The following is a 57,671-nucleotide window of genomic DNA, read 5'->3' as shown; positions in this document are numbered from 1 at the left end:
CAACTGTATCGGTGTTGCTTTTGAAAACATTACTGCTCGCAAGCGCCTAGAACTAGAACTGCAGGCTTCTTTGGAAAAAACTGAACGTTCCGAACAACTCCTACGCACAGTAATAGACAAAACCAGCGACTGGATTTTTGCCAAAGACAAAAATTTTCGTTATATTCTGGTCAACAGGAGTTTCGCTCAAGCGATCGGTAAAACAGTAGAAGAAATCATTGACAAATCAGATTTAGAGTTAGGATTTTCAGAAGATATTGTTTTTGGGAATTCCGCCCAAAATATCCGAGGCTTCCGCACAGACGACTCTGCTGTACTGGCCGGCGAAATTATCCACAATCCCTGCGAACCGGCAACTATTGCTGACGGTTCAGTACATATTTTTGATACGCAAAAACTTCCCCTGCGCGACGCTGAAGGTAATGTATTTGCAGTGCTAGCTTTCGCTCACGATATTACCGAACGACATGAATCGGAAGCAGCTTTGCGTAGAAGTGAATCAAGATTTAGGTCTTTGGTTGCTAATATTCCCGGAGTTGTTTATCGCTGGCAGTGCGATTTTTCGACTAATTTTATTAGCGATGCCGTTTACTTATTAACCGGCTACCCGGCAGCAGATTTTATTTGGCTTTTGGACAGGAGAGGTCGGAGTTTTGCTAGCATTATTTATCCGGAAGATTTGGCAAAAGTAGAAGCAACTATTCGGCAAGGCATAGAAAACAAAGAGTCTTATAACTTGGAATACCGCTTGCTAGCAGCAGACGGCACGGTTAAATGGCTGTGGGATAAAGGTTCTCCTGTGTTCGACGCAGAGGGAAACGTTTGCTATTTGGACGGGGTAATTTTTGATATTAGCGATCGCTACTACGCTGAGGAAGCACTGCGCCAAAAAACTTTAGAGTTAGAAGCGGTTTTTCGCGCTTTGCCTGATTTGTATTTTCGACTAGATGCTGAGGGTATAATCGTGGATTATTTGTCAGGAACTTCCTCGAGTTTATACGTACCTCCCGAACATTTTATGGGTCAACGAATGACAGACGTATTGCCACGGAATGTCGCAGGCCAATTTGCCCAAGCAATCTTTGAAGTTTCCGAAACAAGAAATTCAATCGATATAGAATATTCGCTTTCCATGTCGGAAGGAGAAACAACTTATGAAGCCCGACTATTGCCGTTTAATTCAGATCAGATTATTATTCTAGCACGCAATATTACCAAGCGCAAACAAGCCGAAGCTCAATTAAAACATAAAAATCGCCAGCTAGAGCAAACATTGAAACAATTAGGCAGGACTCAAGCTCAACTAATTCAAGCGGAAAAAATGTCGGGTTTGGGACAGCTAGTGGCGGGGATTGCTCACGAAATCAATAATCCTGTCAGTTTTATTTACGGTAATATCACTTACGCTAGTGAGTATGCCAAAAACTTGCTGGAACTGTGCAGTTTGTACCAAACACACTACCCGGAACCTGTTGCTGTTATCCAAGATTTTGCAGAAAAAATAGAACTAGAATTCATGAAAGAGGATTTCCCGCACCTGCTGAATTCAATTCAAACCGGAGCAGATAGGATTCGCCAAATTGTTCTGTCTTTGCGTAACTTTTCCCGCCTGGAAGAATCAGATCTTAAGCGTGTTAATATTCACGAAGGAATAGAGAGTGCTCTATTAATTTTGCAACACAAGATTAAAGAAAATGGCAGAAATCGTCACATTCAAATAGTTAAAGAATATGGGGAATTGCCGCAGATACAGTGCTACGTGGGACAGTTAAATCAAGTGTTTATGAATATTTTAAATAATGCTGTTGATGCTTTAGCGAATGTCAGGAATAGGAAGCTGGAATTAGCGAGTTATTCGGAAGAAGAACGGCAAGATTTGGCTGGTTTACCTTTAACTTGCGACACATTGCCCTTGATTCGGATTCGCACGAATGTGTTGGAGAACAATCGGGTGGCGATCGTAATTTCAGATAACGGGTATGGCATGGTAGAGTCTGTTAAGTGTCGGGTATTTGACCCGTTTTTTACTACTAAACCAGTAGGCAAAGGTACAGGTTTGGGACTGTCTATCTCCTATCAGATTGTGGTGGAAAGACACGGAGGGACGCTGCAGTGCATTTCCGCGCCTGGAGAGGGAACTGAATTTGCGATCGAGATTCCAATTCGGCAGAGGTAATGAGTTATTGGTAATTGGTAGTTGCACGAGAAAAATGATAATCTAATTAAAGGTTCTAAAAGTCAGGAATATTAGCATGGTATACAAAAGCATACATACTTCTAGTGCCGCTGCAAAACAAATTAAAGAAGAAGAAAATGATGATTCCTATGTTGACTATTTTTATGACGATCAGGGGGCTCCGCCGGGAACTCTCGACTTAGAACCAGATGCGCCGCCTCCAGAGATTGTATTAATTGACTATTGCGACACAGCAGCTACTCGCGCCCACTTGGCAAATCCTCAAAAAGCTGCTGCGTATTTAGATACAGCATCTGTTTCTTGGGTTGATATGTTGGGATTGGGAAACAAAGAAACTTGGCGGCAAATGGCCGAAGTATTTAATTTGCACGTAATGGCTCAGGAAGATGTAGTTAATGTTCCCCAGCGACCGAAAGTTGTAGACTATGAAGAACACATTTTAATCATTGCTTGGATGGTGATGCTGCATCCAGAATCAGATACTTTTCATAAAGAACAAGTAAGTTTTATTTTGGGCAAGCATTACCTGCTAACTGTTCAGGAAGAACCGGACTATGATTGTTTTGAACCAGTGCGCGATCGCATTCGTAAAGGACAAGGCATGATTCGCAAACACGGAGCAGATTATTTGGCTTATACTTTGTTAGATTCCATTATAGATGGATTCTTCCCTGTATTAGAAGTTTACGGAGAGCGCATTGAAGAATTAGAGGATGAAGTGGTGGTGAACCCCACGCGCAAAACCCTGGAGAAAATCTATAAAATCCGGCGAGAATTGCTGACTCTGCGCCGCGCCATTTGGCCGCAGAGGGATGCAATTAATGTTTTGATTCGAGATAGCAGTGATTTGATTAGTCCAGAAGTGCGAATTTACCTGCGGGACTGTTACGATCACACGGTACAGGTGATGGATATGGTGGAAACCTATCGAGAGTTGTCTTCGGGTTTGATGGATGTTTACTTGTCTTCGGTTGGTAATAAAATGAATGAAATCATGAAGTTGCTGACGGTTATTTCCAGTATTTTTATTCCTCTAACTTTTGTGGCAGGAGTATACGGGATGAATTTCAATACAGAGAAATCGCCCTGGAATATGCCGGAACTGAATTGGTATTTTGGCTATCCGCTGTGTTGGGCGGTGATGGTAGGAATCGCCTCTGGTTTAGTTTACTTCTTCTGGCGGCGTGGCTGGTTTGATAATTTTTCTACTATCAAAGATGACTCATTAAAGTAACCGAATTGAACATTTAAGATTGGGGATTAAAGATTGAAAAATTCAAAATCCTGTTAGGTGAAAAGGTTTCCTGCCCCTAGTTGAATCCGTGCGATAAATCCTTGTATGATAATTGCCAACTTTTGTGCCTCCTGATTCATCAGTGAGTGATTTTAAGGGAGTTGCAGGGAAATTTAATTGTTGGGCGGGCTTCGGGCCCACCGTACAAGAGTTTGAATAAACTGAGATGTTTCACCATTCTGGCTTAACAGGCTTTCCGGCCTGTTCCACAAAAAATAAACTTGATTGTGGAACAGGCCGGAAAGCCTCTTCATAAAAAGCTTATTGACAATAGTGCCAGATGTGAGAATAAACACAAATGTCCAAGTTAAGTGGGCGACAAGTTAAAATATTCCATCTCAAATCCCAAATTGATTGACGAACGATCGCGTACAATAAATCTGGGGAAAAAGTAGGCGCAGGCGGTTGCGGATTAGCGAAAGCTTGTCTGAGGAAAGTCCGGGCTCTCGAAAAACCAAACTTGCTGGGTAACGCCCAGTGCGAGCGATCGTGAGGATAGTGCCACAGAAAGATACCGCCAATTAGTCATTAGTCAGCAGTCATGGGTCGTTAGTAAGTAACTGAGGATTTTTGACTGGGAAGCAACAACTAATTTGGTAAGGGTGCAAAGGTGCGGTAAGAGCGCACCAGCAGCATCGAGAGGTGCTGGCTCGGTAAACCCCAGTTGGGAGCAAGGTCGGAGGGACTATGGTTGGTTTTTTACCAGTTCCGTTTTTTGGTACCGCTTGAGGCGTCTGGTAACAGGCGTCCCAGATAGATAACTGCCCTCGAAAACTGCTTGCAGTTGAGAGAACAGAACCCGGCTTATGTCCGACTTTTTCCCCCCCATTTAATTAAAATTACCGCTGGGAAATCAGGTTGACCAATCCTTTAGACCTGTTTTATGTTGGGAAAGGTGTGCACTGCACACCGGGAGGAAGATTTTGGGTAAGGTGCACCATAAGCACCGGGAGGAATATTGAGTTTGTTAAGGAAAAGTTTTTTATTAATATGAATCTGATACCAGTTAAAAAAAATAATGTCACTTTTGAAAACCTCCCAACCCGGATAGTCATCCGTGATTGCCACTTCTAAAATCTAAAATCTAAAATCTAAAATGGTATGATTTATCCGGGTCGCCAAAAGCAACTTGAAATATTAATTCAAAAATTGGGACTGACGAAGAATGCTTCGATAAAATGGCATCTCCTCGATTTAGCTTTGACCCATGCGAGCGCGTCAGCTAAGGCAAATTACGAGCAACTAGAGTTTGTCGGGGATGCAGTTGTGCGGCTGGCTGCGTCGGAATTGTTGTTTGAGATTTATCCTGACTGTACAGTGGGGGAATTTGCTGCTATTCGATCGATCTTGGTGAGCGATCGCATTCTTGCTAAAATCGCTGAAAGTTACGGCTTCGATCGCTATTTAATTGTTTCCAGCAGCGCCGCCGCAGACAAAACAGGCGCTGAACCCCGGCTGGCAGATGCTTTGGAAGCGGTACTGGCTGCGCTTTATTTGAGTACCCAGAGCTTAGAATTAATTCGCCCTTGGCTAGATTCTCACTTTCAACGCTTAGCGACAGAAATCCGCAGTGATCCTGCCCGCCAAAACTACAAAGCTGCTCTCCAAGAGTTGACTCAAGGCAAATACAAAACTTTGCCCAAATATAGCGTGCAAGAAACCGGGACAGTGCAGGGGGGGGAGGATCGTTTTACCGCAGAAGTTCTCATTCAGGGAAAGTTGGTAGCAGAGGGAAAAGGTCGATCGATCAAAGCGGCGGAACAAGCAGCGGCTCAGTCAGCTTTTAATAAATTAGTTAATAGTCAGTAGTCAGTCAACAGTGATTTGTTTGAGTTAAAACATAGATAATAATAACAAAATATGCTATAATTCCGGTGCGATTTTTGAAATTATAATCAATGAAAATCGGAATAGCTGTATTGGGTGCAGGTCGCTGGGGAGTTAACTTAATTCGCAACTTTCTCGAACATCCCAACAGCGAAGTTTTAGCGGTGGTAGACCCGAATCAAGATTCATTGGCAGCCGTTCAAAAACAGTTTAATCTGGATGTTTCGGTGATTCTAGCTACCGATTGGTTTCAAGTGCAAGCCTTGCCGAGACTGCAGGCTGTGGCGATCGCTACTCCAGCTTCCACACACTATACCCTCGCAGCAGCAGCGCTGAAACAAGGCTATCACGTCTTAGCAGAAAAACCCCTCGCCATCAACCTCACTGAAGCAATAGAACTTTGTCAATTAGCCGAAAAACAGCAGCGGCAACTCTTCGTTGACCACACTTATCTGTTTCATCCAGCAGTCGATCGAGGCCAAAGAATTATTCAACAGCATCAACTCGGAAAATTGCGCTACGGTTACGCCCAGCGCACCCATTTTGAACCGGTGCGCCATGACGTTGATGCCCTTTGGGACTTGGCTATTCATGATATCGCTATTTTCAATACTTGGTTGGAACAAACGCCAATTGAAGTAAGGGCGATCGGCACTGTTTTTCCGAAGGAAGAAGGAAGGAGGAACAAGGAAGAAGGAACAAGGAAGAAGGAACAAGGAATAAATCAAGAAGCAGCAGAAATTGAAAATCAATTTTCTCCTTCACTGCTGGGTACTAATCCTGCAGAAAAACTAGCAGATTTAGTTTGGGTAACGCTCACCTATCCCGACGGATTTCAAGCATTTATTCATCTGTGCTGGCTAAATCCCGACAAACAACGGCGCTTAACAGTTGTTGGCAGTTTGGGAACCTTGATTTTTGACGAAATGTCGCCAGAAACTCCCCTGATTGTGCAGCGTGGCAATCCAGATTGGGGAGGCGAAGAGAATAACTCTTTTGAAAGTGCGTTAGCGAAGCCCGCCCCTATGGGGGCTACGCCAACGAAGAGGATCGCGCCGCAGCCAACAAGCCTCAGACACCGCGAAGTGTTGAGTTTAGAACAAGTAGAACCGCTGAGGCGAGTGTGCGATCGCTTCCTCAATTGCGTGCAAACAAATACCCCCTGTCTTACCTCTTCGGGCGCCGCCTCCGTCGAATTAATCCGCATTCTCAGCACTTTGAGCAAATCCCTCGAACTCGGCGGACAGCCCCTAATACCCTTTTAGATTTTAGATTTTAGATTTTAGATTGGGAACATCACTCCTCAACTTTTGAAATTTCCCTTTTCCGTTACTAAGTCGGGGCTGTGAAAATAAAAACTTGACTGCTGGTTTACCGGCAAAGAAATCATCACCGTAGTACCTTGATTCACGCCCGCGCTGTGCAGGGTAATGCTTCCGATCATAGATTCCATTATCCTTCGCGAGATAGCCAAGCCCAAACCGTTACCGCCAAACTTGCGAGTTGTAGAACCATCAGCCATCACAAAAGGTTGAAACAATTTCTGCTGGTGCTCGGGATCTATACCAATTCCCGTATCTTTAATTGTCACCACCACCCAATCGCTTTGACCGCTGGTGCCAGTCGTACTTTCCCCACTGCCGTTAAAACTACCAGAATTAGTCCTCGACTCTAACCGCACAGATATATTAATGCTGCCCGACTCTGTAAACTTAACCGCATTGCTCAAAACATTTAAAAAAACCTGTTTTAGCTTCTCCGGATCGGCATGAACAATAATCGGATCGTGAGGAGCTGGCAAACTTAACTTCAAGCCTTTTTCCTCGATTGGAGTCGCTTGCAAATCAATCGCGTCTTCAAGTACCTGAGTAATATCAACTACTTCTAACATCATGGAGAACGTGCCGGATTCTATTTTAGCAATGTCCAAAATATCATTAATAATATTGAGCAATTGCATTGACGAGTCGTGGGCCCGCTGTAAAAATTCCATTTCTTCATCTCGGTCATCGCAGTAGCCGTCCCGGACAATTTGAATAAAACCAATAATCCCGTTGAGCGGGGTTCTCAATTCGTGAGAAATATTGCCCAAAAATTCATTCTTTAATTGATTGGCAACTTGCGCTTCCTTGGTTGCGACTTCCAATTCTTTGGCCCTGGATCTGAGACCCTGCACCATGCTGTTTAGTGCTTCTGATAGTTGATTGAATTCCCTAATTTGGAAATTTTGTGGCACTGTCTGCGACGCTTCTGTATCTACTTTCATCGCGTAGTCTCTCAGTTTTTCCACAGGACGCGCCAAGTCGCGAGACAGATATAAAGTCGCGATGATACTAGCAGCAACCAAACCTACAATTAAATTAAATAAAACTTGCTGAATTTCTTCCAAACCCGACAGAGCGTAATCTAAACGAGAGACAGCTAAAATAATCCACTTGCTGTTCTCCTGTGTAGTTGAAGGACTCGGGATAGCGGCGTATCCTGCTAGCAACTCTACACCATTTCTTTCAAAGGAAAATAGGTGGAGAAAAGCTGTGCCGCCGGCGATCGCCCTTCTGACAATACTTTTTAGTCGAGCGGCATCTGCCTCTTGGTCAATATTGCGGCCCACGCGGTTGATATTCGGGTGCGCCAAGATCGTCCCATCTTGGTCGATCGCCACCGTATAGCCGGCTAAAGAACCCTTGGGAGCGCTGGTTTGCACAGGCAATGCCGACTGCAAACTCAAAGCATAACTCAACTGCAGGGTATTGCCCCGACGAATGTAAACAGGAGCGCTCAACACCAAACTCGCTTGGCTATCGGAGCCTTCTTTACCCGCATCGGGAAAATCCTCAGCCCCCAAAGCCATCTTCTGATCGTTTGCTGTCCCCTGTCGCTGCGGAGGTAAGGACAGACTGATGTAAACGCTCTTGTCGTCCAGCAGCGTTTGCTGCTGCTGTACGGGTGGCCAAAATTTTGCGGGCAAGGACTGAATCGGCTGTTGCCCGCAAGTGCTTGCTATCACTTGATTTGTCTTTAAATTAGTCAATTGCAAGCAATCAACCTGCGCTGGCAACCGCTGCCCTAATTGGGCGATAAACTTTTGATAATCCTTCGGATCTACCGACTGCAACATCGAGCTTTCCGAAGCGCCGATCAGATTCGACTTCAGCGATTTCGCCCACTGTTCAATAGTGTCTGCTTTTCTGACTGCACTTTCTGTCAAGTTTTGACGAGCAGTTTCCAGAAGCGTCGAGCGTGCCTTGCGATAGGTAACATACTCCCCCACCAGTAGAACAGGTACGCTGAGCAACAAAATCCGCGACAGTAAAATACGGCGAAAGGAGGATTGACCTAACTTAACCATAGGAAATATCTAAATTAAGGTGCAACACCCAACAGCGACCATTACAGTGAAATAAACCAGACCGAAAGCATGAATCTGTCTAGGGGGCTCTGCTGACTGGACAACACAGCTTCAGAACAACATTTAAACACAATTATAGAAGCCACTGTAGTAATCTCGATTCTAAGTGTGTGGACTAAAAGATGCTCAGCAATTTGTTGGGCAAATGCCTGTGATTTCGGTCACACTTCCCTTCACAATTCTCGGAGCGAGTGACACCCGATCGCCCAGGTGCCTATTTTTCAGGCTGCAAAAAGCGTCGGGTGGACATACCGCAGTGGCTTGAAGCTAGAATCGCATAGATGCACTCGCCCCCAATTAACAGGCAAAAAGTTCGGTTTCCGGCTAGTGTACAGAGATCATTCTTGTTCGATCGGACTTTTTCTTTCCCAAGGCCTTCGAGAAATGGGCCAGAGATGAGCGATGCGAGATTTTGCACCTTGTCAAATATTTCTTTTGCCATCTGATTGATTCAGTGACAATAATTCACCTGTCAAACAAAAAGAATGAGACGATCGAGCTGCCGATCGACTCTGACAACCCTAATGTGGGGAACCTTAGCTCAAACAGTGCACCCACGCTCGGTAAATTCGCGGTCTCGGCAATAATCTCCATAGCTTAATCGATGAAAAAAAACTTTAGCAATTATACGTATTATTACACAAACAACCGTCCGAGATATCATCACGCATATTTGATATCTCCCCTTTTAGAAATGCTGGCGACACTTCAGCAGACCAGCAAGACAAAACTCCTAGTTTTGGATCTCGGCTGTGGCAATGGCAGCCTCAGTCACGTTATCGCAGAGCACGGCTGCGAAGTTGTCGGCGTTGACACTTCAGCGGCCGGAATTGCCATCTCCCGTCAAAGTTTCCCCGAATGTCAGTTTATCGAAGCAGATATTTACGACCTTCCAGATACCGATATTTTGAACTCATTTGATGTTGTCTTAGCTATTGAAGTAATCGAACACTTGCTTTATCCTAAAGAACTAGCAAAAACTGCGAAAAAATGCCTCAAGCCGGGAGGAAGATTAATTATTTCCACACCATATCACGGCTATTTAAAAAATCTGGCTTTAGCGGTCTCTGGCAAACTAGATCAACATTTTACCGTTCTTTGGGATAACGGTCACATTAAATTCTTTTCAGTAGAGACGCTGACCAAGTTATTGACATCTGAAGGATACACAGACATAAAATTTAACTTTGCTGGTCGGTGTCCCTATCTTTGGAAATCAATGTTATGCTCTAGTAAGTTTTCAGGATAACCTAAAAACTTATGAGTTGTGAGTGGTCAATAAATTAAGTTTCTTGACTAGACCCCCAGGTCTCATAAAAAGTAAAAAATAACTTTCACCCACAAAAAGTAAAATGACTGTTGGCGTTTGGATATTAGGCGATCAATTGTGGGAGAACCAAGTTGCTCTCAACCGCACAGATGATAAATCCTCCCTACCGATAATTTTAATTGAATCTTGGCAGCACGTTCAACAGCGGCGCTACCACCAACAAAAATTAGTATTAATTTGGTCGGCGATGCGGCACTTCGCGAAAGAATTGCGCGACGGTGGATGGCAAGTTACTTACACAAAATCGGAGGACTTTGAAGCACCTCTCAAAGCTTGGATACAAGCTCACAATATCACCGAAGTGCAGGTGATGGCTCCGAACGATCGACCTTTTTTACAGATCGTTCAAAACTTGCAACTCCCCTGTCAAACAACCCTAATTCCCAACAATCAATTCCTCTGGACAGAAACAGAATTCAAAGATTGGGCTTCAAGCCGCAAACGTTTGTTAATGGAAGACTTCTATCGAGCCAGCCGCCAGCGTTTTCAAGTTTTAATGGATAGCAGCAATAAACCTGTGGGAGGGAAGTGGAATTTTGACAAAGAAAATCGTCAGCCACCCAAAGGAAAACTGGATACCCCGAAACCTTTATGGTTTGAACCGGACGCCATAACTCAAGAAGTTATCGCACAAGTTAAATCTCTATCTTTCCCAACTTACGGCAAGATTGAACCTTTTCGCTGGGCGGTTACACGAGAGCAAGCATTGCAAGTATTAGATAATTTCATCGAACAGTGTCTCCCTGCTTTTGGCCCTTATCAAGACGCGATGGTAACGGGAGAGGAAACAATGTGGCATTCCCTAATTTCTCCATATCTCAATATTGGATTACTTCATCCTTTAGAAATTATTCAAGCGGCCGAAACGGCCTACCTCGAAAAAAACTTAAATTTAAACGGCGTCGAAGGTTTTATCCGCCAAATTATGGGCTGGCGAGAATACATTCGCGGTGTGTATTTTTACGTGGATGCTGATTATTTTGAAAAGAATTGGTTCAACCATACTCAGCCGCTGCCGGAGTTTTTTTGGGACGCTAGTAAAACAGATATGAACTGTTTGTGCCAAGTTTTAACTCAAGTCGAAGGCAGCGGTTACGCGCACCATATCCAGCGGTTGATGATTTTGAGCAATTTTGGTCTAATTGCGGGAATCTCGCCCCAGGAGCTAGAAAAATGGTTCCACAGTGCGTTTGTGGATGCCTATGACTGGGTAATGCAGACTAATGTGCTGGGCATGGGTTTGTTTGCTGACGGCGGTGTGTTGGCCTCGAAGCCCTATGCTGCTTCTGCCAATTACATTAATAAAATGAGCGATTATTGTCGGGGGTGCAAATTCGATCGCACAGTGCGATCGGGCGAAAATGCTTGTCCCTTCAACTTCTTCTACTGGGATTTCCTAGCGCGCCACCGGGACAAACTTCAGTCGATCGGTCGCATGAGCTTTATCTTAGCCAATCTCGACAAAATGCCGCCGGCCGAATTGGCAACCATCCGGCAAAAAGCGGCAGAGTGGCACTTAGTCAGTTGACTGTTGTCAGTTGACTGTTGTCAGTTGTCAGTTGTCAGTTGTTAATCCTTTGCAGTGGCTAATAACAAATAACCAATAACATTAATCAACAGTCAACAGTCAACAGTCAACAACGCCCCATGCCCCATTCCCCATGCCCAATGCCCATGCCCCATGCCCTTTGCAATTCTTATTTTTTCCCTGACTTTTCCCTAAACATTCCACAGCGTTTCCACAGGCAAGTCTGAGGTTTTCCACAGATACGACAAAGTTTTCCACAGAAATTAACGGCACGGTAGCATCTTGCTGCGGAATTGGGGATTTCCTTAACTTGCTGGCTAATTCCTTATAAACCCCCCCAATACATAAAGATATGTAACAAAAAATGCCCTAAAAAGCTCATTCTTTCGTAAACCTTTTTTTTATATAAAGGAGTTTGTAATATTTCGCAACATTGACAAACCCACCCCCTCATAGCGCACAATGATGCGACCGACCTAAAAAAAAGCGCTCTGATTTCGGCTGTGCCTGCACCTGTATCCGGCCGAAGGGGGGGTTCTGTTTTCAATTTATTAGCGAAACTAAAAAAAATGATGAACCCAACAGTCAGTATTTTTGCTGAAATTCCCGAAACGCTGCACGATTCTCTCAAAACTTACCTAGAAACCCATCCCGAATGGGATCTAGACCGAGTATTTTGCGCGGCCCTGTCGCTGTTTTTGTTGCAGAATGCCGATAGCGGTACGCCTGAAGCTTCGCGCAGTTATCGCCAAGCTGCGAGAGTTTATCTCGAAACTCTGTTTCAATCTCCTCAAGACTTGCACAGCAACAATGTAACTCCGTCATCTTAAAGGATCAGGGCAGAGGGGGAGACGCGGTTTCTGCGAAGGATTTTAGTTGACCGAGGGCGCGCGCTGCATAGCTGTCAACTTCAGCTTAAAATCCCTGAGATCTATCGCTTATAGCTTAACGCCGAGCCCCATTGCATCTCCCTTAAGAAGCAGGGCGGTTTCATTCTCATGAAAATCGCGATTTTGTAGGGTAGTGTCCCCGTGCCTACCCCCTCCACGGAGGAGGGAATCGGTGTTTCAAATATCGGGGCAAGCACGGGGGGATTGCCCCTACAAGAGAATGAAAAATCCCCCCGGACAATCAGGGGATGCCGGGGGGATAAACTGCCTTAATCGTCAAACAGTAGACTGGTAGTAAATAAGACGCGCTTGTTTACACCCAGGGTGCTTATGGCGCACTCTACAGACTACAAACTAATGGCTGAAGATTACATCATGCCCATGCCGCCCATGCCGCCCATGCCGCCCATGCCGCCCATGCCACCCATGCCGCCCATGCCGCCCATGCCGCCCATGTCGCCCATGTCGCCGCCGGCTTTTTTCTTCTCGGGTTTTTCGACAATCACAGCTTCAGTTGTCAAAACCATACCAGCGATGGAACCGGCATTTTGCAAAGCCGATCGCACCACCTTAGCCGGGTCAATAATCCCGGCGGCAATCATATCTTCGTACACGTCGGTGAGAGCGTTGTATCCAATGTTGAACTCGCTCGCCCGCACTCGCTCGATGACGATCGAACCTTCAACACCCGCATTATCAGCGATTTGACGCAAAGGTGCTTCCAAAGCTTTCTTCACCAAGTCAGCGCCTACTTGTTCTTCGGCGTCTAAAGTATTTCTGATCGCATCTATTTTTGTAATCAGGTGAATTAGCGTCGTGCCACCGCCGGCAACGATACCTTCTTCCACAGCAGCTTTAGTAGCGTTCAAAGCGTCTTCAATACGCAGTTTACGGTCTTTGAGTTCGGTTTCGGTAGCTGCGCCGACTTTAATTACAGCGATGCCGCCGGCGAGTTTGGCGATGCGTTCGGTTAGCTTTTCCTTGTCGTAGTCGGAATCCGTCGCTTCTAGCTGCTTGCGGATTTGCTCGATCCGTTTTAGCACGTCAGCTTTGTGTTCTTCGCCAGCAACAACGATCGTGTTTTCTTTGTCGATCGTAATTTTGCGGGCGGTACCGAGCATTTCTAGGGTTGCGGTATCGATGCTGAGTCCGACTTCTTCGGAAATCAGTTGACCGCCAGTAAGAACGGCGATATCTTGAAGCATAGCTTTGCGCCGCTCGCCAAAACCAGGAGATTTCGTTGCTGCGATGTTCAATACGCCGCGGGCTTTGTTGACTACCAGAGTTGCCAAAGCTTCGCCTTCAATATCTTCGGCGATAATTAGCAGCGGTTGACCTGTGCGGGCGATTTTTTCGAGAACTGGAATTAGTTCTTGAATCGAGCTAATTTTTTTGTCGGTAATCAGGATGCGAGCGTTTTCGTACTCGACTTCCATGCGATCGGTGTTAGTGACGAAATACGGAGAAAGATATCCGCGATCGTACTGCATCCCTTCGACAACTTCCAATTCTGTTGTCAGAGATTTCGACTCTTCAACAGTAATTACACCGTCTTTGGTGACTTTTTCCATTGCTTGGGCAATCATGGCGCCGACTTCTTCGTCGTTACCGGCGGAGACAGTGGCGACTTGAGCAATTGCAGCCCCTTCGACGGGTTTCGCCAATTTCTCGATTTCCAGCACCAAGTGGGCGATCGTTTTTTCAATACCCCGGCGCAGCGCGACTGGGTTTGCGCCTGCTGCGACATTCTTCAAACCTTCGCGAATGAGGGATTGAGCTAGAACCGTTGCGGTTGTTGTGCCGTCGCCTGCGATATCTTTAGTTTTGGAGGCGACTTCTTGAATTAAGCGAGCGCCGGCATTTTCCAGGGGGTCTTCGAGTTCGATCTCCCTAGCAACGGTGATACCGTCGTTAACAATTTGGGGAGCGCCGTATTTCTTTTCCAATAGGACGTTCCGGCCTTTCGGGCCCAAGGTGATGCGGACTGCATCGGCGAGTTGATTGACGCCGCGTTCTAGTGCCCGCCGAGATTTGTCGCTAAATGCAACTATTTTGGTCATGTTTGTCTCCAATCGCTTACATTAGCAAATTTAGCACTCTCTGAGGCTGAGTGCTAAGTCGATCGATTTTTGATTGTAGCGCGACTCAACGCTGGGCGGGATTGCGGGGACGGATGGGAGATTTGGGCGATCGTTCCGGGTGGCTAAGGACAGGGCATTGCCGTGTCCCCACATATCTCGTGTCGCCACAGATATAATGTGGTTTGTTACATATCGATATACTCAGGTTTTGGTTGAGGTCAAAACCTAATTTTGATGGCGCGTTATCCCAAAGCAGAATTTTTATTAAAAATTTCTTAACTTGTGTTTTCCGTCATCTACCTTTCGATAGAGCTTCTATTCTTTTTTCAGATTTCTACCTTCTATGGATCGTCAATTAAATAATTTCCCTTTTTTCTTGTGGGATGGGCGTCCCGCCCGTCCCCAATAGACGGGCGGGACGCCCATCCCACAACAGTCATGAAAAGTGGATTTTATTTAATTCTCATCCCTATAGCAACCGCCAAGACTATTAGGACGTTCTTAATTGCTGAAAACCTTGAGGAAGATTCCTTCTTCCTTCAGCATCCATCCGTTACATCCGTTACAAAATCCGCTGCCGAACCTTCTTCCTTCTTCCTTCTTCCTTCTTCCTATGGCTCGTTATTCTCGACTGCAAAAACTCGGCTCTTATATGCGCCCGCACTGGAAGCCAACATTCTGGGGCATTTTTTCGCTATTAATTGTCAATGCTGTGGGCGTTTACATTCCCCTGCTGATTCGGAATTCAGTTGACACTCTCCAAGTTGCGACTAAATTTGACGAAGTTTTCAACTTCGTGGCACTAATTCTGATCCTCGCCTCCATTATGTGGGTAATTCGGATGGTGTCGCGGATTCTGCTGTTTGGCGTGGGGCGTCAAGTAGAATTTGACCTCAAACAGCAAATATTTAATCATTTATTAACATTAGAACCGTCTTATTTTGCAGCCAATACGGTAGGAGATTTAATTAACCGGGCTACTTCCGATTTGGACAATATTCGGCGCTTGGTGGGGTTTGCAGTGCTGAGTTTGGCGAATACGGCATTTGCCTATGCTTTGACTTTGCCGGTGATGTTGGGGATTAATGTAAGGCTGACGTTGTTTGCGATCGCAGTTTATCCTTTAATGCTGGTTTTGGTACAGTTATTTAGCGACAAACTTCGCATCCAACAGTTAGCCGTGCAAGAGGAATTGTCGGCGATGAGCGATTTAATTCAGGAAGATATGAGCGGGATGTCCGTAATTAAAATCTACGCTCAAGAAGAAAACGAACGCCGAGCTTTTCGCAATTCCAATGCGAAGTTGCTATCAGCAAACTTGGAATTAGCAAAAACTAGAAACTTTATTTTTCCGCTGCTGGGCGGTTTGGCAAGCATTAGTTTGTTGGTGCTGCTTTCTGCTGGTGGGGGGGCAATTGCTAATGGCCAAATTAGCATTGGCGATTTTGTGGCGTTGCTGATTTATGTGGAGCGTTTGGTGTTTCCGACGGCGCTGTTGGGTTTCACAATTACTGCTTACCAGCGGGGAGAAGTGAGTGTCGATCGCATCGAATCAATTCTGACTGTGGAACCGCAAATTAAGGATACTGCCGATGCAGTTGAACTTGCAACTCCAGTCAAAGGCGAAATTGCGGCTCGCCATCTAAATTATACGTATCCCGGCGCTAAGACACCCGCGCTTAAAGATGTTGATTTTACCATAAAACCGGGAGAAACTGTCGCAATCGTTGGGGCGATCGGCTCAGGAAAATCAACTTTAGCTAATGCACTGCCCAGACTGCTGGACATCGATCGGGGTCAGTTATTTGTAGACGGACAGGATATTACCGAGGTAAAATTGACCGAATTGCGCGGGGCGATCGCCTACGTTCCGCAAGAAAGTTTCCTGTTCGGCACTACCATCAAGAATAACATCCGCTACGGAAACCCTTTAGCGGAACAGCCGGAGATTGAAGCCGCAGCAAAACAAGCGCAAATTCACGCCGAAATCCTCAACTTTCCCCAGCAGTACAAAACAGTTGTCGGCGAGCGCGGCATTACTTTATCCGGCGGACAACGGCAGCGGACAGCACTTGCTCGCGCTTTGTTAGTTGACGCCCCCGTGCTCATTTTGGATGACGCTCTTTCCAGCGTTGACAATCAAACTGCTACCGACATTTTGCGAAACTTGGCAACGGGAACCGATCGCAAAACAGTAATTTTTATCTCGCATCAAATGTCAGCGGCGGCCAGTGCCGATCGCATTTTTGTGATGGAGAGAGGAGAAATAGTTCAGAGCGGCACTCACCTTGAATTGGTAGGGCAAACAGGGCTTTATCAGTATTTGTGGAACCAGCAAAAATTAGAGGAATTGCTGCATTGACAAGTGACAGATACTTTGAGTTATATCAAATCCGCTAGCATCGGAATTAATATTATTCACAGCCTGGACACGGCAGAGCTGTGTCCCTACAATTAATCCGTGTAGGGACACAGCACTGCTGTGTCCTCTATATAATTCCGGTGCAACCGGAAACGAGATCATAGGATTGTGGGGATAAAGAAGCAACCAAATTTATTGCCCACCGATTTTAATTAGCTACATTACTCAAAGAAATTTCTTCTTGTCGTTGAAATAATTTAATCGATTGCAGACTATCTGAAGCAGCGTCCCAAAGAATGAATTGGAAGCAGTCAGGAATATCGCGAATTGTCAGTGATTTTGAATTAACCAGCAGGTGAATATTAGCATTGTGACAAGCCCGAAGATTATAGTTAGGTATTCGCTCAGAGAGATGATGAATATTGTGGTAAGCAATATCAGCCGAAAACCAATTAAGAATAGTTGGTAGTTTCAGATAACTGCTGCCTTCTATTGCGCCCAGCAGATAGTCCCAGCCCTCTGTTTTGTGGGCGTAGGAACCGTCAAAATTATGCTGAACAAAGAAAATACAGATAAATATCGCTGCAGAACAAGTCATGACAATTGAGTAAACACTCCAGAAAAAGCCAAACCCCAGTAAGTTGCTCAGATAAATCCAGCTACCAACAACACAAATATTGTTGAACAGTAAATCCCAAAATTCAGCCGTCGTATACCAATGTTTGGATTTATAAGAAGCAAGGATTGCAGATAAACCCATGCCAAAATCTTGCTTGAGACAAGCAAAAATATGTCGGATAAAACCCGTAATTCCCAAGATGAGCGCGAGTCTTGGCTTAATAATTAGATAGAAAAAACCACCGGGAAACAGCATCAATGGGTGTCTGAGTAACTGATAAATCTTTTGACTAAATGGGCTTAGCGCCGCAAATTTTTCGGTGGATATCAACGCCGAAGGGCCTCGGTACATATCCCAATTACCATTATGTTTGTGGTGATAAGCGTGTCCCCTCGACCAGGGGTACTGAGGAATCGCATTGATGATACCTAGCATAAAACCCATAATGCGATTGACTTTTTTGGAGCTAAAAAGAGAATAGTGTCCGCAATCGTGCATCAAAGAGAAACAACGTCCTGAAAAAAGTGTCATCAACACCATTATCGGCGGCAGCAGGAATACAGAAATGGCAGCCGCTTTAAAGGCTAAAAACCATAAAAATGTATAAGGAATCACTGTATTGAATATTTGGCAACTAGCTTTCAAGTTGTTGCTCTTCATATAAGGAGCTAGCACAAAATCCGACTTTTTGATCGCGTTTTTCATTCAGTATGTCTATGGTGTGTGGATCAGTGCTTAGCTTACCATCAGGAGATGCTGGCTATTTTTGGAATTGTTTTTTTGCAGGTAATTGGGTGAATCGCGGTTGAAAATTGACCCAGAGTTTACAAAACTGCTGATAATATTTAGTTCATTAGCTCGTCCTTTTGGTGGTTTCGCTAAGCTAAAATTAATCCCAGCATTGACGTAGTTCCTCATAACAAACGGCCAGAGTAATTTCTAATTGTTGCAGAAAATCGATTTCTATTTGACCGTCATTTGTTAGCAGAATAATTTCTTGGGTGGGATGGTATGTCGCAATGATTTGAAGCAAAATTGAGATAGCGGATGGCTCTCTTGACAGTCGTTACAGATAATCTGTTAGCGATAATTCAGTTAGGAATTGCAAGTGATGCGGAACCGTAGAGACTGTATAATCTCATTACATTTGCGGGACAGGGGCGGATTTACGCCGAACTTTCCCCGTTTCTTCCAAAGGTTTTTTTGTTGGAACCGATTTTTGCACATTTATGAGGTTATCACAACTCTGCTTTGTTTACAGAAAAAACTGTGAAGCCTGTCAACAGCCGAACAAATCGCTGCACCGGAAGGCATGAATATCATTGGTTGGTTGCACGCCATTCAGTAATTTATGCCACTATTTTTGCTTGCATCGTCTGTGCCACACTTTACTCTACCGGGTTCTAGCCCAACTCGATCGCACGCTCAAAAGTTGGGATACTGGCGAAAACTTTGTATTGGCGGGCTATAAGGGCGATCGAGAAACCGCCTGCCCCGGAAACCAAAGCTGACACAACATCCACAACCGCAGAGGATTTTGGCTAAAGTCCTTGAGAAGAGAATTTGAGGAGCGATCGCAATTGCCTGCGTTTTTTGTGCTCGGAGATAGCTCGGATTTGCTACAATCTAATCGCACACGCGACTAGAAGGGATTATGACCGAACTATTAGATGAGACGCTTTCTATTGAAATGGCCGCTCGCATCAAAAGCAACCGTAAAAACTGCTTTGACAACGCCTGTAAAGCAGCATTAGCCACCGAGGGCGCAATTTATGTTCAAGGCTTTTTAGCTGTGCCCGGAGTGCCATATAAACCCATCGAGTATAGCTGGATTGAACTCGACGAGCGAATTGTTGACCCAACCTTTCCTCATCTCGGTTTCATCGCTCAAGACATTCATTACTTCCCAGTCCAGCGCTTCAGCGTCAAGAAACTCAAAGCAATCCTAGAAGAATCAAAAGAAGATTATCCTGAAGACGACCCGCTGCCGATTTATGGCAATCAACCTTATGAATATTACGGGGATTTGATGTTAGGCGGTAGCGATTACCAAAATGCTTACGATTTGGCTGCCGCTAAATGCAGGGAATTAAACCAACCCAAAAAACAGGATGCCAACTAATTGAGGACTTACAAAAAAATGGTTTGGCGCGCTACTTACAGCGGTACTGTAGCCACTGTTGTGTCGATTAATATACTTCATCATGACTTCCCAAATCTACAAACACGGCTTTTCCGTCTTCTGTAAAGTAGAAAAGTACCCTTTCGTCACTCTGAGTTCATTGATGTTAGCCGAAAATTTCAGTTCACCTTTTTGTTGTTCAATCTGCGCTGACTTAAAGTTTTGATACATCTCTTCGCGACGTTCTTCCCGGAGATATTGCTTCAACAACAGTTGAAGCTCTTGCTTTTCGTCAGTAGAAAGATTCTTGATCGTCTCGACCACATCACTGAAAGTCATAACTTACAAAACCCTATTGTGCTGATTAGATTATAGCAAAAAATATCCTTTTGGTTGACTTTCGTTTCTCGTTATGCGCCTCTGCCTAGTCTTAAAAAAAGCAACAAATCTCACTATTTACCATTCTCAACCTTCCAAGATTCAGGAAACCTCGAATAATGAAAAGCAGCCAATAACGGATCTAACTTTTGCTCCCACATCAAATCCGCCAATAATTTAGCCGTCACCGGAGCCAACAAAATGCCGTTGCGGTAATGCCCCGTAGCCCATGTCAAATTCTCCCAAGCACTACCACCCAAAATCGGCAACTCATCAGGAGTAGCCGGCCGAAATCCCCACCAAAACTCCAAAATCGGATAATTTTGTAATTCGGGATATAACTTAATCGCTCCTGCTAGCAAAGTTTGGATTCCCGCAGGGGTATTTCCCGGCGTGAAATCCACATTTTCGCTAGTTGCACCAATAATAATTCGGCCATCTTGACGCGGCACAATATAAATGCCCGTCCCGAATAGAACGGTTTGCAGGGGCTGGATAACTCCCCAATCTTCTGGTACACATACTGACAGCATTTGTCCCTTTCTTGGAAAAACCGGAACATTCAATAACTGCTCAGACCAAGCACCCGCAGCCAAAACATAACGGTCTGCTTGCAATTTTCCTGCTGTTGTTTCAATGCCAAAAACTCGGTTTCCCTGCCGAATAATTTCCCCTGCATTGCCTTGAATAATCTCAATCTTCAATTCTTTAGTTGCGGCCTGAAGCGTCCGAAATAAAGCGCGGTTGTCAACTTGAGCGTCGTCAGGATACCACCAACCGCCAATTACTTCTTTACCTAATCCAAACTGGTGCTGGCGAACTGCATCTCTGTCCAACCATTGATAATTAAGGTTTGACAAAAGTGGCTTTTCTTGAAGCTCATTTTGACAAACTGGTGCGAGAATTCCCGATCGCCAATATCCCGTTTTCAATCCGGTAATATCTTCTAGCTGTTCCACCCAGGCGGGATACAGTGCGCGGCTTTGCAAGCACAAATCCAGCATCGGACTGGGGGGAATTCGTTCGGCTTGCGGGGCAAGCATTCCAGCAGCAGCCCGCGCCGTCGGTTGTTTAGAATCGGCGGTGAGAACCGCGACAGATGCCCCTCGCAATTTCAGTTCTACTGCTAGCGAAAGGCCGATTATTCCGCCGCCAATAATCAGAATATCTTTAGATGAATTCATTAACTTTTATATGGACTTTCTGGGTTTTTTAACCGAAAGCATCTAGGATACAAGCCCCCGGATTCATCCGTGGAGAAATAAATAAAAAACGTGTATCCGAGAAACTTGCCCCCCGAATTTATCCGTGGGGTCAATGCTTCAATCTAAAATCTAAAATCTAAAATCTAAAATCGATAGATCTCTCGGATTTCTTTATGGTAAGATGCCGCGTGTGCACCTTACAGTTAGAATTCTTGCACAAGTCTTACAGATTATCTGGCAAGGCGATCGTCCTATCTGCCTTCCTTAACAAAAAATCTATGCTTGGGGTTTCCAGACAGTTTCAGAACCTTGACCCCAGAAACCGTCATATTTTGTCACCTTAATATCGCCTAAAACCTTGGTTTGGCAGGACAAACGGCGGTTGGAGGTGGAAGAATGGGGAGGAACCGAAAGTCGGGCTTTTTCGCGCCACTGGGGCTCGGAAACTTCGCCCTCGACGGTGACGGCGCAGGTGCCGCAAGTGCCGAGGCCGTGGCAGTTGATGACTTTGGCATTGCCGTTGTAGAGATCAATGCCGTTTTTGAGCAAAACTTCACGGAGATTGGCTCCGCGATCGCACTCAAATGTTTTTCCTTGCGCTTGTACCTTGACCACAGTAATTTACCCCAGTTAGATTTATGTTAATTTTCCTATATATTATCGCATTAAATTCAAATAAATTCATCTAATATGGTAAGTGATATATTACCAATTTCTCGATCGCAATTTCCCATGACAAATCGGCTCTGGATCTACGATACCACGCTGCGAGACGGTGCTCAGTGCGAGGGACTCTCCTTATCTCTCGAAGACAAACTGCGAATTGCTCGACAGTTAGACAGTTTAGGAATTCCCTTTATTGAAGGCGGCTGGCCGGGGGCGAATCCTAAAGACGTACAATTTTTTTGGCGTCTCAAAGAACAGCCCCTAACTCAAGCAGAAGTTGTAGCTTTTTGTTCGACTAGGCGGCCGGGAACTACGGCAGCTAATGATGAAATGTTGCAGGCTATTTTGTCCGCCGGTACTCGCTGGGTGACGCTGTTTGGCAAGTCGTGGGATTTGCACGTTATTGAAAGTTTGAAGACCACGCTAGAAGAAAATCTGGCGATGATTCGAGATACAATTGAATATTTGCGGAGTCAGGGCAGGCGCGTTATTTACGATGCCGAACACTGGTTTGACGGCTACAAACACAATCGAGATTATGCTATTAAAACTTTAGAAGTAGCCGCCGATGCCGGTGCAGAATGGCTGGTGCTTTGCGATACTAACGGCGGTACTTTGCCTCACGAAGTCAGTCAGGTTGTTCGCGATGTTTTAGAATCTTTAGGAACTAATCGACAAAAATTTTTACAATTAGGAATTCACACTCACAACGACTCCGGAGTTGCGGTTGCTAATGCTTTGGCTGCTGTGCGGGAAGGAGTGAGGATGGTACAGGGAACTATTAACGGTTACGGCGAACGCTGCGGCAATGCCGATTTATGTTCCTTGATTCCTAATTTTCAGCTAAAGCTGGGTCATAATTGCATTGAAGACGAGCAATTAGTTAAATTAACTCAAGTAAGTCGATCAATTAGTGAAATTGTCAATCTAGCTCCCGATGATCATGCTCCTTTTGTCGGTCTTTCGGCTTTTGCTCACAAAGGCGGAATTCACGTATCGGCTGTTGAAAAAAATCCGTTAACTTACGAACATTTGGAACCGGAAAAAATTGGCAACAGGCGGCGAATTGTGATTTCCGATCAAGCGGGTTTGAGCAATGTTTTGGCGAAGGCGCGCACTTTTGGCATGGATCTCGATCGCAAAAATCCTGCTTGCCGCCAAATTCTGGAAAAATTGAAAGATTTAGAAAGCCAGGGATATCAATTTGAGGGGGCTGAGGCTTCTTTTGAATTGTTAATGCGGGAGGCTTTGGGAAAGCGCAAGCGTTTATTTGAAATCAAAGGTTTTCAAGTTCACTGCGATAAAGGTAGGGAGGAAACAGTTAATTCTTTAGCAACGGTGAAAGTGACTGTTAACGGTCAAGATATTCTGGAATGCGCGGAAGGAAACGGGCCGGTTTCGGCACTTGATGCGGCTTTGCGGAAGGCTTTGCGGAATTTTTACCCGGCAATTACTGATTTTAACTTAACCGATTATAAGGTGCGAATTCTGGACGGATGTGCGGGAACTTCTGCTAAAACTCGCGTGTTGGTTGAGTTTAGCAACGGTCAAGACCGCTGGACGACTGTTGGGGTTTCTGGTAATATTTTGGATGCTTCTTATCAGGCGGTTGTTGAGGGTTTGGAGTATGGTTTGGTGTTGGGAGATAGGGAGGCGATCGTTTTAACTGTGTCGAGTTATTAGGTTGACGGCGAAGAGAAGTTGCCTGAATATCGATGTTTAAATAGATATCAGGCGATTTCAAGAGAGGGTTAGCCAATTTAAAAAAGGTGAAACCTAAAATTTTGCATCATTCTTAATAAGGATTTTATGGGCTGTGAGTTATCCTTGTTGTTTAACCCAATTCATAATTGTTGTATGATGTACCCCTTTTACTCTTTCAATCTCCCTAAAACCCATGCCATTAACATACATTTGTAGGCATTCGTCTTTCACTTCTTGAGCATAACCTCTGTGCTGTTCATAGCAGTCTATAAATTGTCTACCACAGGTAACACACAGGTAGTTCTGCTTGCCTTTTTTTCGCCCATTTTTATTGATATGAGTTGACTTACATTCAGGACATTTCATAGAATATAACTTGTGTTAAATTGTTTTTTGTGAATTGCTCTCATAATCAATTATATCTTAATTCAGCAACGCCGATTATTTAATAATGTGGTGCGTGATGACACAATCATTTTTGCTATTCATGGTAACTCTGTATGAGGAGTTTCATCCCTCATACAGAGTTACCAGTCTCTTTCAATGGCTCATTCTAGCTAAGACTGCTTTTTCACGTCATTATTATTACCTTCCCCAACGATTGATCGCATTCCTTCGAGCGTAGCGGGAATGCTGCGCGGGTCCATAAACATCACCTTGCTGCTGCCACTGGTGCCAATTTTTAGACCCATATCCAGATAGTTTTGAGCTAACAAAAATTGTAAAGCTTCCCGCGCAGTGGGGTCATTTTGCAGAGTTTTGGCGATAATTTGCAAGGCCTCAGAAGTAGCTTGAGCTTTCAAAACCTGACTTTGGCGTTCTGCTTGAGCTTTCAAGACGATCGCCTTTTGTTGAGCTTCCGCTTCTAAAATAGTCGCTTTTTGGCGCGCTTCTGCATCCAAAACTTGCGCTTCTGCTTTACCTTTGGCGCTGTTAACTGCTGACTCGCGTTCGCCCTCGGATGTCAGAATTGCCGCCCGCTTGCGTCGATCGGCTGCCATCTGCAATTCCATCGATTCCTGTACAGTTTTAGAAGGGATAATATCCCGCAATTCTACCCGTGTTACTTTCACTCCCCAAGGATCGGTAACAATATCTAAATCTCTGAGCAATATTTCATTAATTTGAGAACGAGCAGTAAAGGTTTGTTCGAGATCCAGTTGACCCATTTCGGCGCGAATTTGAGTCAGCACCATATTTACCATTGCAGACTGGAGATTTTCTACTTTGTAACAAGCTTTTTCCAAGTCTACAATGCGCCAGTAAACCACAGCATCAACGGTGATGGAAACGTTATCGCGGGTAATACAAGCTTGCGGAGGAATATCTAAGACTTTTTCCCGAATTGTTTGTTCGTAAACGACCCGATCGAGAAACGGCTTGACAAAATTCAAACCTGGTTCGAGTCTCCTGCCACTGTATTTACCTAAAGTTTCCACCAGCGCTTCATTTCCCTGATTGATAATCTTGACGGAACCTGCGAGGGCTGAGCCGCCAAGTGCTAAAAATACAAGTAAAAAAAATTGTTCCACGGTTGCCTCCTATAAATGTTGACTTTTGACTAAAAACTAATGACTGATGACTTTTGACTAAAAACTGATGACTGATGACTAATGACTGATGACTAACTACTAATTGTCTGTGATTAATTCCACATTTTGTTTAAGAATGCAAGAGATTTTCGGGCAAAACTATCAGAGTAGTGCCTTTCCGTCCGACGACAATTACGTTTTGGTTGGGGGGGATAGTGGCCTTCGTGTCTTCGCAGCGAGCTTGCCAAGAATTCCCCTCATAAATGACTCGACCGGCTTCTCCGGGGGGAATTTCTGTTAAAGTTTTGGCTTCCTGAGAATCTGCGATCGCCCTTGCGGTGCCTTTTGGTATCAACCGCCGAGACACCAGCACAAAAACTGTCGAAAATACCATCCACAGGAATATTTGTAAATTAACGTAAGGTAGAACTAGAGAGCATCCAGCTACCGCGAAGGCGCTCAGTCCCATCATAAAAGCGACAAAAGCAGTCGGGAGAAATAGCTCTGCCAAACAGAGCAAAGACCCAGCTATCAGCCAAAGGAGCGTAGGAGTCAAGATCATAAAAAGAATAGGTGATACTATTTAGATCTTAGATTGGAAATTTAAGATTTAAGAATTGCCAACAACTGACTATGCAAGGGTTTGCGACTTGCAGCCCCTCAGAGCGATTTTTCGCGCAGCGGTACCAGGTTGAGGCTTCCATCGTACTCCAAGTCTGAGTTTAGTAACTTAAATTACAATTTAAGCCGGTGCAGACTGGCAGAAACTACAATTTCTAGGGGCCCAAAGGCAGTTAAGAAATTGATAGGGGCTAAAATCAGTTTATTCTCAAGCTCATGAATTTGGGCTGGCGAATCATATATCTTCAGAATCTTTTTACACAAACTATTTCGATATGATCAGCAGTTTCTCCGAACCCATTTATTGCCCGAATCTTAGCTGTCCCGATCCCCGCAATACCTTTGGCCGCCAGCACTGTGCAGCGTGCGAAACGGATTTAATTTATCGCTATGTGTGGGTGGTGGGGCAAGCAGCCGAGGAAGTGCCGACGGGTAAGGTAATAGCCGATCGATACTTTGTCATTGCACCCCAAATCTGGCTCGACAGCCGTCCAGCTTTGCCTCCGAGCGTCCCGGAACAACTGCCGGATACGATTATGCCTTACCTGCATTTGTATCCCCAACGGCTGCATACGCCGGAAGTATACGGTTTTTGTTCCCTAGGGGAAGCACCGGAAGCGACAGAGGTGCTGTTGTTGGAAAATGTGCCCATCAATAATTTCGGTCGCCTGTATCCTTCTATTTTAGAAGCTTGGTCTGGGACAACCGCCGCGCGCCAAGTTTACTGGCTGTGGCAAATGCTCCAACTGTGGGCGCGACTATCGGAACAGGGAGTCGCTTCGAGTTTGCTGGTACCGGAAAATTTGCGGGTGGAAGGTTGGCGGGTACGCCTGCTGGAACTGCACCGGGGCAATTTTGTACCGACGCTACGGGACTTGGGAGATGTGTGGTCAGGTTTGGTGGAATCAGCGCAACCCGAGGTGCAGTCGAAACTCGGAGAAATTTGTCAGTTTATGCGCCGCAGCAGCATGAATTTCGACGCGATCGCCCTGGAACTAAACGATTTACTATTAGAACAAGCCGCTCAATTGCCTCTGCACTTAGAAGTAGTCGGCATGACTGATACCGGGCCACAGCGCTCCCAAAATGAAGACAGTTGCTATCCGGTTGCTGCTGATTTTCAATTTAGCAAAACTTCAGGGGGCGAGAAATTAATTCCTTACTTAACAATGGTTTGCGACGGGGTTGGAGGCCACGAAGGAGGAGAAGTTGCCAGTCAATTAGCCGTGCAATCCCTGAAAGCTTTAATCCAAAATTTGCTCGCAGAAATTGCTCAACAAGAAGAGTTGATGACGCCAACAATGGTGATCAAGCAACTCGAAGAAATAGTCCGAGTTGTGAATAATGTGATTTCTGCTCAAAATAATGAGCAGGGAAAAGAGTTGCGGCAACGGATGGGGACGACTTTGGTGATGGCCCTCCAGTTGCCTCAAAAAGTGAAAAATTCCGAGGATTTGCCCTCAAATAACAGCCACGAACTTTATTTAGTCAATGTTGGAGACAGCCGCGCTTATTGGATTGGCAGAAATTACTGTCACCGGCTGACTGTGGACGACGACGTAGCCTCAAGGGAAGTCCAGCTAGGACATTGTTTATATTGGGAGACTCAACTGCGATCGGATGCAGGAGCCCTGACTCAAGCTTTGGGCACGCGGGATGCCGATTTCCTGCGCCCGACGATTCAGCGATTTATTGTGGAAGAGGAAGGCTTACTGCTGCTGTGTTCCGACGGTTTGAGCGACAACGACTGGGTAGAGAAATCTTGGGAGAATTATGGCCCAGAGGTGCTTGAGGGCAAAATGTCTTTGGAAGCGGCAGTTCAGTCTTGGATTCGTCTCGCCAACGAGAAAAATGGTTATGACAACACCTCCGTGGTAGCGACTCACTGTCGGATGTCGCCGGAGAGATTGGTACTGTTTGATCCGGCGGTGGCCTCAGCGCCGGCGTCAGCGCCAGTGTCAGCCTCGGTGTCGCTGCCGCCTTCCCTCGTCGCTGCGTCCCTCCAGAAGTCCGGGAGGATTCCAGAATCTCAGCTTTCAGAATCGTCCAAACAGTTGTTGTACCCCGAAACTTCCCCCGCCCCGGAACCAGTTCAAAAACGGCGATCCAAGCTGCCGCTGCCCCTACTGGGGGTGTTGGGGCTGATATTAGCCGGCGGCGGTTTAGGTTTGTGGGTGCAAAGCCTCCAAAGCCCGCAGCCAGATCCCGCACAACTTCCACCACCGCCGGAAACTCCCGCCCCAAGTCCTTCGGAGAGTCCCTCGCCCGGGGCCGAGAGTCCCTCGCCGTCGCCGGAATCGACTCCTGCGGAAATTCCGCCGCCCGGGGCCGAGAGTCCCTCGCCGTCGCCGGAATCGACTCCTGCGGAAATTCCGCCGCCCGATAGCGAGAGTCTCTCGCCGTCGCCGGAATCGACTCCTGCGGAAATTCCGCCGCCGGAAGAAGCGGAAACTCCTTTGCCATCAGCAGAGTAAGCGAGAGTCTCTCGCCGTCGCCCGAATCCACTTTGAGCTTACAAAACAATGCTTCGAGAGTCGCAGCTCTCTACTATCCAAATTCGGGAAAACTTTCCCAGTGTAAATGGAATGATTTCTGCTAGAGGTCGTTGATTTACAGCATATTCCATGTAGATGTAGATCGCGAGAAACCGGGTTTTTTGAACAGAATCAGTAAGGATGCGAGAACTGTAAAGAAACCTGGTTTTGCGCGGTGTGCTTTATAAACCTGGAATACGCTGTATATAAATCACACTTCATACCAATTTAATGTGAAGTTGCACATATCTCGATCCCCCTAAATCCTCCTGGTTGTTGGGGGACTTTGAGAACAATCTTGTCCCCCCCTTATTAAGGGGGGCGCCAGGGTGATCGGATTCTATGCAATCTCATAAAAAATTGGTATCACAGGGGAGCATCTCACTTTTGCAGCCAAGCTAGAAATTGGAGTTTTGAGCCAGAAGAAGTGTTTTTACAAATATGAGATGCTTCCATCACAGTTAATGATTTTGTATCATAGTCCGCTTGCAGAAACAAGATGGCTAAAAAGTCAGCCATCACTACAAAAAGTAGTTAAAAATGCTTAATAATTTCCGTGCAGCTAACAATTAGCGATTAGCAACTAACAAGATAAGCTTTTTTTATCTTGACGGCGCACAATTTATTAACTATAATTACCAGGCTAAAAATAACAAAAATCTTACGCCTAACAGTTTTTCTCAAATAACCGTTAAACTATTCTAACGTTTGCGCGTACCCAACCTCGCAGGCACAACCTATATCTGTTAAGGATTCGTCCTGATTCACAGGAGCAAGATTTTAAAATATGCATCTCAGCGAACTGACTCACCCAAACCAATTACACGGCCTCTCGATTCATCAACTCGAACAAATTGCCCGACAAATTCGAGAAAAGCATTTAGAAACTGTAGCCGCTAGCGGCGGCCACCTCGGCCCAGGATTGGGTGTAGTCGAACTGACCTTAGCACTCTACCAAACACTCGACCTCGATCGCGACAAAGTTACTTGGGATGTCGGCCACCAAGCTTATCCTCACAAATTAATCACCGGCCGCTACAACCAATTCCACACCCTACGCCAAAAAGACGGCGTTGCAGGCTATCTCAAGCGCTGCGAGAGCAAATTTGACCACTTCGGTGCAGGTCACGCTTCCACAAGCATTTCCGCAGCGTTAGGAATGGCGATGGCGCGCGACCTCAAGGGGGAAAACTTTAAAACTGTAGCAGTCATCGGCGACGGCGCATTGACTGGCGGCATGGCACTCGAAGCCATCAACCACGCGGGCCATATGCCGAAAACCAATTTGTTAGTTGTGCTCAACGACAACGAGATGTCAATCTCGCCCAACGTCGGCGCAATTACGCGGTATTTGAACAAGATGCGATTGTCGCCACCGGTGCAGTTTCTCAAAGATAACTTAGAGGAACAATTCAAGCACATTCCCTTTGTCGGCGAAACTTTTACTCCAGAAATGGAACGCCTCAAAGAAGGGATGAAACGCTTAGCAGTCTCGAAAGTTGGAGCAGTAATTGAAGAATTGGGCTTTACTTACATGGGCCCGGTAGATGGACACAATTTGGAAGAGTTAATTACCACTTTCAAACAAGCTCATACTATCCAAGGGCCAGTGTTGGTTCACGTTGTGACGGTGAAGGGCAAAGGATATGCGATCGCCGAAAAAGACCAAGTAGGATATCACGCCCAAAATCCCTTTAACTTAGCTACCGGCAAAGGCATTCCCTCCACTAAACCCAAGCCTCCAGCTTACTCGAAAGTCTTTGCCCACGCCCTGGTCAAGCTAGCAGAAGATAATCCCAAAATTGTCGGCATTACCGCTGCGATGGCAACCGGAACAGGCCTGGATAAACTTCATGAAAAATTGCCGAAACAGTACATTGATGTCGGGATTGCCGAACAGCACGCCGTGACTTTATCCGCTGGTTTAGCCTGCGAAGGAATGCGCCCGGTTGTGGCAATTTACTCGACATTTGTGCAGCGAGGCTATGACCAAATAATTCACGATGTTTGCATCCAAAATTTGCCAGTTTTCTTCTGTTTGGATCGCGCCGGCATTGTCGGTGCTGACGGCCCCACTCACCAAGGAATGTACGACATTGCCTTCTTGCGCTGCCTGCCAAATATGGTAGTTATGGCACCAAAAGATGAGGCAGAATTGCAGCGGATGATAGTCACGGGAATCAACCACACCAGCGGCCCGATCACGATGCGTTACCCGCGTGGCAACGGTTACGGCGTACCTTTGATGGAGGAAGGTTGGGAAGAATTGCCGATCGGCAAAGCGGAAATTCTCCGCAACGGCGACGATGTGCTGATCTTGGGTTACGGTTCAATGGTTTATCCGGCAATGCAAACTGCCGAGATGCTGAGCGAACACGGTATTGAAGCAACTGTGATCAATGCGCGTTTTGTCAAGCCTTTGGACACCGAATTAATCTTGCCTTTAGCACAGCGAATCGGCAAAGTTGTCACAATGGAAGAAGGCTGTTTGATGGGTGGCTTCGGTTCCGCAGTTGCTGAATCTTTGCTCGACAATAATGTTCTCGTGCCACTGATGCGGCTGGGCGTACCGGATAAATTAGTAGATCATGCAACGCCAGAGCAATCATTTGCAAGTTTAGGATTAACTCCGTCGCAAATGTGCGATCGTATCTTAGCAACATTCAGCCGCAAACAGGCTCCTGTTAGCGTGTAAATAGCTAGAATTGTAGGGTGTGCCTAGCGCACCTTACTCTTCGACATCCGATCTATGACAGTGAAAGAGGAGCATGATTGAAGGAAGATTTGAGGATAAGGGAGAAAAAACAATGACTAACGTGAAACCAAATCGTACCGTGCGGCGGGGAAGATTGTTCCCAGAAATTCAGTGGTCAGAAGAAAAAAAAGCCCAGTGGCGAGCTGAAAGAGAAGCATTTTATCAGCGCTGCAAACCAATTTTCGATCGCCTCAAACCAGAATTGATTAAAACCCACTACAACTGGTACATGGCGGTTGAACCTGATAGCGGGGAATATTTTATCGACAAGGATGATATGCAAGTTGCAAACATAGCCCATGAAAAATACCCGAAAGCTAAATTGCAGGTTTTTCGGATCAATGAAACCGGAGTTTGTGGCACAATATGATTCAAGGAAGATTTGGTGATGAGGACGAGCTATTTTTTGAACTTGAACTGATTGCTGATAACGGCTTAGAATTACCTGTTGATGCTCTGCTTGATACAGGTTTTTCTGGCTGGTTAGCAATGGACAGTCAGGATTTAGATGGACTGGATTGGACATATGTGAAACAAGAAAAAATGCGAACAGCCAAGGGAGAATTTGATTTTGAACTTTATGTAGGAAAAGTGCGTATTGATTACCTAGAATTTGACATTCCCGTTCATGTGGGTGACGGAGTACCGGAAATTTTAATAGGTCGCCAGTGGCTGAAAACTCGGCGGTTAGTAGTTGATATGCCTGCGGGTATTTTGACATTGGAAGCGAGTTAAAAGCAAAATGAATTTAAAAAGTTTTGACATAGTAATAGTCGGAGCAGGCCCAGCAGGCGGTCACTGCGCGAGAATCCTAGCCCAATCCGGTCACAAAGTCTTGCTGGCAGAGCAAAACGACAATTTTTATAAAAATGACTTTTCTAGCGCCGCTACACCTCTAGAAACTCTCTCTAAATTCGATTTACCTAAATCCGTTATCGGCAGTTTTTGGCACAAACTTACTATTGAAACTAGCAAAGTCAGTCAAACTTGGGAGTCTCCCGAAAGCTTGGGAGTTGTTCTCAATTTTGCTAAATTTAGAGCATTTTTGGCCAGCGAAGTTGAGCGATTTGGCGGTGAAGTTTGGCTTGGTTATCGCTACACCGGACATTCACAAAGCAAGAGCGAAACAACAGTCGAGTTTAAACAGTTATCCGACGGTCAACTTATCAAAGTTAGCACTAAAGTATTGGTTGATGCTACTGGCTTTGCTAGGGCGATTATGTACGAAAAAGAGAATGATAAGCCTGATTTTTTGTCGGGAACCGGAATCGAATATTTGATTGAAGTAGAGCCAGAAGTTTACAATAAATACAGCGGTGATTTAATCTTATTTGTGGGCGATAAATGGATGCCTAAAGGTTATTCTTGGATATTTCCCATGGAACAAAATAGGCTGAAAGTTGGTGCTGCCCGCATTTTTTTAGATCAGAAAACACTGAGGCATTTGTCACCGCTGAAAAAATATATTGATTTACTGATTGATGAATATCTAAAGTCTAAAAATTATAAAATTCTTGACAAACACGGTTCCATGCTGAAGTATAGTCGTGGTTTGAAGGATATTTATTGCAAGCATAATATAATTGCGATCGGCGATAGTGTTTCGACAGTAAATTTTTTGGGTGGCGAAGGGATTAGACACGGGATGGATGGTGCCCAAATCGCGGGGAAATATATTCAAAGGTATTTGGAGGGGAAAATCTCAGATTTTCGGGATTATGAGACGGAAATGCACCGCAAGTTTGATCGGAAATGGAATATTTCGGAACGGTTGGCGGTGAGAAAGTATATCGATGATGTTAATGATGAACTGACCGATAAAATAATTTCTTATTTAAAGTATATGAAAACTGAAGATGTGATGGATATTTTATTTTATTATAAATTTGAGAAAATTTCCAGAGGGTTAGGCGGTTATTTGCAGAGAAAAATCAAGGAATTGATTAATAAATTTCACTTGTAAGGTGCGTCCGTTGAGAGATTGTTAGTTGAGGGAAAAATCTCGCTGATTGACTAAGCTAATTTTAAGGCATTTTCTGCGGTGACTTGAATGCGCGGCAGCGACAATAAAGAATCTTCAAAACTGCTCAAATTTAATGTATATGATACACCAAAAGTATATCCACTCGCTCCAATTAAATGCGCTACAATTGGATCAACATCGCCGTAAGGATAGGCAAAACATTTAACAGGTTTCTCTAATTCCCGTTCCAAGATAGCACGGGATTTGCCTGCCTCCCGCACAATTTCTGTCGGCGACAATGGAGTCAAAGGTTGATGAGTGGCAGACATAGAACCAAATTCAATCCCTGCATCCCTCAGTTGCAAAATTTCCGACCATCCCATTAACGGCACTTCTTCAAATTCCGCTTTTTCCCAACTATTTGTCTTTCCTATTGACTCCGCTACGAGAAAAACAGTTGCTGTAAAATCAAACCGTTTTAGTAGAGGCCAAGCATATTGGAAAAAGTCGAGATAGCCGCCGTCAAATGTCATCAATACAGCTTTACCGGGTAAAGGAGTTTTAGCCAGTTTCGCGCTTCGCCAATTTTCCCAACTCGCACTGTAATAACCCAGATTTTTGAGATTGTGTAACTGTTGTTCAAAAATTTGGGGAGTAACTGCGTCTAAACCGTCAGGAGAAATGTGGCGGTAGGAGAGAATCGGGAGTTTTTGTGTAACGCTATGGTTGTCCAAAAGTTGAGGTTTCACGGAGTGAGAAACTTCCCGATAAGAAGATTTTGAGCCAATGATTTCCGGTGCGTAAAATACTTGCTTTGGAAACTTATTTTCTTGGGGAATTTGCATTGTCGGTTCCCCAGCGATTGCTGCGACTGACTCGATTTCCGGCAGCGCCGCCGCCGGGAGTGAGGCGCGGCGGCTGACACTCGTCCCGATCGCACCCGATCGCCTGCCGAACATCACCGCATTTTGGGGGTAAATGCCCCCTGCACCCGGTGCATTCAACCAGTCGGGCAAATTAGACCTTTGTTGAGCACAAGAGGCTAAGCGCGATCGTAGCCATTGCTTGCCGTTGAGTGGTTTTCCCAGCAAAGCTTCTCGCACGGTGGCGATGCACAACTCAAAACCCATATTTCGATTAATTGTCGATCGCAATTTTTGAGCCGAAACAAAATTATTTTCCACCGCAACAGTGACAATACCGACAGCAACGCCGCCTACTTTCACCAGCACATTTATTTCAGAAAGCTCAACTTTTATATTAGCAAATTCCTCGCTAACTTCTACAGAAATCCAATCTTTTTCGAGGGTAATTGTTGGGACTTTCTCAGCTATTTCAGGCTTGTAGAAATCCTCCAAATGCCAATGCGGACGCCCCCATAATTCTTGCATAAATAGCGTCCAGTCATGTTTAGGGTGCAATGGTTCCAGCAAATTTTCCCACAATTTATTGCCTTTTTCGCAGCGATTGCGTTGAAAGAAGCGATCGAGAATTTGCCAAGCAAACTGGGCTGCAACCGCATCCGCCAAAACCGCAGCCGCCACCATGCCATCGCAAATAGGCAATTCAATAATACCGAGTTGAATTCCTTCTAGTTGGATCGTACAGCACAGGCGATCGCATATTTGCAAAGCGTAAATATCCGAAATTGGTTCGCTCACTTCCACCGTAACTTTCCACGCCATTTCACCCTGGACTCGCTGAATTTTCTCTAAAATATATCTAATTTCATTTCGCGTGAAAATTTTATGATATTTGTGAACGTTACTACTTTTGACATCTCTCTCAATTCCTTTATGCCAAGGTAGATTTAAACTTAGCTTGGCTGCTTTTTCTTGATAATTAACGAGCATTGTATCGTCATATTCAATGCCCATAAAATTACAAATTTGTCCTAAAATTAGTGTTTTGTTATCTAAAAGTTCCTCATATTTAACTAATATATGATTGGATTTATTAATGTATTTGTGGCTAGTTAACATCGCGTGTTCCCACCGATAGATACAGTGGTTTAAATCCCAACCAGCGCCCCACAATTCGTTAAAACTCCTAGTAGCATCATACATAGAAGCTATTGTATCCATACCGTTTCGCAAAATATGTATAAATTTCGCATCCGGCAAAAAGCGCTCTATGTCATCAATAAAATATATGTGTTCCGGCGTTTTTTCCAACCAAATGCTTTTTTTTTGTTCAGCAGCCAAACCATCCAAAACTCTCACAAACCAACTAGCTTTAGCTTCCACAGTTTGGCTGTCATCAAAATCTTTCAAAAGTTCAGGACGTTTAATCTCATCCTTAAAAAAAGCTTCCATTCTACCTGGCAACTTTCCCGCAAACTGATCGTATAGCAAATAGTGAAAAAACTTAGATTCTGGAAAAGAAATAACTTCGGGATGAGCAGCTAATAAGCTTTGAAGAATTGTCGTGCCACTGCGAGGCGAGCCTAGGAGAAATATGCGTTTCATAACATTTTGCAATTATTATAATTAACTCTAGATTTTGAGGTGGGTTGGGTTTCGTTCTCGGAACCCAACCTGCCAATTCTAACTCCAAGTAAAATCCTGTTTTAACAAATCAGATAGTTCCTGATTATAAGGCTTGAAATAATCTGTCAGTTGTTGTTCGATTGCTGCTGGTATTTTGCTGTACTCCTCGATCGCATTAATCTCATATTGTTTACTTGCGATCGCACTAATATCCAAGAAATCTAACACTTCCGAAAAAACTTTATCGGTATTTGCCTCAAAATCTTCGCTTTTGAGAATTAGCAACTGTTCCCTCGGAAAATAATCAAGCCAATTCCTGATTTGTTCAACATAAATTCCTCGCGACAAATACGAATAATGTTGGTGGTTGAAACTGTAATAACTTTGATCGGTTTTAATTTTTTCAATTTCACCTTTTAGGCGATCGGGTTCGGAAGTAATCGCCTTTTCAAAATCCAGCTTTTCGCAGCCGATCGCCACTTCTAAATGATAGTGCAGCCAAGCTCGTTTGACCGGGTTTCGCAGCATTACAATCAGCTTAACATCCGGGAAACACTTGTAAACCCGCTCTGCCACCAACGGATGATAAATATAGTAAGGAGTCATTTCCCACAGCAACACCTTTTCATCCGCCACACTGCGCGTCAACTGCTTGCTGTACCAATCAACGCCCCGCTCAAAATTCAAATCAAAAAAGTGAATGTTGCGGGAACCATCTTTGATAATTTGCAAGTGATTTGCGAGATAGCCGGATAGAGGTTCCGTGCCGCACTTTTGAGCGCCAATAATTAAAAAGTCTGGTTCCTGCTTATTTTTCAACTGAGTCGAAATCTTGGCATAGGCGGGATTATCCTTATTCAATGCGTGAACTTTCTCGGCTGGTTCTGGTAAATCCGCAACCTGCATTTTGCCATCAAATTCCCAGCGGTAGGGCGGACAAAGAATCGTTTTTTGGTTGACAGTCGATCGCACATACAGCGGATAAAGGTGCCAATGATAATCGTAGGCGTAAGCAAAACTCTTCTCGTAAACCCCAGGATTCACATAATACTGACTGTTGCCTAAATCCAGCCTGTCTACGTGCAGGCGGATTGTGCCTTTCCCTTCCGCCAGTGGCAGCAATCTGCCCATTTGATTAGTATTAGTTTCAAAACAACTTTGACCGTCTTCCCGGCTAATTGTCACGCCAAAAATAGCAGCCGAAATTGGCTTCGGTACAGAATAATGAATTTCCACAGTAATAGAATCGCCACTGTTTATCTCATCATCCGGCAACACTTTAACATCCGTAATTTCTACTTCCAAAGAACCGAAGCGATTGTCATTGATTCGCAGTTGTGAACCCATACTCGTCACTTCAGGAGGACGCATGGGAGTGCGTTGTTCGGTTGCTGGGCGCATTTCCGACAAATACTGACCGACTACCACTTCCGGTTCCCCGTAAGCCACGATTTCACCTGATTTCAGCCACAAAGCCCGATCGCACAGTTTATGAATTTGCGTCGCGTTGTGAGAAATCAAAACAATCGCACATCCTTGATTCTTAAACTCGGTGATTCTGTTCAAACATTTATTTTGAAAAGCCACATCACCAACCGACAAATGTTCATCAACTAACAGCACTTCTGGATCGGTGTGAACCGCCACCGAAAAAGCCAGCCGCATTTGCATCCCGGTACTGTAAGTCCGCATCGGACTATCAATAAACTGTTGCAATTCCGCAAATTCAACAATATCATCAAACCGGCGCGCAGCTTCCCGACGAGTCAAACCGGCCACCACTGCACCCACAAACACATTTTCTCTGCCCGTTAAATCCGAGTGAAAACCCGCACCCAAATCCAACAAACCGCCAATTCTGCCATTAACTTCAATAGTTCCTTCTTGAGCATAGCCGATACCGCCAACAAGTTGCAGCAGCGTCGATTTTCCCGCGCCATTCTTGCCGAGAATTCCCAGCATTTCGCCGGGAGAAACAGTGAAATTGATATCCCGCAGTGCCCAAAAACGCGCCTGCGGTTTCATCTGCCGAAAACCCGCCAAAGCGGCCTGCATAATCGTATAAGGTCGATCGGCAGAGTAGCGGTTGAAACGTTTCCCCAAACCCTTGACAACAATAGCTTGACGCATTTACAATTCCTCCACAAAAGTATTGCTTTGCCGTCTAAAAATTCCCAGTCCGATCGGCAAAAGAGCAGCCACAACCAAGCTAACAATTAACAGCGCCAGCCAATCCGGCTGCGTACCTTTGAGCAGTATGGCGCGGTAAGCTCCAAGCAGTGGCACCATAGGATTTAACTGATACAAAGGCTGAAATTGTTTCGGGACGCTGTTGAGGTCGTAGAAAATCGGAGTCAGGTAAAACAGCATCTGCAAAACTACGCCCAAAGTATGCTGAGTATCGCGAAAAGTGACATTCAAAGCGGCGAGGGGATAAGCCAAACTGACTGTCAAAATAAACTGAATAACCATCAGCAGCGGCAACACAAACAGCACAGCACTCGGCTGAACGCCATCAATTGCCAGAAAGATAATTAACACCGGCAAAGCTAACAGAAAGTGAATTAGCCCAGTCATAGTAGTGACTACCGGCAAAATTGCCGTGGGAAAATTAGGCTGTCTGATTAGCGCTTTATTGTTGGTAATTAATCCCGTTGCTTGAAATAATGCGGTTTGAGACCAACTCCAGATTAACAAACCGCTGAAAGCAAAGGAAGAAAATTGCGGAATGTTAATCGGTATAACAGAACGAAACACAAAGGAAAATACAGCTAACTGCAACAGCGGATTGATTAAAGTCCAAGCAATCCCCAAAGCCGATCGCTTGTAAAGTAATTTCATATCGCGATCGACCAACACCCGCAGCAAATCGAAGAAATGAGCAATTTTGCGCCTGTCAATCAGCTTTGGAACACTTCTCATCGCACACCTCCGGCAACTTCCTGCGGTTCAGATTGTAGTTGCTCTTCCGGCTCAATCTCAGCTAACTGCTGCGCCTGCAACTGCGCTTTTCTGTAAGCAAAAGGACTGTCGAGAGCTCCCAGCAACTCGCTGACTACCAACTTGCGCGGCAGCCAACCCGGAGACCCCAAGCGGCGCACCAGCCACCAACCAAGCCACTGAAACATAGCAAATTTCCAAATTTCCCAGCGCGGCACAGTCCGGTTGCGATAGCACGTGAGTACATAAGCCCCAAAACCGCGCCCGTTATCCTGCAACTGTCGGCTCAAAGCATCGGCGCTGCGCCGGTGCAAGTGCCACACAAAAGCTCTCGGCTCATAAAAAGTCGAGTATCCCTTAGCCAAAATCCGATGAAACATCTCAATATCCCCACCACCGCGAGTCGCAGTCCCCACATCGAGAGCAACATCAAAATTGCCCACAGCCTCGAAAACTTGCCGCCGGAAAGCCATATTCGCTCCCACGCCGTATTTGCTAGCCCACAGCAACTCCCGCACAGAAAGTTTGCTACCGTCGGTTTTGTGGCGGTCGAGGTTTTGCAGCATTCCGCCATATATCAGTTCAAATTGCTGTTGTGGCAAGGTTTCCAGTTCGGCTGCCGCCACTAAACCGCTCACGGCCATAATTTCTGGGTCAGCAAACGCCGAAGCAATACCCCGCAGCCAACCGCGATCGGGCCGCACGTCGTCGTCAGTAAAAGCAATAATCTCATGCCGCGCTTCCGCGATCCCGCGATTGCGCGCCCAGTCCAATCCTGGCCGTTCTTCCTTGACGTAGCGTACCGGCAATCGCGCGACTAATTCAGCGGTGCTGCTGCTTGCAGGAGCGTTGTCTATAACGATAATTTCGCGCTGGGGATAGTCGAGGGCGAGCAGAGCTTCCAGAGCGCCTTTGAGCAAATCTGTGCGATCGCGCGTGCAGATGACAACACTAATTGACGGCAGGTCGCCATCCGCCACTGCTTCAGAAACAGCGCCGAACTGCTCTCCTAAAGTCGATCGCACCAACTCTTTTCCTAACTGATCCACAATTGTTTGTCGCACTCGCTCAGCGGAAATTGTTTGTTCCCAGGGATTGTTACTAACATAAGCCCAGCCCAGAGGCCGTCCCCGGTAGCGAACTAAAATCCGAACTCCTTCGTATTGTTCGAGTTGCCTAATCGGATTAATCTGTTCGGCAAACTCAATCTCCATAACTTTTATTGCCATAACTTGCTCCTGAAAATTTTGCAGCGGGCACTAGATAGAAAAGTTTTCACTTGGGGCTTTTAAGTTTGGGGTGGCAATTTTCCAATTTCCCAACTTTTGAGGTTTGAGTTTTTGGTTTAACTTCCCCGAATTCAGTAGATATGCACGAAAAAAAATATCTTCTAGGGGCTAGTTTAGCTAAGCATAACGAGATATAAGCGAGAAGATGAAGGCACTCACCTGCCCGAATCCTGTAATCTTTATTTGCACCTATTTACTTAGCTATTAATGGCTAACTCGTAAGTTTCAAAAGCAACTAAAGATTTTTCTTCAAGCGTTTCAGCACTGCGGGGCATACCGTTAACCGCGATCGCCCCAGCCAGCGGTTGAGCAAAGTGAAGCGCCAGAATCGATCGCAAGTGAGCGCCCCGCAGCGGTTCCGCCCCCGCTTGCGGAAAAATATGGCCGACTGTTAGTTGGTCGTAATACAGGTAAACCCCAGCCGGTCGTTCCGCGTCCAGTAGACTTTCTGCCGCTTCCCAACCTTGCTGCAAATCAATGTTAATTTCATGTCCGCCCAAATCAGAACGGGCCGGGCCCCCTTGCATAAAACTAGAAATAGCAGAGCGACTTTTTAGCTCATCAATCACACCCCGCAAATACCAATAACCGCGCAATTTTGCCCGCAACCACCGCCAAGTTTCCCGCATCCCCAAGCTTTCGAGCAAATCCAGAGATTTCCTGCCTCCCACAGCCAGCCAATCCATAACCGCCGGCCAGAAAAACGTGAGCGCCACCACAATCTTATCTACCAAAAAATAAGGAGTTTCGTAGTCTTTTATGTGCAGCGTCGGTCTGAGTTCCGGGTGTCGGCGGCCGATCAAAACATCCGATCGCCCTTCCTGACGAGACCGGCGGAAAGAGCGATCGAGATTGTTTGTTTCGTGTTCGTAATGATAGCCCACAGCATCCTGCGCTAAAGCAAAAGGTACATCAGCTTTCAGCAAACGCAGCCCAAACTCGTAATCTTCCCCGCCGCAGTTCCCGAAAGCCGAATCAAAGCCTTCGAGACGAGCAAACAGTTCTGCATCCAAAGAAATGTTGCCGCTGAGCAAATCTTGATAAGTAAATCGGTGACCAGGTTGGCTCATCTGATAAAACTTCTCTTCCCACCACGATCGCACTTCCACGTCAAAAAACCTAGTTGCTCCGTGCAACTTAGGCGGATAGGGCCCCATGACAGCCGCTCCTGGACGCTCTCGGTGAACCCGTGCGTGGCTTTCCACCAAAGGCGGCAGCGCTTCGATATCGTCGTCGAGAAACAGCAGCAATTTCCCGGTAGCCGAAGCCGCTCCTGTATTGCGGGCGATGGCAGCACTTCGGCAATTTACCTCGATCACCTGCAGTTTAAACGGAGGTTTGTAGTCTTGTAGCATTGCCAAAGTATCGTCAATGCAGCTATCTGCCACTACAATAACTTCCAGCAGGTCGAGCGGATAAGTCTGCGAGTGCACAGCATCAAGAGCGCGCCGCAGCGAAGAACTGCGATTGTGGCTCGGAATAATTATGCTAATTGTTGGATTTTCCCTATTCATATTAGATTGGTATGTGGTAATTAGTAGTTGTTCTTTGGGATTGGGGAATTAATATTTGGTATTTGGGGATTTATAAGTTGTGATTAAAATTTCAAACACTCTTACTTCTTCCCTATCCCCTCAATATCCATCTGTTAAATCCCTTAAATCCATTACACCATCCGTTGCCGGACTTCCCTTTTCCTCCTGACTAATGACTAATCCCCAAAGCTTAGAACTTAGTTTCATTTCCCAGATTCATCATGTGAGTAAATCTAAAATCTAAAATCTAAAATCTAAAATCGATTGACTTCCCCTTTAACTTCCTGCAACCGCTTGCGAGAAGAAAAATAAGCCATCGGCCCGCTAATGCACCCCCGCATTTGAGCCAAAAGTAAATCACTAGGAATACAGTCCGGTTGCTTTCGCAAAGAAGCAAATAACTCAGGAATTTGCTTGTAATACAGCCATCCCCAAGCTAATAGAGGTACACTAAATTCTTTGTTGATTACAAACATCCGCGTCCAGAAAGCATAGACTCCGATTCCGTAGCATCGGAGCAAGTTGCGTAGTTCTTCCCAGGTGCGTCGGTGGCGGTGCCAACTCAAGGCCCTCGGTTCGTAGACGATGCGGTAGCCCGATCGCAAAATGCGGGCAAACTGTGCGCTGTCTGAACCGGCCTTAGCAGGCGTACCCACGCCCAAAGCTTCGTCAAACAGCCCGATGCAGTCGATCGAACTTTTCCGCAAAGCCATACTCCCCGAAACCCCCAGTGGAGCTACAATCAGCGGATTGCAGTGCGCCCCGTCAAAAACTCGGCGCTCGAAGCCCTGCCCGTAGGGGCTGTAGAACTCAAACAATTCTTGCGCTTCGGTTTCCAGTTCTAGGGGCATCAGTAGCCCCGTGACACACATAACTCGCGGATCTCTGAAATTTCGCAACAGCGATCGCAGCCAGTTCGGATCGGGCGCAGCATCGTCATCTGTAAATGCTACGAATTCATGTTTAGCTTCGCGTAAAGCTCGGTTGCGGGCGGCGCTTTCGCCTGCTACATCTTCGCGCACATAGCGGATTTTTGGGTAATTTTTGACCAATTCACTGCTGGCCTCGGTGGCGGGACAATTGTCAATTACCAGGTATTCCTGACCATCATCAGGCAGCAGCATCAGCGCGTCTAGACAGCGCCGCAAATCTTCCGGGCGATCGCGCGTGCAAACTGCTACTGTGGCGATCGGCAATGCCTCCACCGGCCCCCGCTCATCCCATTCTAGAGTGTCGTAGAGCCAGTTTTTCCACAAGTTGTCACCCGCAGCATTCATCAGTTTTTCCCGTAATTCGTCACCGCCAAAGCGGCCTCCGACTACGGGCAAAAGAGCTTGACCGATCGGTTTTCCGTGCAGTCGAATTAAAATCAAGGCTTTACTGTAACGCTCCTCAACCGTAATTTCTGGCGGGAGTTTGGATATTTCCAGGTCAAGAATAGCTGTTGCCATTTTAGATTTTAGATTTTAGATTGGGAAAAAATCCTAGATACTCCCTATATTACCGGAGGTATTTTAGCAGAAATTGTTTTAGGGGATAGCAACTTCTCAATGCCATACTTGCCGATTGCTGATCGCGAATCAAAGATAAAGCCTCATTGTTTTTATTGCTTTTATTTATTTTTACTTTCAATTACCCGCTGATGTCAAGTTTTTTCCCAACACAACTTTTACCACCGGCAACGATCTCTCGTCGAGGCTTGTGTCAATTGCAGGTGTTATTGGCAGCCGACCGCCACCAAGCCTCGCCATTAATGCCACCTCTAAAAACCAGATTTTTTGACAAAACCCGGTTTTTGCGATCGTTCCTCATTTCCGCTTTAATTGCGATCGGGTACTATTCAAGGGAAATATACCAAACCATTAAGCACTCTCGCAATTCCAACTTTTGCAATTAGGTAGTTATACAGCAATCCCAAACCCGTTGTGAGAATAGAAACCAAGCCCATGAAATACTCTTTTTTGACAATCAAGCCCAATGCTAAGTATAACGGCACAAAAAACCATAATATCTTGTAGGGTCTTGTAGGGGTCACTTGAGCTAAGAATAACTCCTATAAGTAACCCCACAAAATTAATTACATAAAGATTCCTTGCTAGGTAATGGTTTCAGTAGAAATATTGTGTAATTAATTCTGGACTACTACTTACAACCCAGTTTATGAGTGATCTCACCCGCCTGACCCACATTTTCGCGATTGCCCAAATCAGCACGCGCCAGGCCTCCGTGCATAAAACTGAGATGCACCCTTGGTATTTGGTATTTGGTAATTTATAAGTGGTGATTAAAATTTCAAACACTCTTACTTCTTCCTTGTCCCCTCAATATCCATCTGTTAAATCCCTTAAATTTATTACACCATCCGTTGCCAAACCTCTTTGTTCCTCCTGACTAATGACTAATCCAAAAAGCTTTAGACCTTAGTTTAATTTCCTCGATTCATCTGTGGAGTAAATCTAAAACCTAAAATCTAAAATCTAAAATCTATTGACTTCCCCCTTAACTTCCCGCAACCGCTTGCGAGAATAAAAATAAGCCATCGGCCCGCTAATGCACCCCCGCAGTTGAGCCAAAAGTAAATCACTAGGAATACAGCCCGGTTGCTTTCGCCAAGAAGCAATTAATTCAGGAATTTGCTTATACCGCAGCCATCCCCAAGCTAATAGAGGCACACTGAATTCTCTGTTGATTACAAACATCCGCGTCCAGAAAGCATAGACTCCGATGCCGTAGCCTTGGAGCGTTTTTCGCAATTCTTCCCAAGTGCGCCGATGGCGGTGCCAGCTCAATGCTCTCGGCTCGTAGACAATGCAGTAGCCAGCGCGCAAAATGCGGGCAAAAAGTTCACAGTCTTCGCCGCCCACCGTAGGTGTTCCCGCCCCCAAAGCTTCATCAAACAGGCCAATGTAGTCGATCGAACTTTTCCGCAAAGCCATACTCGCCGAAACTCCCACAAGATGCACAATCAGAGGATTGCAGTGCGCCCCGTCAACTACTCGGCGCTCAAATCCCCGCCCGTGGGGGCTGTAGCACTCAAACCATTCTTGCGCTTCGGTTTCCAGTTCCAAGGGCATCACCAGCCCTGTAACGCACATCACTCGGGGATCGCTAAAATTCCACAAGAGCGATCGCAGCCAGTTCGGATCGGGGGCAGCATCGTCATCTGTAAAGGCTACGAATTCATGTTTAGCTTCGCATAAAGCTCGGTTACGGGCAGCGCTGGAGCCTGCTAAGTCTTCGCGCACATAGCGGACTTGTGGATAATTTTTGACCAGTTCCTTGGTAGCGTCTGTGGCGGGACAATTGTCAATTACTAAGTATTCCTGACCATCATCAGGCAGCAGCATCAGCGCGTCTAGACAGCGCCGCAAATCTTCCGGGCGATCGCGCGTGCAAACTGCTACTGTGGCGATCGGCAATACCTCAACCGACCCCCGCTCATCCCATTCTAGAGTGTCGTAGAGCAAGTTTTTCCACAAGTTGTCACCAGCACAATTCCTCAGTGTTTTCCGTAATTCGTCACCGCCAATGTGGCCTCCGACTACGTGAAAAAGAGCTTGACCGATCGGTTTTCCGTGCAGTCGAATTAAAATCAAGGCTTTGCTGTAACGCTCCTCAACCGTAATTTCTGGCGGGAGTTTGGATATTTCCAGCTCAAGAATAGCTGTTGCCATTTTAGATTTTAGATTTTAGATTGCGAAAAAATCCTCGATACTCCGTATATTACCGGATGTATTTTAGCAGAAATTGTTTTAGGGGTAGCAACTTCTCAATGCCATACTTGCCGATCGCGAATCAAACATAAAGCCTCATTTTGTTATGGCTATTATTTATTTTTACTTTCAATTACGTGCTGATGTCAAGTTTTTTTGCTACATCATAATATTTTTTATCAAAAACCTTCGCACCTCCAGGCAGGTGTCAATTGCAGGTGTTATTGGCGGTCGGCGCGCTCTCCAGTCTCCCCCTTAATACCAAATCTAAAAACCAGATTTTTTGATCAAACCGGGTTTGTGCGATCGCTCCTCATTTCAGCTTTAATTGCGCTCTGATAATATTCAAGGGCAACATACCAAACAATTAAACGCTCTCGCCCTTCAAACTTTCGCGATTAAGCCGCCCGCGCACGGATTAGGTGAAAAACACTCCCAAACTCAACCCTAAATCAGACCTAGCAATGATAAAAGAACAGGAGATTACAGGCTGGTTGGAGACTCATCGATCTAAGATTACTTCTGGCAAGTTAGTGGTATTTTTACAGGATGAATATCATCTATTGTCTGGGGATTTATGTGACTATGTTTGAGGTTCAACAAAAAAACGCATCGTTTTGCCCCCTAGTCAATGAGGGGAGTAAACAGACCTATTATGGGGCAGTCAGTCGATTTTAGATTTTAGATTTTAGATTTTAGATTTTAGATTTTAGAATTGAAGTATTGACCCCACGGATAAATTCGGGGGCGACTTTATCGGATACAGGTTTTTTATTTCTGGACGGATGAATCCAGGGGCTTGTATCCTGGATGTTTTCGGTCAAAAAGCCATTTAAACTCTCTCCTCGATAGCCACAACGTTTGCTTAGAAGAATGTATCAAACTTTTACAAAGAAACCGAGCAAACTCATAAAGTCTCTCTCTGCCCTGACAAAAGCAGTTAGCTAGCACGATGCTGGCTCTCCGTTTTTCAGATTGGACTATACACGGCCCTCACACCCCTAAAAATGAAGAATTGTAAAGTTTTATCAAGATGTTTGGACATCTGAATTAAAATCTTCTCATAAAAAAGACTAGCTTTTAGCAGGCGCAAATTGTGAAAAAAGGTTTAAAACTCAGAATATGAGATCGAGCTCGCTGCTCTTACACGGTGCAATAAAATGTAACTTTTGATGCAAGAACCAGTAGCCTGAACTTTGTCCAAGACCGAATGCCCGTCAGGCCAATGCCTTCGGAAAATCGCTTTCTGGGCGCTGCATCAAATCTTAAGTGCAATTACTTTCCTTGCACCAGAGCCGGAGCCTTCGAGCAAACATTTAACTCCAGGGCTTACGCACCACAACTTTAGATAAACCGGGTTTTTTTACCGGGATCGAGGACGGCAACAAACTGTTTTCGTCCATCAAATCCGGTTTCTGCGTCCGAGACTGAACTTGATCGAATGAATGCAGTCGCAACCAATGTTTAAATGTGGCGATACTGCAAGTTGCGTGCAAAGCAGGGAGCTAACCGCAGTGATGGATCTCGATTGTTTACCTTACGGCGCAGGCCACGCACAGGAAGGGGTCTGTCTGCTAGTCCGAATGGGGCCGCACCGCATTTTACTCGACTGCGGTATAGAGGATATTGAACCGCTGTCAGCAACACTAAATCGATCGCTGCCAGCCGATTTTGTGGTGTGTACCCACGCCCACTCTGATCATGCCAGAGGTTTGCTAGCACTCCATCAATCTTTCCCCCACTTGCCAATTTATGCCAGCGAAGTGACAGCCCGACTGCTACCGCTCAACTGGCCACAACTGGCTCAGCAGCCAGAGTCACGGTTCTGTCATGGACTGCCCTGGCAGTCGCCGCTCGAAGTGCGCCCAGGACTGAGCGTGCAGTTGTTCCCGTCGGGTCATTTGCCCGGAGCAGCGACTGTGCTGCTGACTTATGCAGCCCCGCACCGCACCTACACCGTGGTTTACACCGGCGACTTTTTCCTGTCTAATTCTCGTTTGGTGGAAGGTTTGCCCCTGGGAGAACTCAGGGGCATGAAGCCGGATGTATTAATTTTGGAAGGCAGTTACGGCACGGCGCGCCACCCTCACCGCCGACAACTAGAAAATCAGTTAGCCGATCGCATCCACCGCGCCATCGCCGACGGGTACTCGGTACTGCTGCCCGCGCCGGCCCTTGGTTTGGGCCAAGAAATGCTGATGCTGCTCCGCAGTCACCACTACTTTACTGGCCGCGACTTGGATATTTGGGTAGACGGCACTGTCGCCGACGGATGCGACGCTTATCTGGAACTGTTACCCCAATTTCCCACCGCCGTCCAAAATTTTGCTCTGCACCAACCTTTGTTTTGGGACGAAAGGGTGAAACCCCGCGTCCGCCGGCTGTCTGCAGAACAACGCCCCGGATTGGGAGCCACGCCCTGTATTGTAATTACAGACAAGTTAGCTGATTTGGCTTTGTATGTTGCCGATGGCACACATCCTTGGATTTTGCTCGCCCCTCAAAAACCAGGATATCCCGTCAGTGACTGGCTGGGCAACAGGCCCGAATCAGGAGTCACAAGTGTCGAAACTTATCTGCTAGCCGAACACTGCGACGGGCCGGGGACGACCCAACTCATCCACAATTTGCGTCCCCAGCACGTAATTTTAGTCCACGGTTCCCCTGCATATTTGGCTGACTTGGCTAACTTGGACGAGCTGCGAAACCGCTACCAGTTGCATACTCCGGCGGCCGGAACACTTGTCGAATTGCCGATCGGGGAAATGTTTTTGCAGCCCGCTATCCCGGAAACTAACTATGAGGGAGAACTCAGCGAATTGGGGACAGAGGTAGCAATTAGCTTGCCGAGTCCGATTACAGCCGATCCTCGGTGGGCCAATTTTGCCGATACCGGTTTGGTAGAAGCGCGCTGGCAAGGCGAAGAACTGGTACTGCGCGGCATCTCCCAGCGGGAACTCCTTTTTCAAGGCAGCGCCGTTCAGGCCAACCTTGAATGCTGTGGCAATTGCCAGCACTACCGCAGCCAGCGCTGTTGGAACCAGTCCAGTGCTTTGTTTGGCTTTAAAGTAACCCCCGACGGTTTCTGTCCGGTGTTTAAAGCGATACCGGAGTCGGAACTTTTCCTAGATGGGGAAACAGAGGGCGAATAAGCTGTCGGGCACCGAGAAACCAGCCGGCAGGCAAAGACAACAAAAAAACAGTCCTGGACGAACCCAGACAAAAAACCCGGTTTCAGCAGGGGTAAGCTGTCGGGTATTTAATTTTTAAACTACTGTGTACTTACGCTGTTGTGGGGTGGGTAGGAGATTCCGCCATCAAGCTTAAATTTAAAGGCAAAATAGCTTATGTGGTCACAACCCAGAATATGTTTGGCCTAAACCGGGTTTTTTGCATAATTTCTCCACAAAAAAGGGAGAAAAGTCGTTTTCTTTTCCCCCAAGTTTTCCTTGTGCCTCAAGCGCGAGCTCAAAACTATTCCAAATTCGAGTCTGGGTAGTGATTGCGAATTTGTTCGGCTTCGGGACAATCGTCAGAAACTAGGGGTTCGCAGTTAGTTCGGGATACCGAAGCCAACTTCTGGGATACAGCTCCAATACTTTCAAGACGCACCATTTCTTCCCAGGAGCTGATTTCGTCTTCTTCGTCGGTTTCGTAGCGCAGCGTGACTAGATCCCCTTCAATATCTAGGATACGAGCGCGCTCTATCCAACGTTGCTGATCTCGAAGAAAAATAGAAACCTCACGACCATCACAACAGAGTTGATAGATTTTGCGCTGTAGCATTTGTCAGTTCTCCTGCGCAGTGTAACTTGCTTAAAATATGGTCTGTTTACCGTAACGTACTTTGGGTTTTACATCGGAAGGCACAGCCGTATGGACTGGCCAGTTTCACGTTTTCCGCAACTTTTGTACCGATGGGAGTTACCAAATTCGATTTTACCACCAAATCTATCTAGTACGCCATTTATCCAATTACAGGTTTTGCAGTCAGTGGCATCCCTCGTGAGAGGCATTTGCCAGCATAGATCGAAGCATTAGGACTTGACGACGGCACGCGATTAACAGCGACAATAACAACAGACTCTGCCTCAGAAATCTCGCTCTCTTTGGCCTCAAGTCCCCCAGAAACCTCTGGTTTCGACGTTTGTTCGATCGTCCACTAACGCAGTCAAGGCTCAATCTAAAATCTAAAATCTCGAAGCGAAATCTCTAAAGCGACAATAAAACAGCGACAATAAAAACAGACTCTGCCTCAGAAATCTCCCTCTTTTCTGCCTCAAGTCCCCCATAAACCTTTTGTTGCGACGTTTGTTTGATCGTCCACTAACGCAGTCAAGGCTCAATCTAAAATCTAAAATCTAAAATCTAAAATCGATGGACCGGAGTGTGATAAAAATCACTGACAGCAGGCAGCCCCTAAATGTAGAAAATGGTGGCGGCCAACAACTAGCTTCAAAACGGGCAGCGGAACCTGTGGCGGTTAAGCTAAAAGAATTGCGGTTCCGTTCAAAACAAATTGGAGTCATTGCTCGTGCGTATTAAGGAGGCTAATTGATGGTGTACGCAGAAAATTGGTCGCAGCCGTCTATCTTGGAGCTAGCGCGATCGGGCAACTTTCAAGCCCTGAATTACTGGATTGACAGCTTGCTGCGCCCCGAAGGGATTTATGCCCGCGTCGAACAGGCTCAGGCCGGCTGCGTCCAAATCCTCGTAGAATTCCAGCGCGAATTTGCGCCAGATACGACATTACTCGGGAGCACTCTCCGGGAAGGCTTAGTCAAATTTATTTGCCACCAACTCTGGAGACTTAACTCGCCAGCAGTAGAAGGAGTGCGAATTCACGCGCGCTTGGCTGGGGATGCAGACCTTCTCTGGAAACAGTCAGTGCGAATTGTCACTCCGGCAAACCGCCAGCGACGGCGTTACCGTTCCCTACCGATCGTCGATTGGGTTAAATTTAAAACGTATCGTTCTGTGCTGCTAGTGGGCTCGGCACTTGCCTCTTTTATTTTAGGGTGTTGGGTCAGTTATCACGAGGCTCTGACCCTGCAGTTAGTATCTCCAGTATCCGGCTACCAGCAAGCTGCTGTAATTTCGGGGCCGCCTCCAAAACGTGCGGATACGGTGCAAGCGGCATTAGAAGTGGTACCAGTAGTACAGCAAAAGCAAGTTGCTAATCCTTACGACCCAACAGTAACGCTGATGTTCGGAGGAAATGTGAATCTATCGGATGCGCTCGGAGCATCTGCTGCCAACGATCACCAATGGGCTTTCGCCAATATGGACGAGTATCGACAAGCAGATGTGGCGATGGTTAACCTAGAAAACTCCCTGACTCGCTCTACATTGGGCTCTGCCAAAAAACAATTAAATTTTAAAGCCGATCCAGAATCGGTGAAAGTATTAACAGCCGGAGGAGTGGATATTGTCAATCTGGCAAATAGCCGCGCTATGGATTACGAGGAACCGGGGCTGGTGGAGACTATGAATACTCTAGATAATAGTGGGATTCAACACCTGGGAGCCGGCAGAGATATTAAAGAAGCGAGGCGTCCAGATATTATTGAAGTTAAGGGTCAGCGAATTGCCTACCTCGGTTATTACGATGCCGAGCTTAACATCGCCGACCAAGGGAAAGCGGGAACTAACCCCCGCCGCAACAATCGCGTGGCGGAGGATATTCGAGCTCTTAGGGGTCAGGTAGACTGGATTATTGTTAATTACCACTGGGGAGTCGAATTGGCAGATTATCCAGGGGACTGGCAGATTGATTTGGCTCGGTTCACGATCGACCAAGGAGCTGATTTGGTAGTGGGACACCATCCCCAGGTACTGCAAGGTGCAGAAATTTACAAGGGCCGCCCGATAGTTTACTCGCTGGGTAATTTTATATTCGGCCCGAATGCTCGCAGGGATTACGATACCGCAGTCCTGAAAGTATCGCTCAAAGACAGGAATATGAAGGTAGAGTTTCTGCCTGTGGAGGTAAAAAAGTTGCAGCCGAAGGTGGTGAAGGGAGCCTCAGCCGATCGCATCCTCAAACGCGTCGAGCAAATTTCTAGTATTTTCGATCGACCGATGGGATCTTCTGTAGTTCTCGATGCCCTAGTCCAGCCAGGAGCCACATCAAAAACTGCAAATTCTCCATTGCCACGAGCAGCAAAGAGCGGTACATACCAGCCGGGGCGAGGTTCCGGGGCAACCTCCGGTGAAAGCAATCAGCAAGGCCTCGGACAACCCAAACCTACTTTGATTTTGCCGGCTTTGCCGGCTGCGCCCCAACAGCCGGACAACTCCTCATTTTTCCCGAACGGGACAGGGCCTGCAATTGAATCAAACCCATCTCCGAATCAAAATTTGCCGCCGCGCATCTACCCCACTCAACCTCAAAATCCCAGCCGGGAACCAGAGCCGTTTACAAAAGAGCCATTCATCAAAGAGCCGTTTATTTCGCCCCCGTCTCCCAATCAAGGAGCAGTGCCGAGTCCCCAAAGCTATCTTCCACGCACTCGGAGTGTATCTTTTGAAGTCGCACTCAAAGAGCAGCCGGCCTCCGCGATCGTTCCAGCTAACAGCAGCAACCGCTCCAAGCACCGGATCGCCCTTCCTCCTATAGCTAGGAGCATTGGTTAGCCGGTGGGGGCCGGAGCGAGGATGCAGGGGGAGGATAGGGGCGGTAATGGGTGAACATCAAGATAATAGCGACCAATTATTAACGATCGATTTACTGACAACCAATGATCAATGACCTACTACCGATGACAAATGTGTTTGCGATCGCGCTCAAGCAAAAGCAGTACAAAACCTATATCCTCTCCGACGAAACGGCTAACTCTACTCTAGAAGTTGTGCCGGAACGGGGCGGTATTGCCACTAGCTGGCTGGTTGAAGGCAAAGAAATCTTCTATTTGGACGCCGAACGGTTCGCCAATCCCGATCTGACTGTACGTGGCGGGATTCCCATCCTGTTTCCCATCTGCAGCAATCTCCCCGACAATACTTACACCCACAAGGGAGTGGAGCGTCACCTCAAACAGCACGGCTTTGCTCGAGACTTGCCTTGGACAGTAGGCGAACAAGTTACGGAGGGTTGCGCCGCTCTGACGCTGATTCTCGACAGCAGCGACAAGACGCTGGCTGTTTATCCCTTTGATTTCCAACTAGCCTTCACTTATCAGATTAAAGGCAATTCTTTGGAAATTTTTCAGCGATACACGAATCTGTCTGACGAACCCATGCCGTTTTCTAGTGGTTTGCATCCCTACTTTTTGGCGACGGACAAATCTCAGCTCCGCTTTGAGATTCCGGGGATGCAGTACAGAGATCACAACACCCACCAAAAGGGTTATTTCACAGGGGTTTTTGACCCGACGCTGGATGAAATTGATGTTTCCTTTGACGAGCTTACTGGTCTTGCTGCTACTGTCACTGACGCGGCGAGCGGCTTGCGACTCACCCTCAGTTACAACTCCAGCTATGGGAAGTTGGTTTTCTGGATGGTGAAGGGCAAGGATTTTTACTGTTTGGAACCTTGGACTGCTCCTCGAAATGCCCTCAACACTGGTGAACACTTGATTTATTTGCCCCCTGGCGCGACTTGCGAGATGCTGGTTCGCATGACTGCAAATTTTATTTAAAAAACACTTGCTATTTCAAATGAGGGGTGCTACTGTTAGAAATTGTGTGCGGTAACAATGTTTTCGCGGGTCGCTAGCTCAGCGGTAGAGCATTCGGCTTTTAACCGATTGGTCTCGGGTTCAAATCCCGGGCGACCCATAAAAAATTTGTGAGTTAAGAATTTTGAGTTTTGAGCTAAATGCTCGGAACTCAAAATTTTGTTTTTTGAACTTTTAAGTAAATCTGGAAAGATAGTGCGCGATCGGTGGCAAATTGTCTTAATATTATCGTAAGAATTGAGCTTGTCCAAAATTCACTGCCCAAAAATCACAAATAATTAGGAGGAATATCTATGGCGCTTGTACCTATGCGATTGCTGCTCGACCACGCGGCTGAAAATGGTTACGGCCTACCGGCTTACAACGTCAACAACATGGAGCAAATCCAAGCGATCATGCGCGCTGCTGACGAAACCAACAGCCCTGTGATTCTGCAAGCTTCTCGCGGCGCTCGCTCCTACGCTGGCGAAAATTTCCTGCGCCACTTGATTTTGGCAGCAGTTGAAACCTATCCTCACATTCCCATTTCCATGCACCAAGACCACGGCAATGCCCCCGGCACTTGCTATTCGGCCATGCGCCAAGGTTTCACCAGCGTGATGATGGACGGTTCTCTGGAAGCGGATGCTAAGACTCCCGCCAGCTACGAGTACAACGTTCAAGTTACTCGCGATGTGGTGAATGTTGCTCATTCGATCGGCGTTAGCGTTGAAGGCGAACTGGGTTGCTTGGGTTCTCTGGAAACAGGAATGGGCGAAGCAGAAGACGGCCACGGCTTTGAAGGTGCGCTTTCTCACGATCAGTTGCTGACAGATCCTGAACAAGCTGTGGATTTCGTTGAGCAAACCGGCGTTGATGCTCTAGCAGTCGCGATCGGCACTTCTCACGGCGCTTACAAGTTCACTCGCAAGCCGACTGGCGAAATTTTGGCAATCAGCCGCATTGAAGAAATTCACCGCCGCTTGCCGAATACTCACTTGGTAATGCACGGTTCTTCTTCTGTGCCCCAAGAATTGCTGGAAATCATCAACAGCAATGGTGGCAAAATCCGCGAAACCTACGGCGTACCTGTGGAAGAAATCCAAAAGGGCATCAAGTGCGGTGTTCGCAAGATCAATATCGATACTGACAACCGTTTGGCGATTACTGCTGCGGTGCGCGAAGCTTTGTTTGCGAAGCCCGATGAGTTTGACCCCCGCCACTTCTTGAAGCCGTCGATCAAGTATATGCAGAAGGTTTGTAGCGATCGCTATAATTCTTTCGGTTGCGCTGGTCACGGTACAAAGATTAAGCAAGTATCGTTGGACGATTTTGCAGCTAAGTATGCTAAGGGCGAATTGAGCTCTTCTGCTAAGAAGACTGTGGCTGTTTAAGAATTTTAGGTTTTAGATTTTAGATTGGTCTGAAGTCTAAAGTTTCGATTGCCGGGTAGCTGTGGAGTTGCCCGGTTTTTGTTTGTGCGATTTTATGTATTTAGTTACTGGGCGATTGAAAGAGACTGTTGGCGAATTCGCAGGGGGTGTTACCCATCACCTCTGGGAGGCAGTATTTCCGTTCACTATTGGTAGTTAATGGCTATATGGTCAATTTGAAATTTAGTCTAGAACCACTATTTTTAGGGGTGAGAGGTGAAGCCCTTTATTGATTCGCCAACAGTCTCTTGAAATCGGTAGTATACAAACTAAGTCTGCCTCCGCAGACTAATAGATATCAATTACACTGCACGGGCGATCGCATATTGCCTCAGTACAGGTGAAATCGTGTAAAAATTTGCTTGTTGTTCAATCAAGCAGCGCCGCGATAAAGATTGCAGCGCATTTAGCAAATCTGAAGTTGGAATTATCTCATTTTCTAGCAATTTGGCCCGGTTGATTGGCTGGCTTTCTTTCGCTAACAAGGAGATTACTTGTTTTTCTGGTTCCGATAGGCGATCAAACTGCTGCTGTAAAACATCTTTCAAATCTTCCGGCAACAATATAGTATCATTTGCTAATAACTCTGTCACGCCTCCTCCCAAGTCTTGAATCAGATTCGCCACGCTTTTTAACCATAGGGGGTTGCCTTGGTAACGATGAATGAGTGCTTCACTGTTGTCGCTTTCTTCTAACCCATAATCTCTGAGTATTTCCCGTGCGGCGGCGATGTCTAAACCTTGGAGTTGTAAGGTGCGAATAGAAGTATTTTGGCTTTTAACTTGAGTCACTTCTCTCGGTTGTTCCCAACCGATTAACAGAAAGCAGCTTTGATGGGATAATTTTTCTATTTGTTTGAATAAAGCTCGATATTCTTCGGATTCTGGTTTATATTTTCCTGCCAATTCTCCCCTACAGAAAAGGTTGTGAATGTCATCTAAGACGATTAAACAGCGGTTGTTTTGTAAATACTTAATCAGCGGTAAGCGTTTTTGGTTGGTTGGGGATGAATCTTCTTTTTCGGAATAGGATAAAAGCTGTATTAGGTTAGATTGAAATTTTTCTATGGTGGGGAATTCGTCTAGAGTGTACCAAACTGCGTACTCAAACTCGTCTTTAATTTGTTGTACGAGTTGTACTGCTAGAGTGGTTTTGCCGATACCGCTGATGCCGGTGAGGGTGATGAGGCGACAGCGTTGTTGTAGAATCCAGGTGGTGAGGGTGTGGAGTTCTGGAGTGCGATCGAAGAAATCACCCAACTCTGGCATTTCGCTTTAATCTTGATGTAGAGTTTTAATTTGTTTTGAGTTAGATGTTTCCTGATTTGGTGGGTTTGAGTTTGATAGATTCGGCGGGTATCTAGCTTCTCCACAGATGTTAACGCTGTTAATTTGCACCGATTCTTCTTGTGCAACGTTTGAATATATTGAAACTTCCAACCTCTCCATTGCCGATCTAAAATTTGTTTTATTAACATCTTCTCCCAACTCTTCTGAAAGTATCTGCCATAATTCCGATCCGATTTCCCTGATGCGACTTTCAGAACAGTCAAAATCTTTCGCTATTTCTTTGTATTTCTCGCGTTGTAGAGTTCCCCGCAGTACCGCTGCTTGTAAATCGTCAAGGTGCTGACCTGTTTTCTCGAAAACTATGCGATCGGCGACATTTAACATTTCTTTAAGATTCATCTGGCAGGGAGATGCGAGAGTTTTGTGTATTGTAGCTCACAACTGCCAACATTTTCGTACATTCTCGTATATTGTTGTACAAAGTTAGATTAAAGTTCAAGTAAAAGCGAGGGAGAATTGGCGGCAAAATAGAACATTATTGGGCTAGACAAACCTTGAATTTATTAAGGATAATGGAACAAGTATTAAAAGGATAAATTAATTTATGAATTGGGAAGATTTTGCCAGTAAAGCGGGTGAAGAAGTGGTAGACAATGTAGTAGAAAAAAATCTGGGAATTAATGGAAATACAGTCAAAACAGTCAAAGCGGTTGCAGAAACTGGTGCTGCGGTAGGTGCGGCTGCCAGTGCTGCAACAGGGTTGACTGTTGCAGCAACTTCAGGAGCAGGAATTACTTCGGGTCTAGCTGCGGCAGGTGGTGTGGTTGGTGGTGGTATGGCGGCGGCTCCTGCGGTATTAGCAGCAGGCCCTGCTTATCTGGGGGCAAAAATAATGAATGAAACTTTGTTCAAAGAGCAATCGAACTTGTCTGAGGAAGAGAATGATGCTCGTGCACGGGCAAGAACAGCTACAAACATTGGGGCTGCTGCTGGTCTAGTTGGTGCTGGTGCTGTAACGGTAGCTGGCGGTGCTTCTGGTGCTGCAATTATGGGCACCCTTGCGGGTATCGGTGGCGTTGTCGGGGGAGGTGCAATTGCTGGTACTGCCATAGTTGCTGCTGCACCTGTTGCTGCGGCGGCTGCTGTTGGATACGGAATATATAAACTTTTTGGAGGTAAAGGGTAAAGATAGTTAGTTCAGTTTGAATTTGAAGGTCTAATTAATCTGAAGTTTAGCGGAGCACTTAATTATTATGGATGAGATAGTCAATAAGTTAGCGGGTCTAGGAGTTGCTGGTTTAGTCTTAGTTGGGCTTGTTGCAACCTCTTCTTATGCAGGAGCCGTAGCAATTACAACTTCGTTAGCTTTTTTAGGTGGTCCTTTGGGCATGATTGGTGGCGCACTTGCTCTCACCTTGATTGCAGGCGTTTCAAGCATGATTGCAAAGGTTGGGGTTGAGACTCTAGCAAAGGCTGTAGTTCAGGAGCTTAAGAAGAGTGGCAGATCTGAGAGTTCTATCATTCAAGAAATCAATAATTTTCCAATGATTACTCAAGGTCTACGTTCCCAACTACGTGAATATGTCCGCCTAGTATAAAAGGAATAAGTGTGATTCCTGCTCTCCATTAGTGGGAGCGCCTTTTTTTGTAGGTTGGGTTGACGCTGGTGTCACCCAACCTCTTTTTTCACTCACAATCTTATCCATTTCCACCATTTCAAAGTGCGCTGATTGCACGGAGAGCGATCGCCCACCATCTAATTCACAGCCAACAAACCCGACATATTCAGCACTTTTTCCGACAAAATCTTTGTTTTTTGGGCAACTCTCATTCGTTGTGTCGCATCCTCCCAAATCCTTGCCCAAGAATACTGCCAGCAAGCTAACTGAATCTGCAACTCAACTAACTCAGCAGCTATTTCTATCTCTGCATCTTGAGCAGTCCATTCAATAAACAGCTTACTTTCTTGCAGCAGATTTTCAATTAATTTGCCATTAGCTGCATTTTGACAGCGAGATTTAATTCGTGCCAAATCCCATGCTAAATTTCCCAAACGAATGGGTAGCTCGTCTCGCAAATAGCGTTCCTTTAGAGCATTCCAATCTCTCATAATCCTCCTAATAACTGTCTGACGATCGAGTTACATCTATTGCTTAAAGGATGACCTCAATAAACTTCGTCATGGCTACCAAGATCAATCAGAAGGATCTCTTCAACATCTGAATCTGAATATTTTTTGAAATTGAAGACTATTCGACAGTCGTACTCTACAGTACAAGCCCAAGCACCAGATAGTTTACCTTTCAGC

At 45.9% G+C, this 57,671-nt stretch carries 43 protein-coding genes, 1 tRNA gene, 1 other RNA gene and 2 pseudogenes (2 of these 47 cut by a window edge); 24 read left to right on the top strand and 23 right to left on the bottom strand.

The genetic code is table 11. The features are described 5' to 3' along the window. From QUA03_RS00815 to QUA03_RS00795, 5 genes are all read left to right on the top strand, one after another. Positions 1-2,176, top strand: the 3' portion of a protein-coding gene (locus QUA03_RS00815; RefSeq protein ID WP_333208898.1) for a PAS domain-containing protein. Its footprint begins 2,060 nt before the window's first position; the window shows 2,176 of its 4,236 coding nt (coding positions 2,061-4,236); its start codon lies beyond the left edge, outside the window; the stop codon is at positions 2,174-2,176. Positions 2,177-2,252: 76 nt separating this feature from the next. Beyond that, on the top strand, positions 2,253-3,431 hold the full coding sequence (gene corA / locus QUA03_RS00810; protein ID WP_333208896.1) for a magnesium/cobalt transporter CorA: 1,179 nt from the start codon (positions 2,253-2,255) through the stop codon (positions 3,429-3,431). A gap of 448 nt (positions 3,432-3,879) precedes the next feature. Beyond that, an RNA gene (gene rnpB, locus QUA03_RS00805) (RNase P RNA component class A) lies at positions 3,880-4,313 on the top strand. A gap of 279 nt (positions 4,314-4,592) precedes the next feature. Next, positions 4,593-5,300 carry a ribonuclease III gene (gene rnc / locus QUA03_RS00800; RefSeq protein WP_333208894.1) on the top strand — a complete coding sequence of 236 codons (708 nt, stop codon included), beginning with the start codon at positions 4,593-4,595 and terminating at the stop codon, positions 5,298-5,300. Positions 5,301-5,389: 89 nt separating this feature from the next. Beyond that, positions 5,390-6,583, top strand: a complete 1,194-nt coding sequence (locus tag QUA03_RS00795; RefSeq protein WP_333208892.1) for a Gfo/Idh/MocA family oxidoreductase — start codon at positions 5,390-5,392, stop codon at positions 6,581-6,583. Positions 6,584-6,621: 38 nt separating this feature from the next. Here the strand turns inward: QUA03_RS00795 and QUA03_RS00790 are convergent, their stop codons facing one another. Beyond that, positions 6,622-8,667 carry an ATP-binding protein gene (locus QUA03_RS00790; protein ID WP_333208891.1) on the bottom strand — a complete coding sequence of 682 codons (2,046 nt, stop codon included), beginning with the start codon at positions 8,665-8,667 and terminating at the stop codon, positions 6,622-6,624. A gap of 664 nt (positions 8,668-9,331) precedes the next feature. On the opposite strand from QUA03_RS00790, the gene QUA03_RS00785 reads away from it, so the two are divergent. The 3 genes from QUA03_RS00785 to QUA03_RS00775 all read left to right on the top strand — a co-directional run bounded on the left by QUA03_RS00785 (position 9,332) and on the right by QUA03_RS00775 (position 12,415). Beyond that, complete coding sequence (locus QUA03_RS00785) at positions 9,332-9,976, top strand: class I SAM-dependent methyltransferase (RefSeq protein WP_333208889.1); 645 nt, start codon at positions 9,332-9,334, stop codon at positions 9,974-9,976. A gap of 103 nt (positions 9,977-10,079) precedes the next feature. Next, positions 10,080-11,585, top strand: a complete 1,506-nt coding sequence (locus QUA03_RS00780) for a cryptochrome/photolyase family protein (RefSeq protein WP_333208888.1) — start codon at positions 10,080-10,082, stop codon at positions 11,583-11,585. A gap of 572 nt (positions 11,586-12,157) precedes the next feature. Further along, positions 12,158-12,415, top strand: a complete 258-nt coding sequence (locus QUA03_RS00775) for a DUF2811 domain-containing protein (protein WP_050813024.1) — start codon at positions 12,158-12,160, stop codon at positions 12,413-12,415. 428 nt (positions 12,416-12,843) lie between these two features. Here QUA03_RS00775 and groL read toward each other — a convergent pair whose 3' ends face one another. Both groL and QUA03_RS00765 read right to left on the bottom strand, forming a co-directional pair. Then, positions 12,844-14,535 (bottom strand): chaperonin GroEL, encoded by a 1,692-nt coding sequence (gene groL / locus QUA03_RS00770; protein WP_333208886.1) that lies wholly within the window; start codon positions 14,533-14,535, stop codon positions 12,844-12,846. Positions 14,536-14,565: 30 nt separating this feature from the next. Next, a complete protein-coding gene (locus tag QUA03_RS00765; protein ID WP_333208885.1) occupies positions 14,566-14,724 on the bottom strand; it encodes a hypothetical protein in 159 nt (52 codons plus the stop codon). Positions 14,725-15,169: 445 nt separating this feature from the next. Between QUA03_RS00765 and QUA03_RS00760 the strand changes: the two genes are divergently transcribed. Next, on the top strand, positions 15,170-16,918 hold the full coding sequence (locus tag QUA03_RS00760; protein ID WP_333208940.1) for an ABC transporter ATP-binding protein: 1,749 nt from the start codon (positions 15,170-15,172) through the stop codon (positions 16,916-16,918). A gap of 208 nt (positions 16,919-17,126) precedes the next feature. Here QUA03_RS00760 and QUA03_RS00755 read toward each other — a convergent pair whose 3' ends face one another. After that, positions 17,127-18,152 (bottom strand): fatty acid desaturase, encoded by a 1,026-nt coding sequence (locus QUA03_RS00755; RefSeq protein WP_333208883.1) that lies wholly within the window; start codon positions 18,150-18,152, stop codon positions 17,127-17,129. Positions 18,153-18,426: 274 nt separating this feature from the next. After that, positions 18,427-18,570, bottom strand: coding sequence for a hypothetical protein (locus QUA03_RS00750; protein ID WP_333208881.1), 144 nt, complete (start codon positions 18,568-18,570; stop codon positions 18,427-18,429). A gap of 621 nt (positions 18,571-19,191) precedes the next feature. Between QUA03_RS00750 and QUA03_RS00745 the strand changes: the two genes are divergently transcribed. Continuing rightward, complete coding sequence (locus tag QUA03_RS00745; protein ID WP_190734193.1) at positions 19,192-19,659, top strand: hypothetical protein; 468 nt, start codon at positions 19,192-19,194, stop codon at positions 19,657-19,659. Between the two features lie 96 nt (positions 19,660-19,755). On the opposite strand, the gene QUA03_RS00740 is transcribed toward QUA03_RS00745, so the two are convergent. The 3 genes from QUA03_RS00740 to QUA03_RS00730 form a co-directional block, all read right to left on the bottom strand. Next, a complete protein-coding gene (locus tag QUA03_RS00740) occupies positions 19,756-19,998 on the bottom strand; it encodes a hypothetical protein (protein WP_333208879.1) in 243 nt (80 codons plus the stop codon). A 113-nt stretch (positions 19,999-20,111) separates the two neighbouring features. Further along, a complete protein-coding gene (gene thiO / locus QUA03_RS00735; protein ID WP_333208878.1) occupies positions 20,112-21,221 on the bottom strand; it encodes a glycine oxidase ThiO in 1,110 nt (369 codons plus the stop codon). Positions 21,222-21,518: 297 nt separating this feature from the next. Continuing rightward, complete coding sequence (locus QUA03_RS00730; RefSeq protein ID WP_333084631.1) at positions 21,519-21,857, bottom strand: 2Fe-2S iron-sulfur cluster-binding protein; 339 nt, start codon at positions 21,855-21,857, stop codon at positions 21,519-21,521. Positions 21,858-21,932: 75 nt separating this feature from the next. Here QUA03_RS00730 and cimA point away from each other — a divergent pair, with 75 nt between their 5' ends. Next, the gene (gene cimA, locus QUA03_RS00725) at positions 21,933-23,591 is read left to right on the top strand and encodes a citramalate synthase (RefSeq protein ID WP_445304806.1); all 1,659 of its coding nucleotides are present in this window, start codon (positions 21,933-21,935) and stop codon (positions 23,589-23,591) included. A gap of 141 nt (positions 23,592-23,732) precedes the next feature. Here the strand turns inward: cimA and QUA03_RS00720 are convergent. The 3 genes and pseudogenes from QUA03_RS00720 to QUA03_RS00710 form a co-directional block, all read right to left on the bottom strand. Continuing rightward, positions 23,733-23,978: pseudogene (locus tag QUA03_RS00720) on the bottom strand (IS1/IS1595 family N-terminal zinc-binding domain-containing protein); the annotation flags it as partial. A gap of 191 nt (positions 23,979-24,169) precedes the next feature. After that, complete coding sequence (locus tag QUA03_RS00715; RefSeq protein ID WP_333208876.1) at positions 24,170-25,144, bottom strand: SPFH domain-containing protein; 975 nt, start codon at positions 25,142-25,144, stop codon at positions 24,170-24,172. A gap of 130 nt (positions 25,145-25,274) precedes the next feature. Then, on the bottom strand, positions 25,275-25,706 hold the full coding sequence (locus QUA03_RS00710) for an NfeD family protein (protein ID WP_333208874.1): 432 nt from the start codon (positions 25,704-25,706) through the stop codon (positions 25,275-25,277). Positions 25,707-26,040: 334 nt separating this feature from the next. On the opposite strand from QUA03_RS00710, the gene QUA03_RS00705 reads away from it, so the two are divergent. The 5 genes from QUA03_RS00705 (at position 26,041) to QUA03_RS00685 (ending at position 33,017) form a co-directional block, all read left to right on the top strand. Further along, positions 26,041-28,239: a protein phosphatase 2C domain-containing protein gene (locus QUA03_RS00705; protein ID WP_333208872.1), complete on the top strand. Its 2,199-nt coding sequence runs from the start codon at positions 26,041-26,043 to the stop codon at positions 28,237-28,239. An 847-nt stretch (positions 28,240-29,086) separates the two neighbouring features. Further along, complete coding sequence (gene dxs, locus QUA03_RS00700; RefSeq protein WP_333208871.1) at positions 29,087-30,994, top strand: 1-deoxy-D-xylulose-5-phosphate synthase; 1,908 nt, start codon at positions 29,087-29,089, stop codon at positions 30,992-30,994. A gap of 112 nt (positions 30,995-31,106) precedes the next feature. Continuing rightward, positions 31,107-31,424: a hypothetical protein gene (locus QUA03_RS00695; RefSeq protein ID WP_333208870.1), complete on the top strand. Its 318-nt coding sequence runs from the start codon at positions 31,107-31,109 to the stop codon at positions 31,422-31,424. Next, entirely contained in the window at positions 31,421-31,789 is a 369-nt protein-coding gene (locus QUA03_RS00690) for an aspartyl protease (RefSeq protein ID WP_333208869.1), read from the top strand. Before QUA03_RS00695 ends, QUA03_RS00690 begins: the two co-directional genes overlap by 4 nt. 7 nt (positions 31,790-31,796) lie before the next feature. Continuing rightward, on the top strand, positions 31,797-33,017 hold the full coding sequence (locus QUA03_RS00685) for an NAD(P)/FAD-dependent oxidoreductase (protein WP_333208868.1): 1,221 nt from the start codon (positions 31,797-31,799) through the stop codon (positions 33,015-33,017). 50 nt (positions 33,018-33,067) lie between these two features. Here the strand turns inward: QUA03_RS00685 and QUA03_RS00680 are convergent, their stop codons facing one another. The 8 genes from QUA03_RS00680 to QUA03_RS00645 form a co-directional block, all read right to left on the bottom strand. Then, positions 33,068-35,485 (bottom strand): sulfotransferase, encoded by a 2,418-nt coding sequence (locus tag QUA03_RS00680; protein WP_333208865.1) that lies wholly within the window; start codon positions 35,483-35,485, stop codon positions 33,068-33,070. Between the two features lie 78 nt (positions 35,486-35,563). Continuing rightward, positions 35,564-37,636 (bottom strand): ATP-binding cassette domain-containing protein, encoded by a 2,073-nt coding sequence (locus tag QUA03_RS00675; RefSeq protein WP_333208864.1) that lies wholly within the window; start codon positions 37,634-37,636, stop codon positions 35,564-35,566. Beyond that, the gene (locus QUA03_RS00670) at positions 37,637-38,428 is read right to left on the bottom strand and encodes an ABC transporter permease (protein ID WP_333208862.1); all 792 of its coding nucleotides are present in this window, start codon (positions 38,426-38,428) and stop codon (positions 37,637-37,639) included. Continuing rightward, the gene (locus QUA03_RS00665) at positions 38,425-39,675 is read right to left on the bottom strand and encodes a glycosyltransferase (RefSeq protein WP_333208861.1); all 1,251 of its coding nucleotides are present in this window, start codon (positions 39,673-39,675) and stop codon (positions 38,425-38,427) included. The genes QUA03_RS00670 and QUA03_RS00665 overlap by 4 nt, the downstream gene beginning before the upstream one ends. A 257-nt stretch (positions 39,676-39,932) precedes the next feature. After that, complete coding sequence (locus tag QUA03_RS00660) at positions 39,933-41,249, bottom strand: glycosyltransferase family 2 protein (RefSeq protein WP_333208859.1); 1,317 nt, start codon at positions 41,247-41,249, stop codon at positions 39,933-39,935. A gap of 275 nt (positions 41,250-41,524) precedes the next feature. Then, positions 41,525-42,721 carry a glycosyltransferase gene (locus tag QUA03_RS00655; protein WP_333208857.1) on the bottom strand — a complete coding sequence of 399 codons (1,197 nt, stop codon included), beginning with the start codon at positions 42,719-42,721 and terminating at the stop codon, positions 41,525-41,527. Positions 42,722-43,110: 389 nt separating this feature from the next. Beyond that, positions 43,111-43,266 (bottom strand): hypothetical protein, encoded by a 156-nt coding sequence (locus QUA03_RS00650; protein ID WP_333208855.1) that lies wholly within the window; start codon positions 43,264-43,266, stop codon positions 43,111-43,113. A gap of 481 nt (positions 43,267-43,747) precedes the next feature. Beyond that, complete coding sequence (locus QUA03_RS00645; protein ID WP_333208854.1) at positions 43,748-44,944, bottom strand: glycosyltransferase; 1,197 nt, start codon at positions 44,942-44,944, stop codon at positions 43,748-43,750. A gap of 1,556 nt (positions 44,945-46,500) precedes the next feature. Between QUA03_RS00645 and QUA03_RS00640 the strand changes: the two genes are divergently transcribed. Beyond that, positions 46,501-48,135: an MBL fold metallo-hydrolase gene (locus QUA03_RS00640; RefSeq protein ID WP_333208936.1), complete on the top strand. Its 1,635-nt coding sequence runs from the start codon at positions 46,501-46,503 to the stop codon at positions 48,133-48,135. 322 nt (positions 48,136-48,457) lie between these two features. Here the strand turns inward: QUA03_RS00640 and QUA03_RS00635 are convergent, their stop codons facing one another. Next, on the bottom strand, positions 48,458-48,769 hold the full coding sequence (locus QUA03_RS00635) for a DUF6679 family protein (RefSeq protein WP_006633466.1): 312 nt from the start codon (positions 48,767-48,769) through the stop codon (positions 48,458-48,460). A 603-nt stretch (positions 48,770-49,372) separates the two neighbouring features. Here QUA03_RS00635 and QUA03_RS00630 point away from each other — a divergent pair. The 5 genes from QUA03_RS00630 to fba all read left to right on the top strand — a co-directional run bounded on the left by QUA03_RS00630 (position 49,373) and on the right by fba (position 54,035). After that, the gene (locus QUA03_RS00630) at positions 49,373-49,528 is read left to right on the top strand and encodes a hypothetical protein (protein WP_158307982.1); all 156 of its coding nucleotides are present in this window, start codon (positions 49,373-49,375) and stop codon (positions 49,526-49,528) included. A 12-nt stretch (positions 49,529-49,540) separates the two neighbouring features. Beyond that, positions 49,541-51,619, top strand: coding sequence for a CapA family protein (locus QUA03_RS00625; RefSeq protein ID WP_333208852.1), 2,079 nt, complete (start codon positions 49,541-49,543; stop codon positions 51,617-51,619). A 134-nt stretch (positions 51,620-51,753) separates the two neighbouring features. After that, a complete protein-coding gene (locus QUA03_RS00620) occupies positions 51,754-52,623 on the top strand; it encodes an aldose epimerase family protein (RefSeq protein ID WP_445304818.1) in 870 nt (289 codons plus the stop codon). Between the two features lie 67 nt (positions 52,624-52,690). Continuing rightward, a tRNA-Lys gene (locus QUA03_RS00615) sits at positions 52,691-52,762 on the top strand. A gap of 193 nt (positions 52,763-52,955) precedes the next feature. Continuing rightward, complete coding sequence (fba, locus tag QUA03_RS00610; protein ID WP_006633469.1) at positions 52,956-54,035, top strand: class II fructose-bisphosphate aldolase; 1,080 nt, start codon at positions 52,956-52,958, stop codon at positions 54,033-54,035. 341 nt (positions 54,036-54,376) lie between these two features. Here the strand turns inward: fba and QUA03_RS00605 are convergent. After that, positions 54,377-55,762 (bottom strand): annotated as a pseudogene (locus QUA03_RS00605) (NB-ARC domain-containing protein). A gap of 205 nt (positions 55,763-55,967) precedes the next feature. Here QUA03_RS00605 and QUA03_RS00600 point away from each other — a divergent pair. Then, positions 55,968-56,549, top strand: a complete 582-nt coding sequence (locus tag QUA03_RS00600; RefSeq protein ID WP_333208848.1) for an RNA polymerase subunit sigma-24 — start codon at positions 55,968-55,970, stop codon at positions 56,547-56,549. Between the two features lie 67 nt (positions 56,550-56,616). Beyond that, entirely contained in the window at positions 56,617-56,961 is a 345-nt protein-coding gene (locus QUA03_RS00595; protein WP_333208846.1) for a hypothetical protein, read from the top strand. A 158-nt stretch (positions 56,962-57,119) separates the two neighbouring features. Here the strand turns inward: QUA03_RS00595 and QUA03_RS00590 are convergent, their stop codons facing one another. Together QUA03_RS00590 and QUA03_RS00585 are read right to left on the bottom strand one after the other, a co-directional pair. Then, positions 57,120-57,473 carry a hypothetical protein gene (locus QUA03_RS00590; RefSeq protein WP_333208844.1) on the bottom strand — a complete coding sequence of 118 codons (354 nt, stop codon included), beginning with the start codon at positions 57,471-57,473 and terminating at the stop codon, positions 57,120-57,122. Between the two features lie 56 nt (positions 57,474-57,529). Further along, positions 57,530-57,671: the end of a type II toxin-antitoxin system mRNA interferase toxin, RelE/StbE family gene (locus QUA03_RS00585; protein WP_333208843.1), read on the bottom strand. Its footprint extends 143 nt past the window's final position; 142 of the gene's 285 nt are visible here — the last part of the coding sequence; its start codon lies off the right edge, out of view — the gene reads right to left on this strand; the stop codon is at positions 57,530-57,532.

It is taken from the genome of Microcoleus sp. S36b_A4 (assembly GCF_036700645.1).
GTDB lineage: Bacteria > Cyanobacteriota > Cyanobacteriia > Cyanobacteriales > Microcoleaceae > Microcoleus.
Note: the sequence above shows the minus strand (reverse complement) of the source record. Positions and strands in the feature narration are given on the sequence as shown.

Bases quoted from the DNA above. Each gene is read 5' to 3' on its own strand.
- QUA03_RS00660 (WP_333208859.1), bottom strand. From the start codon at position 41,249: ATGAATAGGGAAAATCCAACAATTAGCATAATTATTCCGAGCCACAAT.
- QUA03_RS00740 (WP_333208879.1), bottom strand. From the start codon at position 19,998: ATGACTTTCAGTGATGTGGTCGAGACGATCAAGAATCTTTCTACTGAC.
- QUA03_RS00745 (WP_190734193.1), top strand. From the start codon at position 19,192: ATGACCGAACTATTAGATGAGACGCTTTCTATTGAAATGGCCGCTCGC.
- QUA03_RS00795 (WP_333208892.1), top strand. From the start codon at position 5,390: ATGAAAATCGGAATAGCTGTATTGGGTGCAGGTCGCTGGGGAGTTAAC.
- QUA03_RS00640 (WP_333208936.1), top strand. From the start codon at position 46,501: ATGGATCTCGATTGTTTACCTTACGGCGCAGGCCACGCACAGGAAGGG.
- QUA03_RS00675 (WP_333208864.1), bottom strand. From the start codon at position 37,636: ATGCGTCAAGCTATTGTTGTCAAGGGTTTGGGGAAACGTTTCAACCGC.
- QUA03_RS00710 (WP_333208874.1), bottom strand. From the start codon at position 25,706: ATGATCTTGACTCCTACGCTCCTTTGGCTGATAGCTGGGTCTTTGCTC.
- QUA03_RS00685 (WP_333208868.1), top strand. From the start codon at position 31,797: ATGAATTTAAAAAGTTTTGACATAGTAATAGTCGGAGCAGGCCCAGCA.
- QUA03_RS00775 (WP_050813024.1), top strand. From the start codon at position 12,158: ATGAACCCAACAGTCAGTATTTTTGCTGAAATTCCCGAAACGCTGCAC.
- QUA03_RS00695 (WP_333208870.1), top strand. From the start codon at position 31,107: ATGACTAACGTGAAACCAAATCGTACCGTGCGGCGGGGAAGATTGTTC.
- fba (WP_006633469.1), top strand. From the start codon at position 52,956: ATGGCGCTTGTACCTATGCGATTGCTGCTCGACCACGCGGCTGAAAAT.
- QUA03_RS00600 (WP_333208848.1), top strand. From the start codon at position 55,968: ATGAATTGGGAAGATTTTGCCAGTAAAGCGGGTGAAGAAGTGGTAGAC.
- QUA03_RS00625 (WP_333208852.1), top strand. From the start codon at position 49,541: ATGGTGTACGCAGAAAATTGGTCGCAGCCGTCTATCTTGGAGCTAGCG.
- rnc (WP_333208894.1), top strand. From the start codon at position 4,593: ATGATTTATCCGGGTCGCCAAAAGCAACTTGAAATATTAATTCAAAAA.
- QUA03_RS00590 (WP_333208844.1), bottom strand. From the start codon at position 57,473: ATGAGAGATTGGAATGCTCTAAAGGAACGCTATTTGCGAGACGAGCTA.
- QUA03_RS00780 (WP_333208888.1), top strand. From the start codon at position 10,080: ATGACTGTTGGCGTTTGGATATTAGGCGATCAATTGTGGGAGAACCAA.
- QUA03_RS00665 (WP_333208861.1), bottom strand. From the start codon at position 39,675: ATGGCAATAAAAGTTATGGAGATTGAGTTTGCCGAACAGATTAATCCG.
- thiO (WP_333208878.1), bottom strand. From the start codon at position 21,221: ATGAATTCATCTAAAGATATTCTGATTATTGGCGGCGGAATAATCGGC.
- QUA03_RS00690 (WP_333208869.1), top strand. From the start codon at position 31,421: ATGATTCAAGGAAGATTTGGTGATGAGGACGAGCTATTTTTTGAACTT.
- dxs (WP_333208871.1), top strand. From the start codon at position 29,087: ATGCATCTCAGCGAACTGACTCACCCAAACCAATTACACGGCCTCTCG.
- QUA03_RS00680 (WP_333208865.1), bottom strand. From the start codon at position 35,485: ATGAAACGCATATTTCTCCTAGGCTCGCCTCGCAGTGGCACGACAATT.
- QUA03_RS00635 (WP_006633466.1), bottom strand. From the start codon at position 48,769: ATGCTACAGCGCAAAATCTATCAACTCTGTTGTGATGGTCGTGAGGTT.
- cimA (WP_445304806.1), top strand. From the start codon at position 21,933: ATGGTAAGTGATATATTACCAATTTCTCGATCGCAATTTCCCATGACA.
- QUA03_RS00705 (WP_333208872.1), top strand. From the start codon at position 26,041: ATGATCAGCAGTTTCTCCGAACCCATTTATTGCCCGAATCTTAGCTGT.
- groL (WP_333208886.1), bottom strand. From the start codon at position 14,535: ATGACCAAAATAGTTGCATTTAGCGACAAATCTCGGCGGGCACTAGAA.
- QUA03_RS00670 (WP_333208862.1), bottom strand. From the start codon at position 38,428: ATGAGAAGTGTTCCAAAGCTGATTGACAGGCGCAAAATTGCTCATTTC.
- QUA03_RS00595 (WP_333208846.1), top strand. From the start codon at position 56,617: ATGGATGAGATAGTCAATAAGTTAGCGGGTCTAGGAGTTGCTGGTTTA.
- QUA03_RS00655 (WP_333208857.1), bottom strand. From the start codon at position 42,721: ATGGCAACAGCTATTCTTGACCTGGAAATATCCAAACTCCCGCCAGAA.
- QUA03_RS00645 (WP_333208854.1), bottom strand. From the start codon at position 44,944: ATGGCAACAGCTATTCTTGAGCTGGAAATATCCAAACTCCCGCCAGAA.
- QUA03_RS00760 (WP_333208940.1), top strand. From the start codon at position 15,170: ATGGCTCGTTATTCTCGACTGCAAAAACTCGGCTCTTATATGCGCCCG.
- corA (WP_333208896.1), top strand. From the start codon at position 2,253: ATGGTATACAAAAGCATACATACTTCTAGTGCCGCTGCAAAACAAATT.
- QUA03_RS00790 (WP_333208891.1), bottom strand. From the start codon at position 8,667: ATGGTTAAGTTAGGTCAATCCTCCTTTCGCCGTATTTTACTGTCGCGG.
- QUA03_RS00785 (WP_333208889.1), top strand. From the start codon at position 9,332: ATGAAAAAAAACTTTAGCAATTATACGTATTATTACACAAACAACCGT.